The organism is Burkholderia sp. Ac-20345 (assembly GCF_017104825.1).
Lineage (GTDB): Bacteria > Pseudomonadota > Gammaproteobacteria > Burkholderiales > Burkholderiaceae > Burkholderia > Burkholderia lata_B.
In genome coordinates, this window is record NZ_JAAGPO010000066.1 from 1 (window position 1) to 51,307 (window position 51,307).

At 66.0% G+C, this 51,307-nt stretch carries 46 protein-coding genes and 1 pseudogene; 19 read left to right on the forward strand and 28 right to left on the reverse strand.

Going from position 1 to position 51,307, the window contains the following annotated elements:
• Both G3O06_RS23290 and G3O06_RS23295 read right to left on the reverse strand, forming a co-directional pair.
• The coding region (locus G3O06_RS23290; protein WP_205817637.1) for an RNA polymerase sigma factor at positions 1-473 on the reverse strand (473 nt) is incomplete at its 3' end.
• A gap of 177 nt (positions 474-650) precedes the next feature.
• Entirely contained in the window at positions 651-1,562 is a 912-nt protein-coding gene (locus G3O06_RS23295) for a LysR family transcriptional regulator (RefSeq protein WP_043188170.1), read from the reverse strand.
• A gap of 172 nt (positions 1,563-1,734) precedes the next feature.
• On the opposite strand from G3O06_RS23295, the gene gcl reads away from it, so the two are divergent.
• From gcl to lysM, 5 genes are all read left to right on the forward strand, one after another.
• Complete coding sequence (gcl, locus tag G3O06_RS23300) at positions 1,735-3,510, forward strand: glyoxylate carboligase (protein ID WP_174914744.1); 1,776 nt, start codon at positions 1,735-1,737, stop codon at positions 3,508-3,510.
• 43 nt (positions 3,511-3,553) lie between these two features.
• Complete coding sequence (gene hyi, locus G3O06_RS23305; RefSeq protein ID WP_205817638.1) at positions 3,554-4,363, forward strand: hydroxypyruvate isomerase; 810 nt, start codon at positions 3,554-3,556, stop codon at positions 4,361-4,363.
• Positions 4,364-4,404: 41 nt separating this feature from the next.
• Entirely contained in the window at positions 4,405-5,295 is an 891-nt protein-coding gene (locus G3O06_RS23310) for a 2-hydroxy-3-oxopropionate reductase (protein ID WP_174961028.1), read from the forward strand.
• Positions 5,296-5,641: 346 nt separating this feature from the next.
• Complete coding sequence (locus G3O06_RS49790) at positions 5,642-5,767, forward strand: hypothetical protein (RefSeq protein WP_277403746.1); 126 nt, start codon at positions 5,642-5,644, stop codon at positions 5,765-5,767.
• Between the two features lie 11 nt (positions 5,768-5,778).
• Entirely contained in the window at positions 5,779-6,249 is a 471-nt protein-coding gene (gene lysM / locus G3O06_RS23320; RefSeq protein WP_021162125.1) for a peptidoglycan-binding protein LysM, read from the forward strand.
• Between the two features lie 98 nt (positions 6,250-6,347).
• Here the strand turns inward: lysM and G3O06_RS23325 are convergent, their stop codons facing one another.
• On the reverse strand, positions 6,348-7,370 hold the full coding sequence (locus G3O06_RS23325) for an asparaginase (RefSeq protein WP_174914738.1): 1,023 nt from the start codon (positions 7,368-7,370) through the stop codon (positions 6,348-6,350).
• A gap of 271 nt (positions 7,371-7,641) precedes the next feature.
• Here G3O06_RS23325 and G3O06_RS23330 point away from each other — a divergent pair, with 271 nt between their 5' ends.
• The 3 genes from G3O06_RS23330 (at position 7,642) to G3O06_RS23340 (ending at position 9,469) form a co-directional block, all read left to right on the forward strand.
• On the forward strand, positions 7,642-7,932 hold the full coding sequence (locus G3O06_RS23330; protein WP_174914736.1) for a PsiF family protein: 291 nt from the start codon (positions 7,642-7,644) through the stop codon (positions 7,930-7,932).
• A gap of 269 nt (positions 7,933-8,201) precedes the next feature.
• Positions 8,202-8,651 carry a hypothetical protein gene (locus G3O06_RS23335; RefSeq protein WP_050013249.1) on the forward strand — a complete coding sequence of 150 codons (450 nt, stop codon included), beginning with the start codon at positions 8,202-8,204 and terminating at the stop codon, positions 8,649-8,651.
• 230 nt (positions 8,652-8,881) lie between these two features.
• The gene (locus tag G3O06_RS23340; RefSeq protein WP_011352325.1) at positions 8,882-9,469 is read left to right on the forward strand and encodes a YSC84-related protein; all 588 of its coding nucleotides are present in this window, start codon (positions 8,882-8,884) and stop codon (positions 9,467-9,469) included.
• Between the two features lie 105 nt (positions 9,470-9,574).
• Here G3O06_RS23340 and G3O06_RS23345 read toward each other — a convergent pair whose 3' ends face one another.
• The 9 genes from G3O06_RS23345 to mltG all read right to left on the reverse strand — a co-directional run bounded on the left by G3O06_RS23345 (position 9,575) and on the right by mltG (position 18,170).
• The gene (locus G3O06_RS23345; protein ID WP_174997942.1) at positions 9,575-10,639 is read right to left on the reverse strand and encodes a glycosyltransferase family 4 protein; all 1,065 of its coding nucleotides are present in this window, start codon (positions 10,637-10,639) and stop codon (positions 9,575-9,577) included.
• Positions 10,640-10,863: 224 nt separating this feature from the next.
• The gene (locus G3O06_RS23350; protein WP_174979798.1) at positions 10,864-12,039 is read right to left on the reverse strand and encodes an AAA family ATPase; all 1,176 of its coding nucleotides are present in this window, start codon (positions 12,037-12,039) and stop codon (positions 10,864-10,866) included.
• 30 nt (positions 12,040-12,069) lie between these two features.
• Positions 12,070-13,242, reverse strand: coding sequence for a mechanosensitive ion channel domain-containing protein (locus G3O06_RS23355; protein WP_205817639.1), 1,173 nt, complete (start codon positions 13,240-13,242; stop codon positions 12,070-12,072).
• Positions 13,243-13,331: 89 nt separating this feature from the next.
• On the reverse strand, positions 13,332-13,688 hold the full coding sequence (locus G3O06_RS23360; protein WP_006485939.1) for a Rap1a/Tai family immunity protein: 357 nt from the start codon (positions 13,686-13,688) through the stop codon (positions 13,332-13,334).
• A 119-nt stretch (positions 13,689-13,807) separates the two neighbouring features.
• Entirely contained in the window at positions 13,808-14,518 is a 711-nt protein-coding gene (locus G3O06_RS23365) for an ankyrin repeat domain-containing protein (RefSeq protein WP_174914728.1), read from the reverse strand.
• Positions 14,519-14,561: 43 nt separating this feature from the next.
• Positions 14,562-15,341 (reverse strand): TatD family hydrolase, encoded by a 780-nt coding sequence (locus G3O06_RS23370; protein ID WP_205817640.1) that lies wholly within the window; start codon positions 15,339-15,341, stop codon positions 14,562-14,564.
• Positions 15,342-15,482: 141 nt separating this feature from the next.
• On the reverse strand, positions 15,483-16,511 hold the full coding sequence (locus G3O06_RS23375; RefSeq protein ID WP_205817641.1) for a DNA polymerase III subunit delta': 1,029 nt from the start codon (positions 16,509-16,511) through the stop codon (positions 15,483-15,485).
• A 19-nt stretch (positions 16,512-16,530) separates the two neighbouring features.
• Positions 16,531-17,151: a dTMP kinase gene (tmk, locus tag G3O06_RS23380; protein ID WP_174914722.1), complete on the reverse strand. Its 621-nt coding sequence runs from the start codon at positions 17,149-17,151 to the stop codon at positions 16,531-16,533.
• Positions 17,151-18,170: an endolytic transglycosylase MltG gene (gene mltG / locus G3O06_RS23385; RefSeq protein ID WP_174914720.1), complete on the reverse strand. Its 1,020-nt coding sequence runs from the start codon at positions 18,168-18,170 to the stop codon at positions 17,151-17,153. The genes tmk and mltG overlap by 1 nt, the downstream gene beginning before the upstream one ends.
• 77 nt (positions 18,171-18,247) lie before the next feature.
• On the opposite strand from mltG, the gene G3O06_RS23390 reads away from it, so the two are divergent.
• Both G3O06_RS23390 and G3O06_RS23395 read left to right on the forward strand, forming a co-directional pair.
• A complete protein-coding gene (locus G3O06_RS23390; RefSeq protein WP_174979794.1) occupies positions 18,248-19,282 on the forward strand; it encodes a folate-binding protein YgfZ in 1,035 nt (344 codons plus the stop codon).
• 76 nt (positions 19,283-19,358) lie between these two features.
• Entirely contained in the window at positions 19,359-20,204 is an 846-nt protein-coding gene (locus tag G3O06_RS23395) for an NRDE family protein (protein WP_205817642.1), read from the forward strand.
• Between the two features lie 20 nt (positions 20,205-20,224).
• On the opposite strand, the gene G3O06_RS23400 is transcribed toward G3O06_RS23395, so the two are convergent.
• From G3O06_RS23400 to G3O06_RS23415, 4 genes are all read right to left on the reverse strand, one after another.
• Entirely contained in the window at positions 20,225-20,665 is a 441-nt protein-coding gene (locus G3O06_RS23400) for a GNAT family N-acetyltransferase (protein ID WP_174914714.1), read from the reverse strand.
• 41 nt (positions 20,666-20,706) lie between these two features.
• Positions 20,707-21,666 (reverse strand): alpha/beta hydrolase, encoded by a 960-nt coding sequence (locus G3O06_RS23405; protein WP_174914712.1) that lies wholly within the window; start codon positions 21,664-21,666, stop codon positions 20,707-20,709.
• Between the two features lie 170 nt (positions 21,667-21,836).
• On the reverse strand, positions 21,837-22,316 hold the full coding sequence (locus G3O06_RS23410; protein WP_011352338.1) for a PaaI family thioesterase: 480 nt from the start codon (positions 22,314-22,316) through the stop codon (positions 21,837-21,839).
• Entirely contained in the window at positions 22,313-22,627 is a 315-nt protein-coding gene (locus G3O06_RS23415) for a Dabb family protein (protein WP_006483902.1), read from the reverse strand. The genes G3O06_RS23410 and G3O06_RS23415 overlap by 4 nt, the downstream gene beginning before the upstream one ends.
• A 178-nt stretch (positions 22,628-22,805) precedes the next feature.
• Between G3O06_RS23415 and G3O06_RS23420 the strand changes: the two genes are divergently transcribed.
• Positions 22,806-23,192 (forward strand): Arm DNA-binding domain-containing protein, encoded by a 387-nt coding sequence (locus G3O06_RS23420; RefSeq protein ID WP_346779549.1) that lies wholly within the window; start codon positions 22,806-22,808, stop codon positions 23,190-23,192.
• Here the strand turns inward: G3O06_RS23420 and G3O06_RS23425 are convergent.
• The gene (locus G3O06_RS23425) at positions 23,175-23,687 is read right to left on the reverse strand and encodes a lipocalin-like domain-containing protein (protein ID WP_254609071.1); all 513 of its coding nucleotides are present in this window, start codon (positions 23,685-23,687) and stop codon (positions 23,175-23,177) included. The genes G3O06_RS23420 and G3O06_RS23425 overlap by 18 nt on opposite strands.
• A 374-nt stretch (positions 23,688-24,061) precedes the next feature.
• Entirely contained in the window at positions 24,062-25,540 is a 1,479-nt protein-coding gene (locus G3O06_RS23430; protein ID WP_205817643.1) for a sensor domain-containing diguanylate cyclase, read from the reverse strand.
• Between the two features lie 672 nt (positions 25,541-26,212).
• Here G3O06_RS23430 and G3O06_RS23435 point away from each other — a divergent pair.
• Positions 26,213-27,373, forward strand: coding sequence for a DUF4382 domain-containing protein (locus G3O06_RS23435; RefSeq protein ID WP_205817644.1), 1,161 nt, complete (start codon positions 26,213-26,215; stop codon positions 27,371-27,373).
• A gap of 565 nt (positions 27,374-27,938) precedes the next feature.
• Here the strand turns inward: G3O06_RS23435 and G3O06_RS23440 are convergent.
• Positions 27,939-28,565 (reverse strand): hypothetical protein, encoded by a 627-nt coding sequence (locus G3O06_RS23440; RefSeq protein ID WP_241020206.1) that lies wholly within the window; start codon positions 28,563-28,565, stop codon positions 27,939-27,941.
• A gap of 507 nt (positions 28,566-29,072) precedes the next feature.
• Positions 29,073-29,643, reverse strand: a pseudogene (locus G3O06_RS23445) (DNA adenine methylase); the annotation flags it as partial.
• Between the two features lie 426 nt (positions 29,644-30,069).
• Here G3O06_RS23445 and G3O06_RS23450 point away from each other — a divergent pair.
• Complete coding sequence (locus G3O06_RS23450) at positions 30,070-30,993, forward strand: recombination-associated protein RdgC (protein ID WP_205817645.1); 924 nt, start codon at positions 30,070-30,072, stop codon at positions 30,991-30,993.
• A gap of 263 nt (positions 30,994-31,256) precedes the next feature.
• Here the strand turns inward: G3O06_RS23450 and G3O06_RS23455 are convergent, their stop codons facing one another.
• Positions 31,257-31,787 (reverse strand): isochorismatase family protein, encoded by a 531-nt coding sequence (locus tag G3O06_RS23455; RefSeq protein ID WP_205817646.1) that lies wholly within the window; start codon positions 31,785-31,787, stop codon positions 31,257-31,259.
• A gap of 819 nt (positions 31,788-32,606) precedes the next feature.
• Here G3O06_RS23455 and G3O06_RS23460 point away from each other — a divergent pair.
• Positions 32,607-34,751: a hypothetical protein gene (locus G3O06_RS23460; RefSeq protein WP_174914698.1), complete on the forward strand. Its 2,145-nt coding sequence runs from the start codon at positions 32,607-32,609 to the stop codon at positions 34,749-34,751.
• Between the two features lie 162 nt (positions 34,752-34,913).
• On the opposite strand, the gene G3O06_RS23465 is transcribed toward G3O06_RS23460, so the two are convergent.
• The 5 genes from G3O06_RS23465 to G3O06_RS23485 all read right to left on the reverse strand — a co-directional run bounded on the left by G3O06_RS23465 (position 34,914) and on the right by G3O06_RS23485 (position 42,395).
• Entirely contained in the window at positions 34,914-36,314 is a 1,401-nt protein-coding gene (locus tag G3O06_RS23465) for a GGDEF domain-containing protein (RefSeq protein WP_205817647.1), read from the reverse strand.
• Between the two features lie 261 nt (positions 36,315-36,575).
• Positions 36,576-37,754 carry an acetyl-CoA C-acyltransferase gene (locus tag G3O06_RS23470; protein ID WP_205817648.1) on the reverse strand — a complete coding sequence of 393 codons (1,179 nt, stop codon included), beginning with the start codon at positions 37,752-37,754 and terminating at the stop codon, positions 36,576-36,578.
• A 51-nt stretch (positions 37,755-37,805) separates the two neighbouring features.
• On the reverse strand, positions 37,806-38,438 hold the full coding sequence (gene pncA / locus G3O06_RS23475; RefSeq protein ID WP_205817649.1) for a bifunctional nicotinamidase/pyrazinamidase: 633 nt from the start codon (positions 38,436-38,438) through the stop codon (positions 37,806-37,808).
• Positions 38,439-38,478: 40 nt separating this feature from the next.
• Positions 38,479-40,563 (reverse strand): 3-hydroxyacyl-CoA dehydrogenase NAD-binding domain-containing protein, encoded by a 2,085-nt coding sequence (locus tag G3O06_RS23480; protein ID WP_205817650.1) that lies wholly within the window; start codon positions 40,561-40,563, stop codon positions 38,479-38,481.
• A gap of 188 nt (positions 40,564-40,751) precedes the next feature.
• Positions 40,752-42,395: a 3-(methylthio)propionyl-CoA ligase gene (locus G3O06_RS23485; protein ID WP_174997948.1), complete on the reverse strand. Its 1,644-nt coding sequence runs from the start codon at positions 42,393-42,395 to the stop codon at positions 40,752-40,754.
• Positions 42,396-42,541: 146 nt separating this feature from the next.
• Here G3O06_RS23485 and G3O06_RS23490 point away from each other — a divergent pair, with 146 nt between their 5' ends.
• The 5 genes from G3O06_RS23490 to G3O06_RS23510 all read left to right on the forward strand — a co-directional run bounded on the left by G3O06_RS23490 (position 42,542) and on the right by G3O06_RS23510 (position 46,351).
• Positions 42,542-44,110 (forward strand): protein adenylyltransferase SelO, encoded by a 1,569-nt coding sequence (locus tag G3O06_RS23490; protein WP_205817651.1) that lies wholly within the window; start codon positions 42,542-42,544, stop codon positions 44,108-44,110.
• Positions 44,111-44,155: 45 nt separating this feature from the next.
• On the forward strand, positions 44,156-44,587 hold the full coding sequence (msrB, locus tag G3O06_RS23495; RefSeq protein ID WP_011352349.1) for a peptide-methionine (R)-S-oxide reductase MsrB: 432 nt from the start codon (positions 44,156-44,158) through the stop codon (positions 44,585-44,587).
• Between the two features lie 122 nt (positions 44,588-44,709).
• The gene (locus G3O06_RS23500) at positions 44,710-45,240 is read left to right on the forward strand and encodes a septation protein A (RefSeq protein WP_043188089.1); all 531 of its coding nucleotides are present in this window, start codon (positions 44,710-44,712) and stop codon (positions 45,238-45,240) included.
• A 1-nt stretch (position 45,241) separates the two neighbouring features.
• On the forward strand, positions 45,242-45,550 hold the full coding sequence (locus G3O06_RS23505) for a BolA family protein (RefSeq protein ID WP_059532602.1): 309 nt from the start codon (positions 45,242-45,244) through the stop codon (positions 45,548-45,550).
• A gap of 18 nt (positions 45,551-45,568) precedes the next feature.
• Positions 45,569-46,351 (forward strand): peptidylprolyl isomerase, encoded by a 783-nt coding sequence (locus tag G3O06_RS23510; RefSeq protein ID WP_124902373.1) that lies wholly within the window; start codon positions 45,569-45,571, stop codon positions 46,349-46,351.
• A gap of 178 nt (positions 46,352-46,529) precedes the next feature.
• Here G3O06_RS23510 and G3O06_RS23515 read toward each other — a convergent pair whose 3' ends face one another.
• Together G3O06_RS23515 and purL are read right to left on the reverse strand one after the other, a co-directional pair.
• Positions 46,530-47,075, reverse strand: a complete 546-nt coding sequence (locus G3O06_RS23515) for an N-acetyltransferase (protein WP_205817653.1) — start codon at positions 47,073-47,075, stop codon at positions 46,530-46,532.
• 5 nt (positions 47,076-47,080) lie between these two features.
• Positions 47,081-51,145 (reverse strand): phosphoribosylformylglycinamidine synthase, encoded by a 4,065-nt coding sequence (gene purL / locus G3O06_RS23520; protein ID WP_205817652.1) that lies wholly within the window; start codon positions 51,143-51,145, stop codon positions 47,081-47,083.
• Between the last annotated feature and the right edge of the window lie 162 nt (positions 51,146-51,307).

A 51,307-nucleotide genomic window follows, 5' to 3' on the forward strand; every position in this document is an offset into this window, starting at 1 on the left:
TCGCGGTAACTCAGGTCCTCCATCTCGCGCAGCACGAGCACCTCGCGGTATTCGGGCGGCAGCTTCGCGAGCGCTTCATTCACGAGCCGCACGTTCTCGCCGCGCAGCAGGTGCGCGAGCGGATCCTCGCTCGCCGGTTGCCAGTCGTCGGGCACGTCGGTGTCGTCGAGCGTCTCGGGCAGCGCGACCTCGTGCGCATGCGTGCGGCGCCGCCATTCCGTGTACCAGGTGTGGCGCACGATCGTCAGCAGCCACGGCCGCGCGTTGTCGCCGCGACACGAATCGACGAAGCGCAGCGCGCGCATGCACGCGTCCTGGACGACGTCGTCCGCATCGCCGGCGCTGCCGCTCAGCCAGCGCGCGAGGTTGTACGCGGCGTCGAGATGCGGCAGCACGAGCGTGCGAAACCGCTCGCCGCGTGCGACCGCGTCGTCCGCCGACCGCTCATCGACCGCCTGTCCGGCTTGCCCCACATGACCTCCCTGGTCCCGGCGGCCGAAGCCGCGCCCGTTCCGCGCACGGTGCCCGGACAGACCGGCAACGTGCACGCTCGATGACCTTACCGTCGTTGCGTCGAGTTTATTCCCGCGCCGCGCGTCCGAAGCGCAAAAAATCGTCGTGCGGCCCGCTAGTCGGGACGTCCGCGCCGGTTACGGCGTGGTGCTCCAGTAGCCGGGGCTGGCGTAAGCGGCGCGCAGGTAGTCGATGAAGTAGCGCACGCGCGCCGGCACGTAGCGCTGCTGCGGGTAGACCGCGAGGATGTCGTAGTCGGGCAGCGCATATTCGTCGAGCACGGTCTCGAGCTCGCCCGTCTCGAGCTGCGCGGCGATTTCCCACGTCGAGCGCCAGCCGAGCCCGAGGCCTTCGGCCACCCAGCGGTGCAGCAGCTCGCCGTCGTTGCAGTCGAGATTGCCCGCCACGCGCATCGTCGCGATCTTGCCGTGGCGCTGGAAATACCAGCCGCGGTTCTGCCCGCCCTGCAGGTTGAACGCGAGGCAGTTGTGCTTGAGCAGGTCGTCGAGCGACTTCGGCCGGCCGTGCCGGCGGAAATACTCGGGCGTGCCGCACACGACGCGCCGGTTCGACGCGAGTTTCACCGCGACGAAGTTCGGATCGACGGCCCCGCCGATCCGGATCGACAGGTCGTAGCCTTCGCGCACGAGATCGACGACGCGGTCGGTCAGGTTGAACGACAGCTGCATCTCGGGCTTGTCGACCAGAAAACCGGGTGCGTGCGGCGCGACGTGCTTGCGCCCGAACGCGGCCGGCGCGGACACGATCAGGTGCCCGCTGACCGCGCGCCGCCCGGCGGCCAGCTCGTTCTCGGCCTGGTCCCATTCGGAGAGGAGGCCGCGGCAGCGCTCGAGGAACGCCGCGCCCTCCTCGCTGACCACCAGCCGCCGCGTCGAGCGGTACATCAGCTTCACGCCGAGACGCTTTTCGAGCGCGTCGATGCGCCGCCCGAGCACGACCGGCGACACGCCCTCCTCGAGCGCCGCCGCCGCGAGGCTGCCGGCATCGGCCACCCGCACGAACGTCTCGATCTGCTTGAAGCGATCCATCTCCCGTCTCCGTCTCTGTTCCGGCACCGGCGGAAAGCCCCGCCCGGCCGTCATTCCATACTTTTAGTTTCGAAAAAAGCGACTCCGGCTGATCTTATCAAACCTTTCCTGCGTCCCTAAAGTGTCCCCAACAGACCCATTTGCAAGATCCACCCCATTCAAGGAGACATTCATGGCCAAGATGAGAGCCGTCGACGCAGCTGTGCTCGTGCTCGAGAAAGAAGGCATCCAGACCGCGTTCGGCGTGCCGGGCGCAGCGATCAACCCGTTCTACTCCGCGATGCGCAAGTCGGGTGGCATCAGCCACGTGCTGGCACGCCACGTCGAAGGCGCGTCGCACATGGCCGAAGGCTTCACGCGGGCCGCCCCGGGCAACATCGGCGTGTGCATCGGCACGTCGGGCCCCGCCGGCACCGACATGATCACCGGCCTCTACTCCGCATCGGCCGACTCGATTCCGATCCTCGCGATCACGGGCCAGGCACCGCGTGCCCGCCTGTACAAGGAAGACTTCCAGGCCGTCGACATCGAATCGATCGCGAAGCCCGTCACGAAGTGGGCCGTCACCGTGCGCGAGCCGGCGCTCGTGCCGCGCGTGTTCCAGCAGGCATTCCACCTGATGCGCTCGGGCCGTCCGGGCCCGGTGCTCGTGGACCTGCCGATCGACGTGCAGCTCGCCGAAATCGAATTCGACATCGATACGTATGAACCGCTGCCGGTCTACAAGCCTGCGGCCACCCGCGCGCAGATCGAGAAGGCGCTCACGATGCTGAACGACGCGGACAAGCCGCTGATCGTATCGGGCGGCGGCGTGCTCAACGCAGCGGCGGAAGACCTGCTCGTCCAGTTCGCCGAAACGATCGGCGTGCCGGTGATCCCGACGCTGATGTCGTGGGGCGCGATTCCGGACGACCACCCGCTGATGGCCGGCATGGTCGGCCTGCAGACGTCGCACCGCTACGGCAACGCGACGATGCTCGCGTCCGACTTCGTGCTCGGCATCGGCAACCGTTGGGCGAACCGCCACACGGGCAGCGTCGAGGTCTACACGAAGGGCCGCAAGTTCGTGCACGTCGACATCGAGCCGACGCAGATCGGCCGCGTGTTCGGCCCGGATCTCGGCATCGTGTCCGACGCGAAGGCCGCGCTGGAACTGTTCGTCGCCGTGGCGCAGGAATGGAAGGCCGCCGGCAAGCTGAAGGACCGCAGCGCATGGGTCGCCGACTGCCAGGCACGCAAGCGCACGCTGCAGCGCAAGACGCACTTCGACAACGTGCCGGTCAAGCCGCAGCGCGTGTACGAAGAGATGAACAAGGTGTTCGGCCGCGATACGTGCTACGTCAGCACGATCGGCCTGTCGCAGATCGCCGCCGCGCAGTTCCTGCACGTGTTCAAGGCACGTAACTGGATCAACTGCGGCCAGGCCGGCCCGCTCGGCTGGACGATCCCCGCCGCGCTCGGCGTGCGTGCAGCGGACCCGAGCCGCCCGATCGTCGCGCTGTCCGGCGACTACGACTTCCAGTTCATGATCGAGGAACTGGCAGCCGGCGCGCAATTCAAGCTGCCGTACGTGCACGTCGTCGTGAACAACTCGTACCTCGGGCTGATCCGCCAGGCGCAGCGTGCGTTCGACATGGACTACTGCGTGCAGCTCGCGTTCGACAACGTGAACGCGCCGGAACTGAACGGCTATGGCGTCGACCACGTGGCCGTCGCGGAAGGTCTCGGCTGCAAGGCGCTGCGCGTGTTCAAGCCGGAAGAGATTGAGCCGGCGCTGCGCCAGGCGCAAACGCTCGCCGAAGAGTTCAGCGTGCCGGTGGTCGTGGAAGTGATCCTCGAGCGTGTGACGAACATCTCGATGGGTACCGAAATCGACGCGATCAACGAATTCGAGGATCTCGCCGAAAAGGCCGAGCACGCACCGACCGCGATCTCGATGCTCGACTGAACCGCACGACATTTTTGACTGACCGACCGAAGAGGCTTAGCTCATGCCGAAGTTTGCTGCAAACCTGACCATGCTGTTCAACGAAGTGCCGTTCCTCGACCGCTTCAAGGCGGCCGCCGATGCGGGCTTCGATGCCGTCGAGTTCCTGTTCCCGTATCCGTACGCGAAAGAGGAACTCGCCGAGCGGCTCGAGACGCATCGCCTGCGCCTCGTGCTGCACAACCTGCCCGCGGGCAACTGGGACCAGGGCGAGCGCGGCATCGCGTGCCTGCCCGATCGCGTCGGCGAGTTCCAGGAAGGTGTCGGTCGTGCGATCGAGTACGCGAAGGCGCTGAAGGTGCCGCAGCTGAACTGCCTCGTCGGCATCCCGTCGGCAAGCACGGCGCGCGACAAGACGTTCGTCACGATCGTCGACAACCTGCGCTTTGCCGCCGATGCGCTCAAGCGCGAAGGCATCCGGCTGCTCGTCGAGCCGTGCAACAGCTTCGACATCCCGGGCTTCGCGCTGAACCGCTCGTCGGAAGGGCTCGACGTGATCCGCGCGGTCGGCTCGGACAACCTGTTCCTGCAGTACGACATCTATCACATGCAGCGCATGGAAGGCGAACTGGCCGCGACGATCGAACGCAACCTCGCATCGATCGGCCACGTCCAGCTCGCGGACAACCCGGGCCGTAACGAGCCGGGCACGGGCGAGATCAACTACGCGTTCCTGTTCGTGCTGCTCGACCGGCTCGGCTATGCCGGCTACGTCGGCTGCGAATACAAGCCCCGCACCACCACGACGGAAGGCCTCGGCTGGCTGCAAAGCGTCGCCGGCTGCGCACCGGGCTCGGCGCGTCGCGCCGCCTGAGATCCGCCCTTTCCGTTTTCAGCCCTATAGGAGACTTTCACATGGCAACCATCGGTTTCATCGGCCTCGGCATCATGGGCGCGCACATGGCGCGCAACCTGCTCAAGGGCGACCACCAGCTCGTCGTGAACGGCGCGTTCCCGATCCCCGACGACCTGCGTGCAAGCGCGAAGGTCGTCGCAAACTCGACCGAAGTCGCACAGAACGCGGACATCATCATCGCGATGGTGCCGGATACGCCGGACGTGCGTAACGTGCTGTTCGCCGACGACGGCGTCGCGAAGGGCCTGACGGCCGGCAAGCTCGTGATCGACATGAGCTCGATCTCGCCGCTCGACACGCAGGAATTCGCGAAGCAGATCAATGCACTCGGTTGCGACTACCTCGACGCACCGGTGTCCGGCGGCGAAGTCGGTGCACGCGAAGCGACGCTGACGATCATGGTCGGCGGCCCCGAGGCGGCATTCGAGCGCGCGAAGCCGCTGTTCGAGAAGATGGGCAAGAACATCACGCTCGTCGGCGACAACGGCGCGGGCCAGACCTGCAAGGTCGCGAACCAGATCATCGTCGCGCTGAACATCGAAGCGGTCGGCGAAGCGCTGCTGTTCGCCGCACGTTCGGGCGCGGATCCGGAGCGCGTGCGCCAGGCGCTGATGGGCGGCTTCGCCGCATCGCGCATCCTCGAAGTGCACGGCGCGCGGATGACGAAGCGCACGTTCGATCCGGGCTTCCGCATCGAGCTGCACCAGAAGGACCTGAACCTCGCGCTCGACGGCGCACGCAAGCTCGGCCTCGCGCTGCCGCACACGGCGAGCGCGCAACAGCTGTTCAGCGTGTGTGCAGCACACGGCGGCAAGGCATGGGATCACTCGGCACTCGTGCGCGCGCTCGAGATCATGTCGAACTTCGAGATCGAGAAGACGGCAGGCTGAACGCAGGCCGCCTCGCGCGGCTGCCTTCGATCGATGCGGTAACGCGCTGTCCGTCGCGATGACGGACACGCGAATGACACACGTGACCGGCACGGCCGGTCGCATCGATGCGCGACGCATTCGCGCATCACGGTGGGGCGCCCCGCCCTGCACTGCCGACGGCATGCGGGACGGGGCGAAAAACGCCGCTCTGGGCTGAGAGCGGCGTGGTGGGGTCCGCAGCGGCACCCGGCGACGCCGGGGAAGCCTTGGTCGGTCAGACGTCGTCGTCGGGTGTCCGCCTGTCGGATTTTGCGTATTACATTTCTTTACGTTCAAGCGTGCGATTTTTCATGCAATCGTCGTCATGAACGCCTACACTTTCGCCACGCCTTTCGAGAAAACCGCCGCGCTAGCGTTCACCTCCGGTGACCGCACCCAGCGCGGTGTTTTTTTCGCCACTTCACGGCGCGTTTTCTTTTCAACCACCTAAGGAGTGCAACGATGGGTCTTCTTTCGTTTATCAAAGAGGCGGGTGAAAAACTGCTGGGTCATGCCGATGCGCAAGCAGCGGAAGATCCGAATGCCGCCAACCAGACCGCGGCCGATGCCATCAAGAACTACATCAACACGCAAGGTCTCGATACGTCGAACCTGACCGTGGCGTTCGACGGCGCATCGCGCACCGTGACGCTGTCGGGCAGCGTCGCCGACCTCGACACGAAGGCCAAGGTCAAGGTCGCGGCCGGCAACGTGCAGGGCGTCGCGGGCGTCAACGACGACGATCTGCAACCGGACGATCCGGAAGTGCAGTACCACGACGTGAAGCCGGGCGACACGCTGTCGGCGATCGCCAAGGAAGTCTATGGCGATGCGAACAAGTACCCGGCGATCTTCGAGGCGAACAAGCCGATGCTGTCGAGCCCGGACCGGATCTACCCGGGCCAGAAGCTCGTGATTCCGCCGCAGTCCTGAGCATTCCTGCCGGGCTGACACGAAAAAAAAGCAGGCCATCGGCCTGCTTTTTTTCATGGTGACGCGTGCCGCCCGAGCAGCACGTATCGATCACCGGGTCACACCGTATCGAACACGCGTTGCAGTTCGTCGCGGCCGTGAATGCCGTTCGCGAGCGCGAGCATCAGCAGCACGCGTGCCTTGAACGGGTTCAGCGACCCTGCGCTCACGAAGCCGAGCGCATCGTCGCTCGCGGCGCCGTTTCGCATCACGTGCCCCGACCCGACGCGCGAGGCGCGAACTACCGCAACGCCCGCGTTCACCGCATCGGCCAGCGCCGCCTGCAGCGTCGCATGAATCGAGCCGTTGCCGGTGCCCGCCACGACGAGGCCGCGCACGCCGGCCGCGACCAGCGCGTCGACGGCCGTGCGCGTCACGCCCGCATAGCTGGCGACGACTTCGACGGGCGGCCACGCCGCGGCGATCGCCAGTTGCGTGTCGCGCGAACGCGTGACGCGGCGCGCGAATTCGACCCGGCCGTCCTGCACCCAGCCGAGTGCGCCGAGTTCCGGCGACTGGAACGCGTCGACCGCATAGGTGCTCGTCTTCACGACGTCGCGCGCGCCGTGGATCCGGTTGTTGAACGCGACCAGCACGCCCTGCCCGCGCGCGGACGGATGCGCGGCCACCGTCACCGCGTTCAGCAGGTTCAGCGGGCCATCGGATGACAGCGCGGTCGCCGGCCGCATCGCGGCCGTCAGCACGACCGGCTTGTCGCCCTTGACGACCAGGTGCAGCGCATACGCGGTTTCCTCGAGCGTGTCGGTGCCGTGGGTGATCACGATGCCGTCGACCGCCGGATCGGCCATCAGCGCGTCGATCCGCGCGGCGAGCATGTTCCACAGCGGCAGCGCGAGATCCTTGCTGTCGATGCTGGCGATCTGCTCGGCGTCGATACGCGCGACGGACGTGAGCGCCGGTACCGCGTCGACCAGGAAATTGACGCCGAGCGCGCCGGCCTGGTAGCCGGCCGTGCTGGCCGCGTCGGGCGCGGCGCCGGCGATCGTGCCGCCGGTGGCGAGCACGGCGATGCGCGGCAGCGCCGCCGCGGACGAAGGAGATGCGGAATTCGGAGTATTCATGGCCGCGATTGTAAAGGCTGGCGGCCGGGATCCGGCAGGTTCCGGCGCGGCAGCCGAGGCCGGCCGCCGCACCTCATGGTTTGTCCCGATCGTCCGGCCGCGCGCGCCGTCAACGGCCGTGGTGTCCGCAACGTTATAGAAAGTGCCGTTTTGGTGTTTTCACATTGATTTGCCATAATCGGAACGCGCAGCGCGATGCGGCCCTATCCTCATCGCGCGGTGCTTCGTGACGGCGTCGATAACACGCAATTCACCCCATGGGAGTGTCGAAATGAAAATCCAATCGCTCGTAGCCGCCGTGCTTCTCGGCGGCATGCTGGCTTCCCCCGCGTTCGCGGCGAACAGCCAGCAGGACAAGATGAAGGCCTGCAACACCCAGGCAACCGGCAAGACGGGCGACGAACGCAAGGCGTTCATGAAGGACTGCCTGTCGGCGAAGCCCGCGAAGGCAATGTCGCAGCAGGAAAAGATGAAGGCGTGCAATACGCAAGCCACCGGCAAGAAAGGCGACGACCGCAAGGCGTTCATGAAGAGCTGCCTGAGCAGCCAGCCGGCAGCCTGAGTCCCGGCGCTCCCGTATCGAATGCCGCGCACCGTTTCGGCGGGCGCGGCATTTTTGTTTTCGTTGCACGCGCATCGACGCGCCCCGCCCCCCGCTTCTCCCACGCCTCCCGCCCCGCTTTTGCGGTCCGCCGTACCGGCGCCGCCACATGGTGCGGCAATTCGCCGCGTTTTCTTCTATGATGGCTGCAACGCGGCCCATCCAAGTACAAGAAGCGCCATCGGGCCGCCCTCGAGACAGACGCTCACACGCGTCAAACGGAGGCATGGATGGCATGGAGACAACACCGCTGGTTCCGCCGCTGGCTGATCGTGATCGTATTCTGGGCCGTGCCCGTCGCGATCGTCGCCGTGCGCGAGATCCGCGAGGAAATGGCGTACAACAAGGCCGACCTGCAGCTCGCGCTGACCACCTGGCAGCTCACCGACGCGCAGCAGGCAGCCGGCGCCGCCGCGAAGTGCCACGGGGATCCTGACGAGGCGCGCGCGGCCGGCTGTCCGGCCGACGTGCTCGCCGCCAATGCGCCGCGCCAGCAGGCGGCCCGCGACGAATACGTGGTGCGCCGCAATACGCTTGCGGGCTACCTGTGGCATGCGTTCGTCGGCTACTGGGTCGTGCCGGCCGCGTTCCTGTTCGCCTGCGGCGTCGTGATCGCGCTGATCCGCCGCGCGCTGCGCCGCCCGCCAATCAAGCCGCCTGTGCCGCCCGTCACGCATTGATGCGCGCGGCAGGCGCCGCCGTCCGACCAACCGCCGTGTTTCCCGCATGCCGACCCGGTGCCGGTGCGCGGGCGCCGGTACGTCCGTTGGCGCGCCGCGACATCCCCACGCGATTTGACGCTTTTTCACGCCGCGACGAAAAGAGGCTGTAATCCGCTGTGATATAACTGCCGACGTGATCCGCTCCCTGAGCGAGACTCACTCCGAACATCATCCGATGGAGAAGAACGATGCAAAAACGGAATCTTGTGCTGAAAGCCGCCGCCGCGCTCATCGTCGGTAGCCTCGCGCTCACCGGTTGCACCACCACCCCGGACAAGCCGGACAACGCCGCAACCAACGCGTCGAAGCGCCAGGCAATCGACTCGAGCGTCGACGCCACGCTGTCGCGCATGTACTCCACGGTCAAGGGTTCGCGTGAACTCGTCGCGAAGTCGCGCGGCGTGCTCGTCTTCCCGGACGTCATCCAGGCCGGCTTCATCGTCGGCGGCCAGTCCGGCAACGGCGCACTGCGCGTCGGCGGCAGCACGGTCGGCTACTACAACACGTCGTCGCTGTCGGTCGGCCTGCAGGCCGGTGCACAGTCGAAGGCGATCGTGTTCCTGTTCATGACGCAGGAAGCGCTCGACGAATTCCGCGGCTCGGATGGCTGGGCAGCCGGCGCCGGCGCGTCGGTCGCGCTCGTGAAGATGGGCGCGAACGGTGCGGTCGACACGACCACGGCCACAGCGCCGGTCCAGGTCGTCGTGCTGACGAACGCGGGCCTGATGGGCGACGTGTCGATCAACGGCACGAAGGTCTCGAAGCTGAAGATCTGACGCTCGCGCACCGCCCGTGCGCACGGCGCGCGGGCCATGCAAAAACGGCGATGTCCTTGCGGGCATCGCCGTTTTTTTATCCGCGCGCGTCGTGCGCCACGCGTGTCAGGTCGTCGAGTCGATCACCTTGAAGCGCGAGCGTTTCTGCGCACGGATCACCGACTGGTAGACGTCGACATACTGCTGCGCCATGCGGCGCGACGTGAAGCGCGCCTCGAAGCGCTGCCGCACGCGCGCGCGCGGCAGCAGGTGCAGCCGGTTCACGGCGGCCACCGCGCTGATTTCATCCTCGACGATGAAACCCGACACGCCCTCGTCCACCACTTCGGGCACCGCGCCGCGATTGAACGCGATCACCGGCGTGCCGCACGACATCGCCTCGATCATCACGAGGCCGAACGGCTCCGGCCAGTCGATCGGGAACAGCAGCGCATGCGCGCCCGACAGGAACTCGGCCTTCTGGTGATCCGCGATCTCGCCGATGAATTCGACGTGCGGCAACGCGAAGAGCGGCTTGATCTCGCGCTCGAAGTACTCCTGGTCGGCCGCATCGATCTTCGCGGCGATCTTGATCGGCAGCCCGCACTGGCGGGCGATGCGGATCGCCGTGTCGACGCGCTTCTCCGGCGAGATGCGGCCGAGGAACGCGAGATAGCGCGGCTCGACCGGCTGCGGCATGTACAGCGTATCGGGCAGCCCGTGGTAGACGGTCGTCAGCCATTTCGCCTGCGGCAGCGGCTGGCGCTGCGAGTTCGAAATCGAGATCACCGGCGCCGTGTTGAACGTGTCGAACACCGGCTGCTGCTCGGGCAGGTCGAGCCGGCCGTGCAGCGTCGTCACGTAAGGTGTTTCCTGCCGGTTGAAGACCGAGAACGAGTAGTAGTCCATGTGGAAATGGAGCACGTCGAAGTCCTTCGCGCGGCGCGCGACCGTCTCCATCAGCAGCATGTGCGGCGCGACCCGGTCGCGGATCGACGAATCGAGCCGCAGCGCGCGCGGCCAGACCGGCTCGAGCTTCGCCCGCGTCGTCGAATCGCCGCTGGCGAACAGCGTCACATCATGGCCGAGATCGACGAGCGCCTCGGTGATGTAGGACACGACGCGCTCCGTGCCGCCGTACAGCTTCGGCGGTACCGATTCGGTCAGCGGCGCGATCTGGGCAATTCTCATGGTCCACGTCTCCTGTGTCCTGTCCGTTGCCGCACGGCCGGCGGGCCTCTACGCTTTCGCGCCCCGCTCGCCCCCATGCAGCGCTGGCCGGCACGGCGCCAGCCGGCTATCTCTTCATTATTCGCGATCCCGCTGCGCGGAACCGCCCGTCTTTCATTTTATGGGTGTTGTTACAGACAGGATACATTCCGCCTGCCGGGCCGATCCGGCCCCCGATGCGACGGTCAGCGCGACGGCCACTTCCAAGCCGGCAGGTCGCGCGTATCGGCATCGACGAGCCCCGTCGCGCCGAGCTGCTTGTCGAGCACCAGCGATTCGCAGCCGGCCTCGCGCTCGAGCGTCGCAATGAGCCGGGCCGCGTGCGACACGACGAGCACCTGCGAACGCCGCGCCGCCTGCGCGATCAGGCGACCGAGCGCCGGCAGCAGATCCGGATGCAGGCTCGTCTCCGGTTCGTTCAGCACCATCAGCGCGGGCGGCCGCGGCGTCAGCAGCGCGGCCGCGAGCAGCAGGTAGCGCAGCGTGCCGTCCGACAGCTCTGCCGCCGCAAGCGGCCGCAGCAGCCCCGGCTGGCGCATCAGCACGTCGAAGCGGCCACGGCCGCCCGGATTGTCGATCTCGACCGACGCGCCGGGAAACGCGTCGTCGATCGCCGCATCGAGTGCCGCGCCGTCGCCGATTTCGCGGATCGTCTGCAACGCGGCGGCCAGGTCGGCGCCGTCGTCCGCGAGCACCGGCGTATGGGTGCCGATGTGCGACTGCCGCGCCGGCGCCTGCGCATCGGTCCGGAAATGGTCGTAGAAACGCCACGAGCGGATCCGCTCTCGCACCGCGATCATCTCGGGCGCACCGGTCGGATCGGCGAACTCGGTCATCATGCTGTCGAAGCTGGCAACCGGCTGCGGAATCGTCTGCCAGTCTCCCGATGCGGTGCGCGCGCGGATCTGCGCGCCCTGCCGGTCGACCAGCAGCGTCGACGGACGCAGCAGCGCGCCGCCCCAGATGCATTCGCGCTTGACCACCGGATCGAGCCCGAACTCCGAGCGGCTCGGGATCGGCAGGCCGAGATCGATCGAGTAGCCGAAATCGTCGCAGGCGAAGCCGAGCTTCAGGCTCACGGGCCCCTTGCGCACCGTGCCGGTCACCGGCACGTCGCCGTCCAGCATCGCCCGCGAGAAGCGCTCGGGGCCGGCCCACAGCGTCGACGGCAACCCGCCTTCGCGGGCAAGCGACGGGATCACGCGCCCCTGCGCGGTATCGGCGAGCAGCCGCAGTGCGCGGTACACGCTCGACTTGCCGCTGCCGTTCGGCCCCGTGACGACGTTGAGCGCCGCGAGCGGCACGATCAGCTCGCGCAGCGAGCGGTAATTGGCGATGGCGAGCGTGTTCAGCGCAGTCATGACGATGGAGGGCGGGCATGCGGGCCGCTGTCAGCGGCTTTCGGCGGCCTGCGGATCGGCCGCGGTGTTGGCCGCCGTACTGGCGGCGGGCGTCCGCGCGTGCGGCCGTTCGGGGTTCGGCGCATCCGGCACGGAATCATGCGGATACAGTTCCATCCGGCTGCGCGGCAGGCATTGCGGGTAACGGTCCTGCAGGTAGGCGATCAGCCCTTCGCGCACGCGGCAGCGCAGGTCCCAGCACGACGACGAATCGGCCGCGCTGACGAGCGCGCGCAACTGCATCGCGCGTTCCGTCGCGTCGGTCACCTGCAGCACCTGCACGCGGCCGTCCCATTCGGGCGCCGCATGGACGAGCCGTGCGAGTTCCTCGCGCAGCGGTGCGACCGGCGTGCGGTAATCGACCGACAGGTAGACCGTGCCGATGATTTCCGAGCTGTTGCGCGTCCAGTTCGTGAACGGGTTCTCGATGATCCACTGCAGCGGCACGACGAGGCGCCGCTGGTCCCACAGCCGCACCGACACGAACGAACCGGTGATTTCCTCGATGCGCCCCCACTCGCCCTGGATCACGACCACGTCGTCGAGCCGGATCGGCTGCGTGAGCGCGATCTGCAGCCCGGCGATCAGGTTGCCGAGCACCGGCCGCGCGGCGATACCGGCGACCAGGCCCGCGACGCCGGCCGACGCCAGCAGGCTCGCGCCGACCTGGCGCACGTTCGGGAACGTCATCAGCGCGGCGCCGGTGCCGATGATCACGATCAGCACCATCACGGTCCGCACGAGCACCCTGGCCTGCGTATGGATGCGCCGGGCCTGGAGGTTGTCGGCCGTATCGATCGGATGCGCCTGGATGATGGCGTCGCCGACGCCGGCTGCGAGCCGCACCAGCAGCCACGTGAGCGACACGATGGAGCCGACCGCCGCCGCCGTGCGCATGCCGCGCACGAACGACATGCCGTCGTCCGCCTGGACCCACAGGAATTCGAGCGCCAGCAGCGCGAGCACGACGAGCGACGGCCTGTCGATGTAGCGCAGGATCGCGCTCATCAACGGATACGGCTGCGCGATGCGCTTGACGATGCGTGCGCCGAGACGGTGCACGATCGTGACAACCAGCAAGACGACGACCGACACGGCCAGCGTGCCGAGCCATGAATGCAGCGGCGCATCGGCGATGCGCTGCAGTTCCTCGATTGAAATCATCGGCGCCCTTGGGTGATGAGGCGCGCACGCCTCGTCCTGGATGCGTCGGCGACGCCCGGGCCACGCGCGTGCCCGGACACGGCGTCAGGTCAGTTGCCGCTCCGGCAGGGAAACGCCTTGCCGAGACCGAGCGACACCGCGGTGCTCGCGTTGTAGTCGGCCAGCTTCGGATTCTCGGCGATGTACTTGCGCACCGCGTCGGTCATCTGCTGCGCCCGGATGTCGGGCGGCAGGCAGAAATACTGGCCGACCCGCGGCCCCGTCGTGCCGCCGATCGCGTCGATGGTGTTGTAGACGCCGTCGGCGGCGCCTTCGATGTAGGCCGCGCACGACGCCCGCGACTTGACGTCCGTCTTCGCGCACAGCCGGTCGAGATCAGCGCCCGTGAAAGCCGCCGCCGACAACGGCACGGCAAACGCCGCGGCACAAAACATTGCGCGCAACATGGTGTTCCTTATGTCAATGCGGCCCGAGACCGCCTGCTGCCTTGGCCGGCGCGGCGCCGGGACGCCCTGCTCCGGCCTGAATCCGGCCGGGCGGGCACCGTCTGCCGCACCGAAAACCGTCATTTTGCACTCTTTTGTGCATCTGCCGGCGCCGACGCCCCGATGCGCGTCGTCCGCTTGCTCAGGATCTCGATCGCGTCGGGTGCGTTGTAGTGCTTCGCGAATTCGAGCGCGGTGATGCCGAGCTGGTTCTTCACCTGCGGATCGGCACCCTGGTCGAGCAGCAGCGTGACCGTCGACGCATGGTTGCCGCGTGCGGCCATCATCAGCGGCGTCGTGCCGTTCGGCGACGCGGTATCGATATACGCGTCGTGGTCGAGCAACAGCTTCACGACCGCGTCCTGGCCGTTGGTCGCCGCATAGTGCAGCGCCGCCCAGCCCTTCTTGCTGACTTCCGCGCCCTTGTCGATCAGCAGCTTGGCGAGGCCGACATCGCCGTTCAGCGATGCGAGCATCAGCGCGGTTTCGCCGGCCTTGTCTTCCTTCTCGAGGTCGACGTTCGGCGTCGTGGCGAGCGCCGCCGCGACCTTGTCGGACTTCTCGCGTGCGGCGATCACGATCAGCGGGTCGCCGTTCGGCGCGACCGTGTTCGGGTCGAGCTTGCCGCTCTTGAGCTGCTTGCCGATGTCGGCGATGTCGTCGAACTTGACGGCCTTGACGATCGCGTCGAGCGATTCGGCATGCGCGCCGGCTGCCGCGAACAGGCCGCTCGCGACGAGCGCGGCGGCAACGAGTGCACGTTTCGGCAGATGGTTGGTCGGCTTCGTCATTGTTGTGGGCTCCTTCCCTGGGTTGTCGGCTGCGCGCGCGTCGTTAGCGGGCGATCTTGAACAGCCTGAAAAAGTTCTGCGTCGTCGCATCGGCAAGCGCCTCGACGGCGATCCCGCGCTCGGATGCGATAAAGCGTCCGACATGGCTGACGTACGCAGGTTCATTCGGCTTGCCGCGATACGGCACCGGCGCGAGGTACGGCGAGTCGGTCTCGATCAGCAGCCGGTCGAGCGGCACGCGGCGCGCGACGTCCTGCACATCGGTCGCACTCTTGAACGTGACGATACCCGACAGCGAGATATGGAAGTTCTGCGCGAGCGCCTGCTCGGCCACCGTCCACGGCTCGGTGAAGCAGTGCATCACGCCGCCCGGCACGTCCGCACGCTCCTCGGCCATGATCCGCAGCGTATCTTCCGACGACGAGCGCGTGTGAATGATCAGCGGCTTCATCGTCGCGGTCGCCGCGCGGATGTGCGTGCGAAAGCGTTCGCGCTGCCATTCCATGTCGGCGATCGAGCGGCCTTCGAGACGGTAGTAGTCGAGGCCGGTTTCGCCGATCGCGACGACCTTCGGGTGCGCGGCCAGCTCGACGAGTTCCGCGAGCGTCGGCTCGCGCGCGTCCTCGTGATCGGGATGCACGCCGACCGACGCGTAGACGTTGTCGTGCGCTTCCGCGATCGCGATCACCTCCGGCAGCGTCTCGAAATCGACGGACACGCACAGCGCGTGCGTGACGTCGTGCTCGCGCATGTTCTCGAGAACGGCCGGCAGGCGGTCGGCCAGGCCCTTGAAATTGATATGGCAGTGAGAGTCGACGAACATCGTGTTTCCTGAATACGTAAGGCGGGCGCTCATGCGCGCGCCGGCATGCGGCAACGGGCGGCGTTCGCGAGCCGGCCGGCCACGGTCGCGTCGCGGCGTGGGCCGGTCATCGTTTCGCAACCCGCACGAAACAATGCCGGATCACGCGAACATTTCCCGGTATCCGAGAAACAATTCCTCGAATACGAGCCGCGCGTTGAGCGGATGGTTCTCGACCGTCCGCTGCCGCGTCACGGCCTTCATGAAGCGGGCGAACGCGTTCGCATCGACCGCTTCCGCACAGCGCGCGAGCGCCGCCGCGTGCATCGGGAAGTAGCGCGGCGCGCCCGCCATCCGCTGCGCGAGCAGGTCGTACAGCCAACGCTGCAGCCAGCCGAGCACCAGCGGCACCGGCAGCTTCTGCAGCGTCTCGCCGCACGCGAACGGGTCGCATGCCGCACCGGCCGCGAGCTGCCCGAGCGTGTAGTCGCGCAGCGGGCGGTTCTCGTCGCTCGCGAGCGCCAGCGCGGCGAGCGGCGCGCCGCCGGCCTCGGCGAGCAGCGCAGGCGCATGATCGACGCCTTGCGCGGCGAGCCAGGCCTCGGCAGCGGCGGGTGCCGGCACCGTCATCGGCCACTGCCGGCAGCGGCTGATGATGGTCGGCAGCAGGCGGTCGATGCGCGCCGACACGAGCAGGAACACGACGCCGGACGGCGGTTCCTCCAGCGTTTTCAGCAACGCGTTCGACGCGGCGACGTTGAGCGCCTCGGCCGGATACAGCACGACGACGCGCGCGCCGCCACGGTGCGAACCGACCCCGCAGAAGTCGAGCAGCGCGCGCACCTGCTCGATCTTGATTTCCTTGCTCGGCGCACGCGTCTTCTTGCCGCCTTCGTCCGCGTCGGCCGCCTTCGCGTCGTCCGCGGCGCCCGGCGCCTCGCCCGCCAGTGCCTCGGGCAGCACGATCCGGTAGTCCGGATGGTTGCCCTGCGAGAACCAGGTGCAGGCCGCGCAGGTGCCGCACGGTTCGCCGTTCGGCTGCGGCGATTCGCACAGGAAGCCCTGCGCGAGATGCTGCGCGAACTGCAGCTTGCCGATCCCGGCCTGGCCATGCAGCAGCAGCGCGTGCGGCCATTGCGCACGCAGTTGCTGCAGGCGACTCCAGTCGTCGGTCTGCCACGGATAGATCATGGGGTGCGTTCCTTGCGAATTACAGCGCGGCGAGCACGCGTTCGAGCTGCTGGCGGATCTCGGGAATCGTCTGCGTCGCGTCGACGATCGCGAAGCGGTGCGGCGCCTCTTCAGCACGCCGCAGGTATTCGCTGCGCGTGCGCGCAAAGAACGCGTCGGACTCGCTTTCGAACTTGTCGGGCATGCGCGCGGCGCCGCGGCGCTCGCTCGCAACCTGCGGCGCGACGTCGAACAGCACCGTCAGGTCGGGCTGAAAACCGCCCTGCACCCAGCGCTCGAGGGTCTCGAGCTTGTCGCGCGGCAGCCCGCGGCCGCCGCCCTGGTACGCGAACGTCGCGTCGGTGAAGCGATCGGACACGACCCAGTCGCCGCGCGCGAGCGCCGGCTCGATCACGAGCGCGAGATGCTCGCGGCGCGCGGCGAACATCAGCAGCGCTTCCGTCTCGAGATCCATCGGCTGGTTCAGCAGGATCTCGCGCAGTTTCTCGCCGAGTTGCGTGCCGCCCGGCTCGCGGGTGACGACGACCTGCCGGCCGGCCGCGGCCAGCTTGCCCTGGAGGCGTTCGCAGAACCATTGCAGGTGGGTGGTCTTCCCCGCCCCGTCGATGCCTTCGAACGTGATGAATTTACCGCTCGCCATTATTGACCTCGTATGTACTTGTCCACGGCCTTGTTGTGGTCGCCGAGCGTGTCCGAGAACACGCTCGTGCCATCGCCTTTCGCGACGAAATAGAGCGCGCTCGTCTGTGCCGGGTTGATCGCCGCCTGCAGCGCGGCCACGCCCGGCAACGCGATCGGCGTCGGCGGCAGCCCGCGTCGGGTGTAGGTATTGTAAGGAGTGTCGGCCTGCAGGTCGCGCTTGCGCAAGCGGCCGTCGTACGCGTCGCCGAGCCCGTAGATCACCGACGGATCGGTCTGCAGCGGCATGCCGATGCGCAGCCGGTTCGCGAACACGGCCGCGACGAACGCGCGATCGGCCGCATGGCCCGTTTCCTTCTCGACGATCGATGCGATCGTCAGCGCTTCGTAAGGTGTCTTGTACGGCAGGCCCGGCACGCGCGCGGCCCAGGCCTCGTCGAGACGCGTCTGCATCAGATGGTACGCGCGCCGGTAGATGTTCAGGTCGCTCGTGCCCTTGTCGAACAGATAGGTATCGGGGAAGAACAGCCCCTCGCCGCTGCCGCGCTGCACCGCGTTGTCCGACGCGCCGATCGCGCGCAGCAGCTCGGCGTCGCTCATGCCGGCCGTCGAGTGCGCAAGATCGGGGTTCGAGTCGAGTTCCGCACGCATGCGCTTGAAGGTCCAGCCTTCGATGACCGTCGCGACGTATTCGTTCACGTCGCCGCGCGCGATCTTCTGCAGGACCTCGTAAGGCGTGATGCCGGTCTTGAATTCATAGTTGCCGGACTTGAGCCGGCCCGACAGCCCGAGCACGCGCGTCATCGCGACGAAACCGAGCGGCTCGACCGGCACGCCGCCGTGCTTCAACTGCAGCGCGACGCTCTTCACGCTGCTGCGCGGCTTGATCGTGACGTCGAGCGATGCCGAACCCAGCAGCAATGGCCGGGTTGCCCAGTAATACCCGCCGCCCGCGCCGGCAGCGGCCACAACGACGGCCAGCGCCACGATCGTCGCGGCGCATTTCTTCAGTAGGGACATGGAAACGTGACTCAGGTAAGACCCATATAATACTTGCTCGCCTCCGTCAAAGTCAGGGTTGACTGTTCCCTCATTCCATGAGCACACCGTTCGCTTCACCGGCAGTCCAGGCCGCACCCGCCTCGCTCCCCGTTTTCCCCCGCCCGTCCGCCGCCGATTTCGACGCGCCGGGCGCCTGCATGCCGCTGCCGCAGTTCGGCGTGATCGACGTGGCCGGCGATGACGCCGCAACGTTCCTGCACAGCCAGCTCACCAACGACATCGAACATCTCGACGCCGCGAGTGCACGGCTGTCCGGCTATTGCTCGCCGAAGGGGCGCCTCCTCGGCTCGTTCCTCACGTGGCGCGCCGGCCACGGCGTGCGTCTGCTGGTGTCGAAGGACGTGCAGCCCGCCGTGCAGAAGCGGCTGTCGATGTTCGTGCTGCGCGCAAAGGCGAAGCTGACGGACGCGAGCGACGCGCTCGCGGTGGTCGGTTTCGCGGGCGACGTGCGCGACGCGCTGTCGGGCATCTTCGACGCGCTGCCGGACGGCGTGCACGTGAAGGTCGACGGCCCCGCCGGCACGCTGATCCGCGTGCCCGACGCGGCCGGCCGCAAGCGCTATCTGTGGATCGGCCCGCGCGCGGAAGTCGACGCGCGCATCGCCGCGCTCGGCGGGTCGCTGCCGGTCGTGTCACCCGCCGTATGGGACTGGCTCGACATCCGCGCGGGCGAACCGCGCATCACGCAGCCTGCTGTCGAACAGTTTGTGCCGCAGATGGTCAACTTCGACGTGATCGGCGCCGTTAACTTTCGCAAGGGGTGCTACCCGGGCCAGGAAATCGTCGCGCGCAGCCAGTACCGCGGCACGATCAAGCGCCGCACCGCGCTCGCGCACGTCGCCGGCGAGACCGATACCGTGCATGCCGGCGTCGAGCTGTTCCACAGCGACGATCCCGGCCAGCCGTGCGGGATGATCGTCAACGCGGCGGCCGCGCCCGCGGGCGGTGTCGACGCGCTCGTCGAGATCAAGCTCGCCGCGCTCGACAACGGCACGGTGCACCTCGGTTCGGCCGACGGCCCGGTGCTCGCGTTCGATACGCTGCCGTACGCCTGGCCGACGGAAGCGTGATGCACTGACAACCCGTTCGCGCGCCGGCTCGCGAGTCGCAGCCGGCGCCCGATGTTTCCTGCGAGAGATTCGCCCGATGTGTCTGATTGCCTTCGACTGGCAGCCCGATGCCGCCGCCGGTCCCGTCTTTACCCTCACCGCCAACCGCGATGAGTTCTTTCGTCGGACAAGCGCGCCGCTCTCGTGGTGGGAAGATGTACCGGGCCTGCTGGCCGGCCGCGATCTCGAAGCGGGCGGCACATGGCTCGGCGTATCGCGCGACGGCCGTTTCGCCGCGCTGACGAACTACCGCGCGCCGTTCGACATCCGCGCGGGTGCACCGACCCGCGGCAAGCTCGTGTCCGATTTTCTCGGCGGCCCGTCCGTCGCGCCGCTCGACTACCTCAAGCAGCTCGCCGAGCATGCGGCCGTCTACAACGGCTTCAACCTGCTCGTCGGCGACTGGCGGCGGCGTGAACTCGCGTGGTTCTGCAATCGCGCGCCCGAGGGCGAAAGCGCTGTGGCCGCACCTGTCGCGATCGCGCCCGGCGTGCACGCGCTGTCGAATGCGCGGCTCGATACGCCCTGGCCGAAAGTGGTGCGCAAGCGCGCGGAGCTCGGCACGCTGCTCACCGACAATCCGACCCCGTCGCTCGATGAACTGATCGCGCTGATGCGCGACCCGCATGTCGCGGACGACGACGCACTGCCGCACACGGGCATTCCGATCGAGCGCGAGCGTGCGCTGTCGGCCGCATTCATCGAGACCCCCGAATACGGCACGCGCGGCACGACCGCGCTGCGCGTCACGATGAAGGAAGGCGTGCGGCTGACGGTCGAGATCAAGGAACGCTGCGACGACGACGGCTCGCACCGCACCGTCCGCCCGGGCACGTTCGAGCGCGCGTTCACGTTCGACCTCGACGCGACGCCGCCGCGCTGAACGCGCGAGCGGGCGCCGTGCTAAGGCGCGCGCGCCATCTCGACGTGCGGCACGCCGGCTTCGACGAACGGTTCACCGACCGCCGCGAAGCCGTGCCGCAGGTAGAACGACACGGCCGAATCCTGCGCGTAGAGCCGCACGACGATTTCGCCGCGGCGCCGCGCCGCATCCAGCAGCGCGTCGAGCACGGCTGACCCGACACCCTGCCCGCGCGCGTCGGCCAGCACCGCGACGCGGCCGATCGTGCCGGACGGCAGCAGCCGCCCCGTCGCGACCGCGCGGCGTGCGCCAGTTGCCGGATCGACCCGGTACGCGACCACATGGAGCGACAGCGGGTCGTCGTCGTCGAGCTCCCATTCCGGCGGAATCTGCTGCTCGCGCACGAACACCGCATCGCGGATCCGCGCGGCGTCGCCGCCCAGTACCGTCCAGTCGCCCGTTTCCACCACGCCGTTCGTCATCACAGCTCCCATGCGGCGCGTACGCCGCCAAACAACCGCCGTCAAACGTCGTCGAATGCGGCCTTCAACGCCGCGACCGCGTCCGCATGCGCGGCCCGTACCTCGGGCACGTAGCCGCCCATCTTGAAGAATTCGTGGATCATCCCCGGATAGCAGACCAGCGTGACCGCGTTGCCCGCCGCGCGCAACTTGTCCGCATAGGCGGCGCCCTCGTCGCTCAGCGGATCGTATTCGGCCGTCGCGATCCACGCCGGCGCAACGCCCGCGAACGACGGCGCATCGCGCGTGCCGTCGAGCGGCGCGAAACGCCAGTCGTCGCGGTCCGCCCGATCGCGCACGTATTGCGTGAAGAACCACTGGATCGTGTCCTGCGTCAGCAGGTAGCCGTTTGCAAGCCGTGCATGCGATTCCGTGTCCTGGAAGCCCGTCACGCCCGGATAGATCAGCATCTGCAATGCCAGACGAATCCCTGCATCGCGTGCGAGCACCGCGCAGACGGTCGCGAGCGTGCCGCCCGCGCTGTCGCCGCCGACGGCCAGCCGTTCGGCATCGATGCCAAACGTGGCGGCCTCGCGATGCAGCCATTGCAATGCATCGTCGGCATCGTTCACCGCGGTCGGAAACCGGTGTTCGGGCGCGAGCCGGTAGCCGACCGACAGCACCGCACACTGCGCATCGTGCGCGAACATCCGGCACAGCGCATCGTGCGTATCGACGCTGCCGACCGTGAAACCACCGCCGTGGTAGTAGACGAGCGCGGGCAGCGGCTCCGCAAGGCTCGGCGCGACCGGCAGGTACAGCCGCGCACCGATCGTGCGGCCGTCGCGCGTCGGCACGACACATTCCTCGACCGAATGCATCGGCGCCGATGCGACGTCGAGGATCGGCGCGCTCTTCTCGTACGCAGCGCGCGCCTGCTGCGGCGTCTGGTGATGATAGGACGGACGTTTCGCGCGCTCGATCATGTCGAGCACCTGGGCGATCTTCGGATTCAGCGGCATCGATTAGGACGGTGCCTGCTGGGCACCGTGAACGGACAAGCGTGCATGATGCCATGCGCGCGTCGGGTGAGCGTCACGCGCCGTGCGCATCGTAATTCCTGTGCAGCCAATGCACGCCACAAAACAAAACGGCCCTGCCCGTGAAGAGGCAGGGCCGTGCGTCCGGGCGCTTACGCGTCGCTCGGGCCGGGCTGGGCGTCCGGCGCGGTGCGCGAGCGTTGCCGCTTGATGTCGCGGCCCACCGCGAGCCGCCGCATGTACTTGAACGTGCCGAGTGCCTTCGCGACGAAATTGCCGTCGCTGTCACGCACCTCGCCTTCGCAGTAAGCCATCGTCGTCGAGCGATGCATCACGCGCCCGTAAGCGCGCAACTCGCCGCGACCCGGCTGCATGAAGTTCACCTTCATCTCGACAGTCACGACGCCGACGCCGTCGTCGGTCAGGCTGCGTGCGGCCATCGCGAGCGCGATATCCGCGAGCGTCATCGTCACGCCGCCGTGCGCGATGCTCCACGTGTTCATGTGCCGCTCCTCGAGCGGCAGCACGAGCTCGCTCGCACCGTCCTTCGCGGACACGAGCTGCACGCCGAGCAGGTCGACGAACGGGCTTTCGATCGACGGACCGTCCGTCGGGGTTGCCGCGTCGCTCATCGTGCGTTGTCGACGATGTAGTCGACGCACTCGCGCGATTCGGCGACTGCAACGACGAATTTCTTCACTTCCTGGTGAACCGGGTGCACCTGGTACGCATCGAGCGCAGCCTTGTCCGCGAAGTCGGACACGAGCACGATGTCGGCGGTCGCATCGAGGCCGGGCGTCGCCACGCCGACGTCGATCTGCAGCGTGCCCGGCACGAGGTCACGGCAGCCTTCGAGCTTTTCCTTCAGCTTCAGCGCGTTCTGTGCGCGCGTCGCGCCTTCGGCCGATTCTTTCAACTTCCACATGACGATATGACGGATCACTTCGGTTGCTCCTGTTCGTGTTGGTTCGTCAGCTTGCCTCAAACCCTTGCCAGTCGGGCATCCTACACCCTTTCACCGTTCGCTCGAGTTCTCCGTAAATCGCGTCGAGCCGAGAAAAAAGGGGGTATAAAAAGGGGGATCATCTCGAACATCCAAAGTCGATACCCCCTTTTTCACAGTGCCACGTACCGACATCAAGATCCGACAAGCGAAGGCAGGCAACAAGCCTACCAAACTTACCGACGGCAATGGACTGTATCTGTTGGTGAATCCGTCCGGCTCCAGGCTCTGGCGATACAAGTACAGAATTGCCGGGAAGGAGAATCTCTTCGCGATCGGCGAGTATCCCACCGTCAGCCTTCAAGACGCGCGCGCTGCACGCGACGATGCCCGCGTGCTCGATCCGTACATCGGGAACCGCCCCATGCGCTCTGTTACCGCCCACGATGTGCTTGCCGATGTCGATACAGTTCGCCGAGGCGGGGCCGTTCGCTTTGGGTTGGGTCATCCTGGGGCACGACGACAACGACTCGGCCGGCGATCCAAGTCATTTTGCTCTCCTTAGCACGACCTCTCCCGATCCGCCTCCGGAGGCTGCAGGCGTCGTCCACCTGAGCTCATCTCCCGAGAGGACAAACGGCCTACGCTGCTCGACCCCGTTCCAGTTTGGGAACGTGCTCGTATCGATGCGAAAGGTGATGGTTTTGTCCGCTTCGTTTACGACGTATGTCCCAAAGTGGGCGATCGACCCTTGCACCACGGCACGATACTCCTCCGCACTGCCGTTCATTCGATCGTTGGATACGTACTTGGGCAAGTCGCCGCGCGAATTCACCAGCGCGTAGTGACCATGGCCGTCAAAGATCACCAGGCCGTGGGGGTTGGGTCCATACATCGGTGTACGGCTACCATCCGGGTGGACCGTATCGACCGAGACATACGCCCATGCGCCGGCCAGTTGCTGGTCCAGTGACTGTTGGCTCAACGCGACGCCCGATTGAAGCGCAAGTCCCAGAAGCACCAGTCGCGAAACGGTGGGGACGATATGGATGTGATTCACGGCCATTCTCCTCTCGCAAGGCAACCCACAACGACAAATATAGGATGCAAGCAAGGAAAGACAGGCGCAATCGTGCCGGCCCGAGTGCCCGGCGCGCATGCAAGCGTGTTCGCGTGACGACCGCGGCCACTCGACAAGTACCGGTCAACGGCCGATATCGGGCGCAACCGGATACGACCGTAGTTGGCCGAAAAGGGACGGCGCAGGAGATCTCGGCCAGGGTATTCCGTCCCGTAGTTCAGGGGATGGAACGAGAAGCGTATAGCTTATCCAGCATTGCTTCTGGCCTTTGCTGTAGCAAATCTGTAGCACGCGAAAAATGCCCGCTCGCAGTGAGCATTCGTTCTACTGGAACAGCAAACGATGCAATTCCATCAATCCGAGTACTGGAAGGCGGAAACCTTGTTCCGGCCGGTTGCCTTCGCATAGTACAGCGCCTCGTCGGCTGCCTTGATCACAGCCCCGGCGTCGTTATCCTGCTCCGGTGTCCAGCTGGCGAGCCCAATACTCGCAGTGACGTGTCCGTACTCGCTGCCGGCGTGTTCGAGTGCTAGGTCGTCGATTGCCGCGCGAATCCGCTCGGCAATCTCCACAGCGCCGATTTGCGGCGTATCGGGAAGCAGCACGACAAACTCCTCCCCGCCGTAGCGAGCCGCAGTATCAACCGGCCGGCGGATGTTTTCTCCGATGCAGCGGGCAACTGCAGCCAGCGCGTCGTCCCCGGCCTGATGCCCGTAGGTGTCGTTGTAAGCCTTGAAGCGGTCGACGTCGACGAACAGTAGCGAGAATACGGAACGCGCCCGCCTGGCGCGACGCCACTCCCGATCCAAGACCTCCCCGAAACTGCGGCGATTATTCAGACCAGTGAGTCCATCGGTGCGTGCCAGCAGCACCAGCTCGGACTCGGCCCGCATCCGGCGGCGCAGTTGCGCGCTGAGCATGACGGATAGTGCGATGAACGCAGCGCCGAAAGTCGCCACGAGTGCACCGATCGTCACCGCGCGGTGCTGCCACGCAGCATAGATGTCCTGCTCCGCTTCTGCCACCATGATGATTAGTGGCAGCTTGGGCAGATTCTTGAAGTAGTAGAGCCGGCGCACGCCGTCAATCGACGCCGTTTCCGAGAACACCCCCTCTGGCGCGCTCCGAAATCGTCGAAAGGTCGCTGCTTGGCTGATGTCACGGCCGACGATACTGACGTTGTATGGCTGACGCATCACCATGATGCCGTCCTTGCCGATAAGCGACATCGAACCGTGCGCACCCAGCGACATATCGGCAAACAGGTGGTGGAAGTACTCGAGGTTGATGGCAATCAATGCAATGCCGGCAAACGACCCGTCTGGGTTCGAGATGCGCCGCGACAGCGCAATGCTAAGCGTGCCGCCGCGCAAGCGCGACGCAAACGGATCGCTAACGTAGAGCCCCACAGTGGGGTTGTCGCGATGCACGGTGAAGTACTTGCGATCGGCGAAATTGCCTTTGCGGGGCACGTCGCTGGCCGAATCCAAAACGATGTCACCATTCGCGTCGAGTACCAGCTGCGAACCGATAAAGGGGGCGCTCATTGCATGATCGAACAGCACGCCGCGCCGCAGTGCGGGTGCGGCAGACATCACGTCGGGCCGTTGCAGACCATGGATCAGCGCCTGCAAGGATAGATCGTAGAGTTCGAAGTTGCGCTCGATATCACGCTCAGCCATCAGGCCGAGATTGCGCGAGGTCTCACTGGCACGCTCCAGTGCGTCGTGGCGGCTCTGAAATAGCTGCAGCACGCACAGGCCCATCAACGCGCAGGCGATCACAATGCCGACCGCCACGATGACGTAGGGGACGGCCGTCCGACGATGCATGGTCTCCTCACCGCAAAATGAGCCGCACCCAAGGGGCGCGTTTTCCACATACTAAATCGGGCAGGTGCATTTGAAAACTCGGCGCGGAGCCGATCGGAACCTGAACAGCAAAGAGCAACCTGTGTGCGACCAATGACAACTGTCAGCGTCGACAGCTAACACAATCAATACGCGCTCCCAGAAAGCTTTCGTGCTTTCGAGCGTCAACTCCATCATTGAGTGGCAAAGCACATAGCAGCCCCCATGATGCAGCGGTATCCGTCGACGCGAGCCGGAGTTGGGCCGGCCCAAACGGCTTCGCAGGCCGTCACTTCATGAAAAAACTCAATACCTTATTGACATTGGCCATCTAGATTGACCGCTCTGCTGCTCACCCTCACGTCAAAGCCTCACGGCACCCTTACGCGATTGGCCGGACTGTACGAATACTGATGGTAGGCGCGGGTACGCGGTATTAGCTTCGCTCCATCGATCCTAGACGCTCACATCGCTCACTCCGGCTAAGCAATCGCGCTCACCATCTGTCCGGATACATTCGAAGGCACGCCAATCTCGGTGAAATTTTACCGATCAAACAAAAAGTTACCGTTTGTTTCAAAGATATCCAAATAGTAGGATGAAGTAGCGCTACGCTCCGGTCACCCACAATAAGGCCCATAAGGGGGGTGACATATGAACAACATGATCAAGAGTGCGCTTTGTGCCGCATTGGTGCCCTTCGCGCTGGTTGGATGCGGCGGCGGTGACGGTGGCGGCAGCAGCCCGCAAACCGGCACACTGCACGTCGCGATGACCGATGCGCCGTCGTGCGGGTTCGACCACGTATTCGTGACCGTCTCGCAGGTACGCGTCAACGCGAATGCGAATGCCGCCGACAACGACGCCGGCTGGTCGACGATTTCCCTGGCGACTCCGCAGAAGATCGACCTGCTGTCGCTGACCAACGGCGTGCTCGCCGATCTCGGCCAGACTGCCCTGCCCGCCGGCCAGTATCAGCAAGTTCGTCTGGTCCTCGCGCAGAATCAGGGCAACAATCTCGCCAACTCGATCGTCCCGACCGGCGGCACGGAACAGGCGCTCGCAACGCCGAGCGCGACGCAAAGCGGCTACAAGATCATCCAGCCGTTCACGGTCCAGCCCAACACGCTCGTCGACCTCGTGCTCGACTTCAACGCATGCAAGTCGATCGTCCAGCGCGGCAACGGCTCGTATGCGCTGAAACCCGTCGTCACCGCCGTCCCGACCGTCGTGAGCGGCGCGATCTCGGGCTACGTCGCATCGACGGAAGCCGGTGCGACCGTCTACGCCGAACAAGGCGGCAAGGTCGTCCGAGGCACCGTGGCCGACAGTTCCGGGAAGTTCGTGCTGTCGCCGCTGATCCAGAGTTCGACGCAGGGCAACTACGATGTCGTCATCGTGAAAAGCAGCTTCGCGTCCGGCATCGTTCGCTCGGTTCCGGTTGTCGTGAACACGACGACGGCGGTTTCCGCGTCCACCGCGCCGATCACGCTGCCGGCGTCGGCAATGAGCACCGTCAGCGGTACGGCGACGGCAAGCGCCAATGCATTCGTGCGCGCACTGCAGACGATCGATGCGAACGCCTACGAGATCACGTCGATCAACGCAAACAGCGACACCGGTGCCTATTCGCTGTCCGTGCCCACGGCTGCGCCGATCGTCGGCACGTACTCGGGTTCGCTGCCGGTCGCGCTGGCCGCCGTGCCCGCCGCCGCAGGACAATATACGATCGAAGCGGACGCAGCCTCGGGGGCGACACAATCGGCAAACGTCAACGCAACGACCAGCCAGTCGAACGTCAACTTCAGTTTCTGACGAGTTGACAGCTTTATCGAAAGGGCCGAACGGCCCTTTCCTTCCAACAACGGGAGAACGAAGTGAAGAAAGGGGTTATCACATTGCTCGCCGCGGCGAGCCTGGTCGGCGCACTTGGCGGGTGCGTCGCATACGTTCCCGGCCCGCCGGTCGTCATCGCGCCGCAAGGGGGTCCAGGGAATGGCTTCTGCCCGCCCGGACAAGCCAAGAAAGGCAATTGTTGATAGAAGGCCCGCACCGTAGCGGGCCTTCGCGCCTTGACGCGACGACCGAGTAGACTGAATCTCACACACCTTCGTACGCTACGACGTACGCGCTGCCTTCGCGCAACTTCAACGCCATCCATTTCGGGCATCTGGAGTTGCAAGCAACAATCGACGGCACCGTGCAGAAGGTGTGTGAGGCCAAGGCCGCAAGTGCTTGCGTTGATTCCGATATCCTGATTGATAACGTCGTTCAGGGCCGGACGACTGCAGGCGCACCAGTTCCTCAATGGACGTGACAACTACATCGAGAATATGTCGTGCAATTTCATCGCCCGACATCCCGGCACTGACAGTGACGCCTAATCAATGTTGTTACTATTGTATTGATGGAGCGCAATGGCCAGGGAATCGACATCGTCCTGATAGCCGGCAATAGCGTCGGCCTGCTCAGGGAATCGTTCACAGTGCGACGACAAGGCTGCTACTGCGGCGGCATGGCGCGCAATCAACTGCCCGCGGGTGACCCATTCACGATCATCTCCGGCGCTTGAAGTCCTGATTAGCTTAAGCGTGCCGTCACCAAGCGCCGCGAAGGGTGCATGCTCATTGATGAATTCCGCGTAGTGTCCCGAGAAGAACCTCATCCACTCGCCCGTACGCGAATCACGTTGATATGCGAATAGATAGCCAGCGAGATCGATGACATAGTGATAGGACAGATTCTTGGGCGCTTCGAGCGAGGTTAGCTCAGTCACCTTGTTCACTCGATGAAACCTGTCTACAAGCGGTGCGCCAGCGTTTGACAGGTGAGCGGCGAGCAGGTACACGGCCGCGTCAAACGGATAACCATTATGAGGAATATAGAGTACAACGCTTCCTCCGCACTGCAAACCAAACGTGAAAGTTGCATGTGTGCTCATAACGATTTCCATGTTCTTTTCAAACAACGCGATCACGATCAGGGCGCATGGAGAATCACAAGACATCACTACCTCATCACCCGATGAGGGGTAGGATGGTTCTCTCAATAGCAAACGCTAAAGCAATGAACAATCGCAAGAAGTCTTCTCACCGCACCTAACCACAAGCGTTTTCGATTATTTATCGCCAGGAAATTTATCGCGCTCAAAAATTATCTTTGACTTCCTGCCCGACATCACTCCCCGTGTGCAATTCCCATTGCAAGTGGCATGCCACCTTTGCTCTTTGTCTGCACGCAGGGGGCGCGAGGCCGATATAAGAAAGAAGAGTCGCGCAAGCGAACGAAATGTTTCAGTGTTGATACAAGGGGGCACCCTGATCCAACGAGTTCGACGATCTTCACAGCGAAGAGGGGCCGCACGGATACGACGAATGCGCGGATGCGCGCAGCCGGCCCGCGCCACTTTCGACTCTTCGGCTTGGTTGCGACTTTGTAACCAGACCCCGTAAAAGGAACTCGTTCTGTCACAAATGCGAGAGATTGACCGGCCCGCGCTGCAGCATGGTGAGCCTTAGAAGAGGCCAGCTGGCCGCGCCGCATCGTCCCAACTAAAAATTATCAACTCGTGCCGCTCGGCTGCCCGTCCGCCTCCACCCACGGTGTACTGAATCGGAACGGTCTCGATGTGGAACCCGTCGAATACGCGCCGAATGTCGGGATGGTCATTGAGGCTCACGATCACGCGCCCTTTGATCATCCGCAGGCGCAGCGCCATCTTCTCGTACTCTGCGAACGGAAACGGCACTCCGTAGCCTTCAGTTTCGTAATATGGAGGATCGAGGTAGAACAGCGTGTGCGGTCGATCATACCGGTCGATGCACGCGGCCCAGTCCCGACGCTCGATATATGCATTCGCGAGACGCAAGTGCGCGGCCGATCGCTCCTCCTCAAGCCGCAGCAGATTTAGGCCGGGCGGATGCTCCGTTCGCGCTCCGAACGTCTGCCCCCTCCAGCTTTCCGCCAAAGCAACTTTTCTGCAGATAGTAGAACCGAGCCGCACGTTGGATAGCGGTGAAAGCTTCCGGGGGAGTGTGCTTCAACACCTGCCGGCTCGGCGCGAGAATCTGGTAACGACCGAGATACCGTCGATCCGACCAGCACGTTGTAGCCATCGTCCGTTTTTGCCGGCAGCGCCGAGCTGATCTCACTTACGGCAATGGCATCCATAAACGAAGACAAAGCAACTTTTCGAGCAGTCAGCAACGAGTGGCTGGAGAAGAGGCGGAAGACGTGGGCTGAGCGGTACATCGGCGAGAATCTTCGAATGCTCGAAGCCGACGCATGCCCGTACCTAGGAAGCCGCCCATGCGCTCTGTTACCGCCCACGATGTGCTTGCTTTGATGTGCCGGTGCGAAGAACGTGGCTCCCCTTCCGTAGCGTATTTAGTGAGCGATGCCCACCCACCCAGCGCTACAACCGTCAACGATCTGGACCGTCACATCGAGCGACCGAATCTGCACCGGAAGCATCACCGTCATATAGAATGGTGCGCTTTGCCCGTACTCCTATGTGGTTCAAGAACCTTCAGCTTCATCGTCTTCCGGCACCTTGGTCCGTTACCCCCGATCAGATGGAAAAATGGCTGGCGCCCCACGCGTTTCAGCCGGGCAACAGCGTCGAGATGCAGAGCCTCGGATGGGCATCGCCGCGTGACGACGGCGCACTTGTGTATTCGATCAACCGGCAGATGTTGCTGACGTTTCGTGCCGAAAAGAAGCTGCTCCCGGCGTCGGTCGTCAATCAGGTGACCAAGGCCCGCGCGCTTGAAGTTGAGGAGCAGCAGGGCTTCAAGGTCGGGCGAAAACAAATGCGCGAACTCAAGGATCAGGTTACCGACGAACTGCTCCCGCGCGCGTTCACCATTCGCCGCGATACCCGCGTGTGGATCGATACGGCGAACGGCTGGCTCGTCATCGATGCGGCTTCACAGGCGCTTGCCGACGATGTTCGCGGCCTGCTCGTCAAATCGATCGATCAGTTGCCGCTCGCCGGTGTTCAAGTGGTGCGTTCGCCGGTCGCCGCGATGACGGATTGGCTGTTGTCCGGCGAGGCGCCGGGCGGATTCACCGTGGACCAGGACGCCGAGTTGCGCTCGAGCGGTGAAGGCGGCGCCACGGTGCGATACGTCGGCCACGCGCTGGAAGCGAACGACATGCGCCGGCACATCGAGGCCGGCAAACAATGCATGCGCCTTGCGATGACCTGGGACAACCGGATCTCCTTCGTACTGACGCCGTCGCTGACGATCAAGCGCGTTACGCCGCTCGACGTGATCAAGGAAGCGGCGGATCCGACCGCGCAGAACGACGCTGAACGCTTCGACTCGGATGTCACGCTGATGACCGGTGAATTGGAGCGGATGTTGACGAGTCTCATCGATATCCTGGGTGGCGAACAGCACGACTCGGCTCTTCAGGCGGCAGCAGCCTGAACGCCGTCGGCGGCCGCGAAACGGCGAGGTTTCGAGCCGGCACGACAGTTCAACGAGGACTGTCGTCGCCCTGTCGGAAGGTCGCGACCTGGCGCTCGCGCACGATGCCCGATTCTTCTCCGTGTCGCCCGCCGACGCGAGAATCCCACCCGCGACCGCCGGCAGCCAGCCTACCGAACCTGCCGGCTCCAATGGCCTGCATCCCGAGATTCACGCATCCGGCTCCATGAACGCGGTTTCCGTCAGCGCACAAGTGCCGCAACTCACTTGATCAGGCGCAGCACATCGCGAAAACGCGGATGCCGGCTGGAACCCAGCCATTCGAACCCGATCATCTCGACCGTCGCGATTTGTGCCCCCGCCGCCCCGAGCCGAGCGATCCCCGTGTCCCGGTCGATCGTCTTGCGCGACCCCACGGCATCGCTGACCACCGTGACTTTACGGCCGCTGCGCAACAGCCCGAACGCCGTTTGCAGCACGCACACGTGCGCCTCGCAACCGGCGACGATCACGCTATTGCGCCCGGCCGGCAACGCATCGACCAGGCCCTCCGCGCACGCGTCGAAATGATCCTTGACGACGGTGTTCGAGCACAGATCCTTGATCTCCGGTACGTTCCGGCCCAGTTGGACGGGGCTCTGCTCGGTACCCATCACGGGCACCCCGACGATCTGCGCAATACGGGCAAGTCGGACAGCCTGCGCGACGACGGATGCCCCTTCGTGAATCACCGGTATCAGCCGCGTCTGAAAATCAACCAATACGACCACTGAATCGTCGGGCACGTGCAGCACGGCGCATTCTCCGGAGTGAAGGCGACGTCAACCATCATCGACCATCGATGAAGAGTCGCTCTGTCGCAAAATCGTCAGTCCCGCGAAAAACGGATATCGAATCGCATCAATGACCGACCGCGTCAATTCGGTAAACGGTAGCGGGCCCCCAGCCTACCAAACTTGCCGACACCGTTGGCGCGATCGCATGGAGTCCGGTTCCGGGGATCACCCGCCGGCCCGTCGCAGGAACGCCGGTTGCTCACCGTTCCGTATTGCCGAATCCACCGCACTCCGCGCCTTCTGCTTGCACCGCCCGAGACACGGCAGTAGGCGAACCGTCACGATTCAATCCCGGTTCGGAATCAATCGCCAACACGGACATCGATTACCAATCTATTTTCACCAAGACCAATAATCGGCGCCCCATTTCCTCATGAATTCGCATATTTTACCGATCCAGCAAGCAATAATTGCGACTTCACATCAGAACGTTATTCGAAAATCAAAAAATCATTATTGACTTCGACTTTATCCGAACTTTAGAATCCCCTACGACAGCTTACGTTTCGCCTTTCACGCCACACACGCACCAACGCCGGCACTGCACCGGGACGCCAGCAGAGAAGTCTTTCACCCCAATCCGGCGCAGTGTCTCCCTTTGTTTTCAATTCCGGAATTAACCGCCAACCGGTTATCTCCCATTCGATTCTCCCCAGAATCACGCCCGGATTAATTCAATAATTTCCAAGAATACCGCAATACCGGATGAAGGAGACCGAGCACCCGCTCATTCGATAATTCTCATAAAAAACACCAGTCATCAGGAGAGACATCAACATGCATCGCCTCGCGAAGTCGCTGTGTCTCGGATTCATCTGCGCCGCCCTGCTCGCGGCCTGCAACGACGACGACGTCAAATCGGGCAGCGCGCCGTCGAACGCCGCCGCGCTGTCGTTCCGGATGGACACCGGCGGCCAGATCAACGCGTTCTACCGGCAGGACAAGGTCGCCGCGCACCTGCTGGCGCGCTCGTCGACGAAGCCGCGCCTGCTCGTGGTCTTCCCCGCCGGCAACAGCGGCACGGGGCTCTGGTTCGACGACACCGCGCAGCCGGTGAACTGGAGCCTCGACACGCCGCCGTCCGCGCTGTCGGCGCCCGACGCGCACGGCCGCCCGCTGTACGGCATCGGCGCCGACGTGTCGGTGGACACCAACACGCTGACGATCCGCCAGGGCGTGCTCAGCAACGTGCGCTTCCTGCGCGACTTCAACGGCGGCGCTACGATTCCGCCGCAGATCCTTGCCGCGCCGACGGTTCAGGGCAGCGCCGCGCAATGGCAACGCGACCGGATCGACGGCGCGCCCGGCTATTCACTGCGCATCACGCTGCGCGACGGCGGTAGCATCGCGCCGGCAGCGGGCGGCAAGCTCGTCCTGAGCGCACCGGCGGGCTCGCACACGCTGCGGCTGCATGTCGATGCGCTGTCGGGCGAGACGCCGTTGTCGCCGATCACGCGCGCCGACCTGCTCGCGCCATCGGTGAACCCCGACCCCGTGAGCCAGAACGTGCTCGAGTTCCTGAGCTTCCACGACAAGCTGCTGGCCGGCTCGTGGCAGTACGACACCTACTTTGGCCGCGACACGCTGATCTCGGTGCGCATGCTGATGCCCGTACTCGAACCCGCCGCGGTCGAGGCCGGCCTGTCGTCGGTGCTGAGCCGGCTGTCGACCGACGGCAAGGTCGCGCACGAGGAAGGCATCGGCGAATTCGCCCTCGTCGACAACCAGAAAAACGGCCGGCCGAACGATCCGACGCCGACTTACGACTACAAGATGATCGACAGCGACTACCTGCTCGCGCCGATCGCGGCCGCGTGGCTGATCGACGATACGCGCGGCCAGGCCCGCGCGGCCGCGTATCTCGCGCAGCGCGGCAGCGACGGGCAGACCAACGGCAGCCGCCTGGTCGTCAACCTGCTGCACGTCGCGACGACTGCGCAGCCGTTCGCGCAGCAGCCGTCGGTCGCGAACCTGATCCACCTGCGGCCCGGCGAGATCGTCGGCAACTGGCGCGACAGCACCGACGGGCTCGGCGGCGGCGTGTACCCGTACGACGTGAACGCGGTGCTCGTACCGGCCGCGTTGCGCGCGGCGAACGCGTTCCTTACGCGCGGCCTGCTCGATCCGTACCTGGATGCCGGACAGCGCGCGACGCTCGCCAATACGGCGAACCAGGCGGCCACGTGGGAAACGCAGGCGCCGCCGCTGTTCCAGGTCAGCGTGCCGGCCGCGCAGGCAGCCACCGACGTGTCGGCCTATGCGCCGTCCGCGGGCGTGCCGGCCGGCACCGCACCGGGCACGCCGCTGGCGTTCTACGCGCTGTCGCTCGATCAGCAGGGTAACCCGATTCCAGTGATGAATTCGGACGGCGGCTTCGCGCTGCTGTTCGGCACGCCCCCGGACGATGAGCTTCAGCGCATCGTCACCGACGTCACGCGGCCGTTCCCGACCGGGCTCGTGACCGATGCCGGGATGCTGATCGCGAACCCGGCGTATGCGAACCAGGCGCTATGGCCGAAGTTCACGAGCTCCGCGTATCACGGCACGGTGATCTGGTCGTGGCAGCAGGCGATGTGGGTGGCCGGGCTCGATCGCCAGCTCGCGCGCCAGGACCTGTCGGCCGCGACACGCACGCTGCTCACGCAGGCGCGGCAGACGATCTGGCAGGTGATCTCGAACGGGCGCGACATGCGCACGTCGGAGATGTGGACGTGGTCGTACGTGAACGGCCAGTACCAGACCGATGCATTCGGCACGCGCAGCGCGGACGCCACCGAGGCGAACGCGGCGCAGCTCTGGAGTACGACGTATCTCGCGATCCGCGATCCGCAGCAGCGCGCGGGCAAGTACTGGTGGCAGGCGTCGCAGCGGATGCAGGATGCTCAGCCGAAGAAGAGCGCGGCGGCCCTGGCGTCGCGGTAACGCATCGCCAGGCGCGTGCTGACCAGGCATGCAAAGCCGCGGGGACGTTACCGCCTCCGGGGCTTCGTTAAGGATCTAGGCGCTCGACACAGCCTCTGTACGCCCGAGTTGCCGAATGTCCCGCGTCCGGTCACCGGCGCCCGCGGGCCGTGCCAACCCGCGTCACCGCGCCACGACCCGGTTCCGCCCTTCCCGCTTTGCCTGGTACAAGCGTTCGTCGACCACGCGCAGCAACGCATCGACCGTGCTTCCGTCGGCCCCGTATTGGGCAACGCCGACGCTGACCGTCACCTGCACGCGCTTGAAATCGAGCCCGAACGGCGAACTCGCGATCGACGAACGCACGCGCTCGGCCGTCATCCGCGCGCCTTCGAGCGGCATGTCCGGCAGCAGCGCCATGAACTCCTCGCCGCCGACCCGCGCGAGCCCGCCGGCCGGCCGGATCGCGTCGAGGCACTGGCGCACGACGCCGCGCAGCACCTCGTCGCCGATCTGGTGCCCGTACGCATCGTTGATGTTCTTGAAATTGTCGAGATCGAGCGCGAGCAGGCAGAACGGCGTGCCGTCGCGTTCGGCCCGCACCATCTCGCGCTCGACCTGCGCGATGAACTGCCGGCGGTTCGACGCGCCCGTCATCGGATCGGTCGCGGCCATGTACTCGAGCTTCTGGTTCGTGCGCCGCAGTTCCTGCAGCGCGCTTTCGGTGCGCGCCATCGATTCCGACAGCCGGCTCATCAGGTCTTCCTGGCTGTAGATCGCCGAGAACGAGCGCGTCGTCTGCAGCGCCTGCACGACACCGTAGCTGAGCAGGAAGAAGCCGCCCGCGAAAATCGCGTGCGCGAGCCACCACATGTGATTCCACGGCTTGCCGAGAATGAACGCGAGCGACGACAGCGCGAACGCCATGATCGACACGCCGTAGATCACCATCAGCGGCGAGCGGATCCGCCGCGCGAGCAGCACGCCGACGTTCAGCAGCGAGAACACGAGCGCGCCGCCTTCCATCGACAGCCGCGTGCCCAGCGCGCCCGCGATCGGCGAATACGCGATGTACGCCACGACCACGTTGACGATCATGAAGAACACGACCCACGGCAGCCACGTGCGCACACTCGTGCGCTTCTCGATCCGGTCGGGCGGACGCGAATACGACATCAGGCCCGTGAGCAGCAGGATCGACATCACGAGGCGCGACGCGGGCCCGTACAGCAGGAACAGCCAGATATTGTGATGCGCCATCCCGGTGAAGGCACCGTGCAGCGCATAGATCATCGCGAAACCGAGAAAGCCAAGTGTCAGCCAGCGCAACAACGGCTCGCCGGACGACCGGTAGCACACCCACGTCACGTAGGTGACGAATGCGCCCTCGAGGGTCGCGGCCGCGATCGCGATTTCATGGAACGCGTGGCTCTCGAATACGGCGTGCGGGTCGCTGAAGAACCACAGATAGGCGATCAGATAGGCAGGCAGCAACGCGAATCCGATCAGCAGGCATTTCGCGTAGAGCTTCGCGGCCGCGCTGACGACGCGCGGCGGTTCCCCGGCTGCATAGGTCGTACTCATTCGGTCCCCGGTCGGTCTGCTGCGTTGGTTCGAACCTTCGCGGCACGGATCACTCGACGCACGATCCGGCCCATCGTGCCGAAAGGCAAATGTCAGAGCAAGTATAGGTGGGGCAATTCGTTTGACAAGTAAGGGGAAACGGCATTGCGCGGCGCACGCATTTTGCTTCCCGATTGTTTCGAATGGTGGTTCAGTCGCGCCGATTCGTGTCGCGGCCGCCGGCCTCGCCGAAGCGAAACCGCGGCCGCATACCGCCAAAGATCAGAGGATTTCGAACAGGCCGGCCGCGCCCTGCCCGCCGCCGATGCACATCGTGACGACCACGTACTTCACGCCGCGCCGCTTGCCTTCGATCAGCGCATGGCCCGTCAGACGCGCACCCGACACACCGTACGGATGGCCGACCGCAATCGCGCCGCCGTTCACGTTCAGGCGATCCTCAGGAATCCCGAGTGTATCGCGGCAGTACAGCACCTGCACCGCGAACGCTTCGTTCAGCTCCCAGAGGCCGATATCGTCGACCTTCAGCCCGGCCTGCTTCAGCAGCTTCGGCACCGCGAACACGGGGCCAATGCCCATCTCGTCCGGCTCGCAACCAGCCACCGCGAAACCGCGGAAGACACCGAGCGGCTGCAGCCCTTCACGCTGCGCGGCGTCGGCGCTCATCACGACGCAGGCCGACGCGCCGTCCGAGAACTGGCTCGCGTTGCCGGCGGTGATCACGCCGCCCAGCACGGCCGACCGGATCTTCGACACGCCTTCGAGCGTCGTGTCGGGGCGGATCCCTTCGTCGGCCGACACCGTCACTTCCTTCGTGAACAGGCGGCCCGTCGCCTTGTCGGCGATGCCGGCGAGCACGGTGATCGGCACGATCTCGTCGCGAAAGCGCCCGGCTTCCTGCGCGGCCGCGGCCCGCAGTTGCGACTGCACGCCGTACTCGTCCTGCCGCTCCTTCGAGATGCCGTAGCGCTTCGCGACGTTCTCGGCCGTCTGCAGCATGTTCCAGTAGATCTCGGGCTTGTGCTGGACGAGCCAGCCTTCCTGGATCATGTGGTGGTTCATCTCGTTCTGCACGCACGAGATCGATTCCACGCCGCCCGCGACATACACTTCGCCTTCGCCCGCGATGATCCGCTGCGCGGCCAGCGCGATGGTCTGCAGCCCCGACGAGCAGAATCGGTTCACCGTCATCCCCGGCACCGTCACGGGCAACCCCGCGCGCAGTGCGATCTGCCGCGCGATGTTCGCGCCGGTCGCGCCTTCGGGGTTCGCGCAGCCCATGATCACATCCTCGACGCGTGCGGGGTCGAGCTTCGCGCGCTCGAGCGCGGCCGCGACCACGTGGCCGCCAAGCGTCGCGCCATGCGTCATGTTGAAAGCACCGCGCCAGGATTTCGCCAGCGGCGTACGGGCGGTCGATACGATTACGGCTTCGGTCATGCGAGTCTCCTTCGGTCCTGCTTCATGTCCTGAATCGGATGGGGGAAGGCGCTACGCCGCCGGGCGCGCGCCCGCGGACGTCACATGCGCGACGCCCGCTGCCTGCATCTGCTGCCATGCGTGGGCGAGCGACCCGTTCAGGTCGATCGCGCGGCACGCATCGTTGATCACCGCGGCTTCGAACCCGGCCGCGCGCGCATCGAGCGCCGACCACGCGACGCAATAGTCGGTCGCGAGCCCGCAGCACCACACGCGCTTCGCGCCCAGCTCGCGCAGATAGCCCGCGAGACCGGTGCGCGTCGTGCGGTCGGCTTCGACGAACGCGGAATAGCTGTCGACCTGCGCGTCGCCGCCCTTGCGGATCACGAGCCGCGCATGCGGGATGTCGAGATCGCGATGCAGCGCCGCGCCGTCGGTGTCCTGCACGCAGTGCACGGGCCACAGCACCTGCTCGCCGTACGGCAGCGCGAGCGTGGAGAACGGTTCGCGGCCCGGATGGTTCGCCGCGAACGACACGTGTTCGCGCGGGTGCCAGTCCTGCGTCAGCACGACCTGGTCGAAGCGTTGCGCCAGCGCGTTGATCACCGGCACGACGGCATCGCCGTCGGGCACCGCGAGCGCGCCGCCCGGCATGAAGTCGTATTGCACGTCGATCACGAGCAGTACGTCGTCGGTGCATTTCATTGCGTTTCTCCGGGTATGCGTCGCGCCGCGATCCGGCGCGTCAGCCGTTGAACCCGCGGCCGGCCTTCGCGAGCTCCGCGATCGACGGCGCGAGCTGCCATGCGTCGCCGTTCGGCGCGGCCGCGTAGCGGCGAATCGCGCGCTCGACGTTGTAGAGGCCGACCACGTCCGCGTACAGCATCGGGCCGCCGCGCCAGAGCGGGAAGCCATAGCCGGTCAGGTAGACCATGTCGATGTCGGACGCCTTCGACGCGATCTTCTCTTCCAGGATCTTCGCGCCTTCGTTGACGAGCGCGAATACGAGCCGCTCGACGATCTCGTCGTCGCCGATCTTGCGCCGCTCGACGCCGCGCTCCTTCGAATACGCGACGACCAGCTCGTCGACGAGCGACGACGGCTTTGCCTTGCGCTCGCCCGGCACGTAGTCGTACCAGCCGGCGCCCGTCTTCTGGCCGAAGCGGCCCTGCTCGCACAGGCGGTCGGCGATCTTCGAGTATTGCAGGCCAGGCTGCTCGACGTAGCGGCGCTTGCGGATCGCCCAGCCGATGTCGTTGCCGGCGAGGTCGCTCATCCGGAACGGGCCCATCGCGAAACCGAACTTCTCGATCGCGCGGTCGACCTGCGCGGGCAGCGCGCCTTCCTCGAGCATGAACAGCGCCTGACGGATGTACTGCTCGATCATCCGGTTGCCGATGAAGCCGTCGCACACGCCCGACACGACGGCCGTCTTGCGGATCTTCTTCGCGACGGCCATCACGGTGGCGAGCACGTCCTTCGCGGTCTGCGCGCCGCGCACGACCTCGAGCAGCTTCATCACGTTCGCCGGGCTGAAGAAGTGCATGCCGACGACGTCCTGCGGGCGCTTCGTGAACGCCGCGATCTTGTCGACGTCGAGCGTCGACGTGTTCGACGCGAGGATCGCGCCTGCCTTCGCGACTTCGTCAAGCTTCGTGAACACCTGCTCCTTCACGCCGAGTTCCTCGAACACGGCCTCGACGATCAGGTCGGCGTCCTTCAGGTCGTCGTAGGACAGCGTCGGCGTGATCAGCGCCATGCGCGCATCGAGCTTCTCCTGCGTGAGCTTGCCCTTCTTCACCTGCGCGTCGTAGTTCTTGCGGATCGTCGCCACGCCGCGCTCCAGCGCGTCCTGCTTCGTCTCGAGCAGCGTGACCGGCAGGCCAGCGTTGACGAAGTTCATCGCGATCCCGCCGCCCATCGTGCCCGCGCCGATCACGCCGACACGGCGGATCTCGCGCAGCGGCGTATCGGCCGGCACGTCGGGAATCTTGCTCGCCGCGCGCTCGCCGAAGAACGCATGCCGCAGCGCGCGGCTTTCCGGCGTCATCATCAGCGCGACGAAACCCTCGCGCTCGGCAACGCTGCCCTTGTCGAAGCCGTGCAGCACGCCGGCCTCGACCGCGTCGATGCATTTATGCGGCGCGGGGAAATTCGGTGCGGCGGCCCGGGCCGAATTGCGCGCGAACTGGATGAAGCCCGCTGCGTTCGCATGATCGATCTTGCGATCGCGCACGCGCGGATGCGGCCCGTTCTGCTCACCGGCCTTGCGCGCGAACGCGACGGCCGCATCGAGCAGGTCGCCGTCGGCCATTTCGTCGAACAACCCGCTCTTCGCGAGCTGCTCGGACGGCACGGGCGCGCCCGACACGATCATGTTCAGCGCGGTTTCGAGCCCCACCGCGCGCGGCAGGCGCTGCGTGCCGCCCGCGCCCGGCAGCAGGCCGAGCTTCACTTCGGGCAGCGCGACCTGCGCGCCGGGTGCCGCGACACGGTAGTGCGCGCCGAGCGCGAGCTCGAGGCCGCCGCCCATCACGACGCTGTGCAGCGCCGCGACCACGGGCTTCGCGCTCGCCTCCACCGCGCGAATCACGGTGTGCAGCGTCGGCTCCTGCAGCGCCTTCGGCGTATTGAATTCGGTGATGTCGGCGCCGCCCGAGAATGCGCGTCCCGCGCCGGTCAGCACGATGGCCGTGACCGACGGGTCCTGCGCGGCGCGATCGAGCGCGTCCATGACGCCCTGACGGGTCGACAGGCCGAGCCCGTTGACGGGCGGATTGTTGAGCGTAAGAACGGCCACGCCGTCGCGAGTCGAGTAATCCACTGCCATCTGCCTGCCTCCATGCATCGCGCGCCGGGGTGGCTGCGCTTCATTGTGCGCGGTCGAACAGCCGCATGTCCGAATGAACTGAGGCAGCATACAACGAAAAAGCACGGTCGTTCAATTTGAATTTTGTTCCCGATCCGGGGACGGATCGGGCGACCGCTTGGCGGGCCGCTTCCGGCCCGGGCCCGGCGTTACGGCTCGCACACCACCGTCGGCAACACGTAATCGCGGAACGTCTCGCGCAGCTTCAGCTTCTGCAGCTTGCCGGTCGCGGTGTGCGGCAGCGATTCGACGAACACGACGTCGTCGGGAATCCACCATTTCGCGACCTTGCCGTCGTAGAACGCGAGCAGCGCGTCACGAGTCAGGTTCGCCCCTTCGCGCGGCACCACGACGAGCAGCGGGCGCTCGGTCCATTTCGGGTGCGCACAGGCGATGCAGGCCGCCTCGGCCACGCCCGGGTGCGCGATCGCGACGTTCTCGATGTCGATCGAGCTGATCCACTCGCCGCCCGACTTGATCACGTCCTTGCTGCGGTCGGTGATCTGCAGGAAGCCGTCGGGGTCGATCGTCGCGACGTCGCCGGTCGGGAACCAGCCGTCCGACAGCGGCGACGTATCGCCGCGAAAGTAGTGGTCGATCACCCACGGGCCGCGCACCTGCAGTTCGCCGAACGCGACGCCGTCCCACGGCAGCTCGTGGCCGTCCTCGCCGACGATGCGCATGTCGACGCCGCAGATCACGCGCCCCTGCTTCTCGAGCAGCTTGCGCTGCGCGTCGAGCGGCCGCTGCGATTGCGCCCAGTTGAGCTTCGCGAGCGTGCCGAGCGGCGACAGTTCCGTCATCCCCCATGCGTGGATCACGCGCACGCCGTATTCGTCCTCGAAGGTCCGCAGCATCGCGGGCGGGCACGCGGAGCCGCCGATCACCGTGCGATTCAGCGTCGAGAAGCGCACGCCGGCTTCGCGCATGTAGTTGAGCAGGCCGAGCCACACGGTCGGCACGCCCGCGGAGAACGTCACGCGCTCGGCTTCCATCAGCGCGTACAGTGATTTCCCGTCGAGATCCTTGCCGGGCAGCACGAGCTTGCCGCCCGTGAGCGGCACCGCGTACGGCAGCCCCCATGCATTGACGTGGAACATCGGCACGACGGGCAGCACGGCGTCCATCGCGGACAGGTTCATCGCATCGGGCAGCGCGGCGCCGTACGCGTGCAGCACGGTCGAGCGGTGCGAATACAGCACGCCTTTCGGGTTGCCGGTCGTGCCCGACGTGTAGCAGAGCCCCGACGCCTGCTGCTCGTCGAGGCGCGGCCAGTCGTATTGGCCGTCCTCCGCTTCGACGAGCGTTTCATAGCAGAGGAACGGCGTCGTGCCGGACGGCAAGTGCGCGGCGTCCGTCATCGCAACCCAGCCCTTCACGTGCGGGCATTGCGGCGCGATGGCATCGACGAGCGGTGCGAAATTGATGTCGAAGAAGACGTAGCGGTCTTCCGCGTGATTGACGATGTACGCGATCTGCTCGGGGAACAGGCGCGGGTTGATCGTGTGGCATACGGCGCCCATGCCGCCGATCCCGTAATACGCTTCCAGATGCCGGTAGCCGTTCCACGCGAGCGTGCCGACGCGATCGCCGGTTTCGACACCGAGCCGCGCGAGCGCCTGCGCCAGCTGCTTCGCGCGGCGTTCGCAATCGCGGTACGTGTAGCGATGCAGATCGCCTTCCACGCGCTTCGACACGATCTCCGTGTCGCCGGCATGGCGCGCGGCATGAGAAATCAGCGAGGACACCAGCAACGGCATGTCCATCATCTGGCCCAGCAACGGCTTACCCATCGTCTTGTTCTCCGTGAGGATGCGAATCGGTGCCTCTGCGGCGCGCCCGTCAGCGGCCCCGGACGGGCGTGGCGCACGGTGCGCGGGCCACCATGCGGGCGGCGCGGCGCCGCCTTACAATATCGGCTTACCCAGAGGCGCTCAACATGTCGTTTTCCCGAAGCGCAGCCGATCCGGCTGACACCCTCCCCGACCTCGCCGCCACGCTCGGCGAGCCCGCCGTCGGCGCGTTCGTCGCGCTCGGCGACGCGTTTCATACGCGGCTGCCGGCCGCGCCGCTTGCCGCGCCGTACGTCGTCGGCTTTTCCGGCGAAGTCGCGCAACTGCTCGACCTGCCGCCGTCGATCGCCGCGCAGCCCGGCTTCGCCGAGCTGTTCGCCGGCAACCCGACGCGCGACTGGCCCGCGAACGCGATGCCGTACGCATCGGTGTATTCCGGCCACCAGTTCGGCGTGTGGGCCGGCCAGCTCGGCGACGGCCGCGCGCTGACGATCGGCGAACGCACCGGCACGGACGGCCGCCGCTACGAGTTGCAGCTGAAAGGCAGCGGCCGCACGCCGTATTCGCGGATGGGTGACGGCCGCGCGGTGCTGCGCTCGTCGATCCGCGAATTCCTGTGCTCGGAAGCGATGCATCACCTCGGCATCCCGACCACGCGCGCACTGACGGTGATCGGCTCCGACCAGCCGGTGGTGCGCGAGGAGATCGAGACGTCGGCCGTCGTCACGCGCGTGTCGGAGAGCTTCGTGCGCTTCGGCCACTTCGAGCACTTCTTCTCGAACGATCGCCCCGACCTGCTGCGCCAACTCGCCGATCACGTGATCGACCGCTTCTATCCGGATTGCCGCCGCGCCGACGATCCGTACCTCGCGCTGCTCGAAGCCGCGACGCTACGCACGGCCGATCTCGTCGCACAGTGGCAGGCCGTCGGCTTCTGCCACGGCGTGATGAACACCGACAACATGTCGATCCTCGGCGTGACGATCGACTACGGCCCGTTCGGCTTCGTCGATGCGTTCGACGCGAACCACATCTGCAACCACTCGGATACGAGCGGCCGCTATGCATACCGGATGCAGCCGCGCATCGCGCACTGGAACTGCTACTGCCTCGCGCAGGCGCTGCTGCCGCTGATCGGGCTGCAGCACGGCATCGCCGACGACGATGCGCGCGCCGAGCGCGCGGTGGACGACGCGCAGGCCGTGCTCGCGAAATTCCCGGAACGTTTCGGCCCCGCGCTCGAACGCGCGATGCGCGCGAAGCTCGGCCTCGAGCTCGAACGCGAGAACGATGCCGAACTCGCCAACACGCTGCTCGAGACGATGCATGCGAGCCACGCGGATTTCACGCTGACGTTCCGCCGGCTCGCGCAGATCTCGAAGCACGACGCGAGCCGCGATGCACCGGTGCGCGACCTGTTCATCGACCGCGACGCGTTCGATGCGTGGGCGAACCTCTACCGCGCGCGGCTGTCCGAGGAAACACGCGACGACGCGGCACGCGCGGCCGCGATGAATCGCGTGAACCCGAAATACGTCTTGCGCAACCATCTGGCCGAAGTCGCGATCCGGCGCGCGAAGGAAAAGGATTTTTCGGAAGTCGAGCGGCTCGCGCAGATCCTGCGCCGGCCGTTCGACGAACAACCGGAGCATGAAGCGTACGCGGCGTTGCCGCCCGACTGGGCTGGTTCGCTCGAAGTGAGCTGCTCGTCCTGAGCCCGCAACCCGCGCGTATCGACCGACCGATCAGGAGAACCCCACATGTCCCACGATTCCGACGACAAGACCTTCCCGTACGAGAAGGACGACGCCGAGCTGCGCCGCCGGCTCACGCCGATGCAGTATGAAGTCACGCAGCATGCGGCAACCGAGCGCGCATTCACCGGCGAATACACCGACACCGAGGACGACGGCATCTACAAATGCGTCGTCTGCAGCACGCCGCTGTTCGAATCCGGCTCCAAGTTCCACTCGGGCTGCGGCTGGCCCAGCTATTTCAAGCCGCTCAACGGCGAAGTGATCGACGAAAAGGTCGACTACTCGCACGGGATGGTGCGCGTCGAGGTCCGCTGCAATCACTGCGGCGCGCATCTCGGCCACGTGTTCGAGGACGGCCCGCGCGACCAGACCGGTTTGCGGTACTGCATCAATTCGGCTGCGTTAAACTTCGAGTCCCGACCCGAAAACGAATGAGCGGCGCCGGGCGGATCCGCGGGGCGGCCCTTGCCGCCGCCCGATCCGCTCCAGCGGTGCCTGGCGGGTCCCTACAACGGTGAAAGGCCGCGCAAGCGGCCTTTCACGCAGCTGCGAGCGCCATGAAATTCCTGTTCGATCTGTTTCCGATCATCCTGTTTTTTGTCGCCTTCAAGGTCTGGGGCATCTTTACCGCCACCGCCGTCGCGATCGTCGCGACGCTGGCCCAGGTCGCGTGGGTCGCCTTCCGGCACCGGAAGGTCGACACGATGCTGTGGGTCAGCCTCGGCGTGATCGTCGTTTTCGGTGGTGCCACCCTCGTCCTGCATGACGAGAAATTCATTCAATGGAAACCGACTGTGCTGTACTGGCTGTTTGCGATCGGGCTGCTCGCCGCGCGCTATGCGTTCGGCAACAACCTGATCGAGAAGATGATGGGCAAGCAGCTCACGCTGCCGCACCCCGTGTGGGACAAGCTGAACGTCGCCTGGGCGCTGTTCTTCGCGGTGCTCGGCGTCGCGAACCTGTACGTGGTGCACAACTTCACCGAATCGCAATGGGTGAACTTCAAGCTGTTCGGCACGACGGGAGCGATGGTCGTATTCATCATCCTGCAGAGCCTGTGGCTCACGAAATACCTGAAGGACGAATGACATGACGGACGCCTTTCTCCACGCGTCGCCCGACGAACGCATCGCGCTGATCGAAGCGCGCCTCACCGCCTCGCTCGCCCCGCTGTCGCTCACCGTGCGCGACGACAGCGCGCAGCACGCGGGCCACGCCGGCGCGGCCGCCGGCGGCCATTTCACGGTCACGATCGTGTCGGCCGCGTTCGCGGGCAAGCCGCGCGTCGCGCGGCACCGGCTGGTGTATGATGCGCTCGCTGATGCGATGCAGCGCGGCATTCACGCGCTCGCGATCGTGGCTTACACGCCCGAAGAATTCAACGAATCTTCAATCTAGTCTCATTAGGAATTCCCGATGATCCTGAAATCCCCCCGCCTGTGGGTCGCGGCGGCTGCTTTCGCAGCGGCACCGGCATTTGCCCAGAACATCGCCGTCGTCAACGGCACGCCGATTCCGAAGTCGCGCGCCGACGCGATGGTTGCTCAGCTCGTCCAGCAAGGCCAGACCGACAGCCCGCAACTGCAGCAGGCCGTGCGCCAGGAACTCGTGAACCGCGAAATCCTGATGCAGGAAGCGATCCGCGAAGGCATCCCGAACCGTCCGGACGTGAAGGCGCAGGTCGCCGTCGCGCAGCAGACCGTCGTGCTGCGCTCGATGATCGAGAGCTTCCTGAAGAAGAACCAGCCGACCGACGCCGAAGTGAAGGCGCGCTACGACGACCTCGTCAAGGGCGCCGGCGGCAATCGCGAATACCACCTGCACCACATCCTCGTCGACAACGAGCAGCAGGCGAAGGACCTGATCGCGAAGATCAAGGCCGGCGCGAAGTTCGAGGATCTCGCGAAGCAGTACTCGAAGGATCCGGGTTCGGGCAAGAACGGCGGCGATCTCGACTGGTCCGACCCGAAGGCGTACGTGCCGGAATTCGCGGCGGCCGCGCAGAAGCTGCAGAAAGGCCAGATGACCGACGCGCCGGTGAAGACGCAGTTCGGCTGGCACATCATCCGTGTCGACGACGTCCGCGACATCGCCCCGCCGCCGTTCGATCAGGTGAAGGCGCAGATCGCGCAGCAGCTCGTGCAGCAGAAGCTGCAGGCGTTCGAGGAAGGTCTGCGCCAGCAGGCAAAGATCCAGTAACGCCGGCGCTCGTCGCCCGGGCGTCGAAAAGCCGCTCTTCGGAGCGGCTTTTTTATTGCCCGCGAACTGACTGCCGTCGCATCACGATGCACTGTGGCCCACCGCCACCAAAAGAAAAAGGCCGCTCCGAAGAGCGGCCTTTCCCGTGTGCCGGATCGACTCGCGCTGCAAACTTGCGCTACGCGGGGTAGAACACGTCGTGATAGCGAACGTCACCCGACGGCCGCGGCGCCGAATCGTCGAGCGACAGCGCGAGGAAATACTCGGGCGGCACGCCCGGAAACACGATGTCGCCGGATGGCGCAAAGCCGAAGCGCGTGTAGTACGCGGGTTCCCCGAGCAGGACGCAGCCGCGCGCGCCAAGCCGGCGCAGCGCGTCGAGCCCCGTGCGCACCAGCCCCGCGCCGATGCTCTGCCGCTGGCAATCGGGCAGTACCGCGAGCGGCGCCAGCCCGTACCAGCCTTGGCTGCCGGACGGTTCGCCGCCGATCGACACCGGCGAGAAGGCAACGTGCCCGATCAGGCGGCCGTCGCGCTCCGCGACGAGCGAGACGCTCAACGCACCGTCCGCACGCAACGTTTCGACGATCCGCCGTTCGAACTGCCCGCCTTCCGGCTCGCCCGCGAACGCGGCGGCGATCACGCGGCCGATCGCGTCGGCCTCGCTCGCTCGCGCGTCGCGCAGCGTGACGACCTCGACCGGTGCGTTCGGGTCGAACATCATCCCGATCAGCCGATCCAGCGGCGCGCGTTGCGGAACACGCGCATCCACGGGCTCGCTTCACCCCAGCTTTCCGGGTGCCAGCTCATCGCGACCGTACGGTGCACGCGCTCCATGTGCGGCATCAGCACCGAGAAGCGGCCGTCGGCCGTCGTGACCGACGTGATGCCGGCCGGCGAGCCGTTCGGGTTGAACGGATAGCGCTCGGTCGCTTCGCCGCGGTGATCGACGAAACGCATCGAGACCGCGACGCGATCGATGTCGCCCTGCTGCGAGAAGTCCGCGTAGCCTTCGCCGTGCGCAACCGCGACCGGAATCCGCGAGCCTTCCATCCCCGCGAAGAAGATCGACGGCGACTTCTCCACTTCGACGAACGAGAAACGCGCCTCGAACTGCTCGGACTTGTTGCGCGTGAACTTCGGCCACGCTTCCGCGCCCGGGATCATCGACGCAAGGCTCGACAGCATCTGGCAGCCGTTGCAGATGCCGAGCGCGAACGTGTCGGGACGCGCGAAGAATGCCGAGAACATGTCGGCGAGGTTCGCGTTGAAGCGGACCGTCTTCGCCCAGCCTTCGCCCGCGCCCAGCACGTCACCGTACGAGAAGCCGCCGCAGGCGACCGCACCCGCGAAATCGGCGAGCGTCGCACGGCCGGCAAGCAGGTCGCTCATGTGCACGTCGTGTGCATCGAAGCCCGCGCGATCGAACGCGTAGGCCGTTTCCAGATGCGAGTTCACGCCCTGCTCGCGCAGGATCGCGACGCGCGGCCGTGCGCCCGTCGCGATGAACGGCGCGGCGATGTCGTCGGCCGGATCGAAGCTCAGCACCGGCGAGATGCCCGGATCGGCCACGTCGAGCAGCGCGTCGTATTCGGCATCCGCGCAGGCGGGGTTGTCGCGCAGGCGCGCGATGCGCCAGCTCACTTCGCTCCATGCACGATGGAGTTCGGTGCGCGGTGCGTCGAAGATCTTCTTCGCGTCGCGGTACACCTCGATCACGTCGCGATCGTTGACCGAGCCGATCACGTGCGAGCACGCCGACAGGCCAAACTCGCGCAGCGCGCCGAGCACCGCGTCACGGTCGGTCGCACGCACCTGCACGACGGCGCCGAGTTCTTCCGAGAACAGCGCGCGCAGCGTGCGGTCGTCGCGGCGGCCGCTCGTCTGCTTCGCCCAGTCCTTCGCGTCACCGTAGTCGGATTCGTGATTCGGGTCGAGCGTCAGCATGTCGACGTTCAGCGACACGCCCGCGTGGCCCGCGAATGCCATTTCGCACGCCGTCGCCCACAGGCCGCCATCCGAGCGGTCGTGGTATGCGAGCAGCTTGTCTTGCGCATTGAGCGACTGGATCGCGTTGAAGAAGCGCTTCAGGTCTTCCGCATCGTCGACGTCCGGCGTCGTGTCGCCGACCTGCTGCGTGACCTGCGCGAAGATGCTGCCGCCCATCCGGTTCTTGCCGCGGCCGAGATCGATCGCGATCAGCACGCTATCGCCTGCGTCAGCGATGCGGCGCAGTTGCGGCGTCAGGTGGCGGCGCACGTCCTCGACCGGCGCGAACGCGGAGATGATCAGCGACACCGGCGACACCACTTCCTTCGCGACGCCCTGCTCGTCCCACTTCGTCTTCATCGACAGCGAATCCTTGCCGACCGGGATGCCGATCCCGAGTGCCGGGCACAGCTCCATGCCGATCGCCTTGACCGTGTCGAACAGCGCGGCGTCCTCGCCGGCCGTGCCGCATGCGGCCATCCAGTTCGCCGACAGCTTCAGCTTGTCGAGCGATGCGATCGGCGCGCTCGCGATGTTCGTGATCGCCTCGCCAACCGCCATGCGGCCCGATGCCGGCGCGTCGATCACCGCGAGCGGCGTGCGCTCGGCCATCGTCATCGCCTCGCCCTTGAAGCCCGCGTAGTCGAGCGCGGTGACCGCGCAGTCGGCCACCGGCACCTGCCACGGGCCGACCATCTGGTCGCGCACCGACGTGCCGCCGACCGAACGGTCGCCGATCGTGATCAGGAACGACTTGCTGCCGACCGTCGGGTGCTTCAGCACGTCGACCGCCACTTCCGACAGCGCGATGCCCGTCACGTCGACCGGCGCACGCTCGGTCGCCACGCGCGTGACGTCGCGATGCATGCGCGGCGGCTTGCCGAGCAGCACTTCCATCGGCATGTCGACCGGGTATTCGTCGGCGCCCGTCGCTTCGTCGTCGACGAGCTTCAGCTGGCGTTCGTCGGTCGCGACACCAACCACCGCGAACGGGCAGCGCTCACGTGCGCAGATCGCCTCGAAGCGCGGCAGGTCGGCCGGCGCGATCGCCAGCACGTAGCGCTCCTGCGCTTCGTTCGACCAGATTTCGCGCGGCGACAGGCCCGATTCCTCGAGCGCGACCTTGCGCAGCTCGAAACGCGCGCCCTTGCCCGCACCGTCGACGATCTCGGGGAACGCGTTCGACAGGCCGCCCGCGCCGACGTCGTGGATGCTCAGGATCGGGTTTTCCGCGCCGAGCTGCCAGCAGCCGTTGATCACTTCCTGGGCGCGACGCTCGATTTCGGGGTTGCCGCGCTGCACCGAGTCGAAGTCGAGTTCGGCCGTGTTCGCGCCGGTCGCCATCGAGCTCGCGGCGCCGCCGCCCATGCCGATCCGCATGCCGGGGCCGCCGATCTGGATCAGCAGCGAGCCTGCCGGCACGTCGTGCTTGTGCGTATGCTGGTCGGCGATGTTGCCGAGACCGCCCGCGATCATGATCGGCTTGTGATAGCCGTGCACCTTCCCGCCGACGTTCTGCTCGTACACGCGGAAATAGCCGCCGAGGTTCGGACGGCCGAATTCATTGTTGAACGCGGCTCCGCCGAGCGGGCCGTCGATCATGATCTGCAGCGGCGACGCGATGCGGTCCGGGCGGCCGTACGGGCCATGCGCATCGTTCGGGTTGCGCTCGCCGACCGGCTGGGCCGCGTCGCGCGCGTTTTCCCACGACTGGCGTGCGTCGGGCAGATCGAGGTTCGATACGGTGAAGCCCGTGAGGCCGGCCTTCGGGCGCGCACCGCGGCCCGTCGCGCCTTCGTCGCGGATCTCGCCGCCCGCGCCGGTCGCCGCACCCGGGAACGGCGAGATCGCCGTCGGGTGGTTGTGCGTCTCGACCTTCATCAGCGTGTGCGTGAGCTCGGTGTGGCGGCCGTAGCGCTCGCCCGGCTCGCCGGCCGCGCCTGCGTTGCGCGGGAACCAGCGCTCGGCTTCGGCGCCGACCATGATCGACGAGTTGTCCGAATACGCGACGATCGTGCCTTGCGGGTTCAGCTTCTCGGTGTTGCGGATCATCGCGAACAGCGACATGTCCTGCGCTTCGCCGTCGATCGTCCACTGCGCGTTGAAGATCTTGTGGCGGCAGTGCTCGCTGTTCGCCTGCGCGAACATCATCAGTTCCACGTCGGTCGGGTTGCGTTCGAGCTTGCGGAACGCGTCGACCAGGTAGTCGATCTCGTCGTCGGCGAGCGCGAGGCCCAGCTCGACGTTCGCGCGTTCGAGCGCGCCGCGGCCGACGCCCAGCACGTCGACGCTCGCGAGCGGCTTGGCCGGCAGTTCGTCGAACAGGTGCTTCGCGTCGTCGCGTGCCGCGACGACGCTTTCGGTCATCCGGTCATGCAGCGCGGCCGCGACGGCCGCGCGCGCGTCGTCCGACAGCGCCTTCTTGCCGCCGAGCAGGCCCGACTTCAGCGTGACCGTGAACTCGACGCCGCGCTCGATGCGGCGCACCTGCGTGAGGCCGCAATGCTGCGCGATGTCGGTCGCCTTGCTCGCCCACGGCGAGACCGTGCCGAAGCGCGGCAGCACGACGAAGGTCTCGGCCGTGCCCTTCTCGGCCGCCGGCTCGAACGGCGCGCCGTAGTGCATCAGCGCGTCGATGCGGGCGCTGTCGTCGGCCGACAGCGGCTCGGCCGCATTGACGAAGTGCAGGAACTGCCCGCGCACCGCGACGATGTTGGCGTCGATTTGCCTGAGCGTGTCGAGCAGACGGGTTTGACGGAAATCGGAGAGGGCCGAAGCGCCGGGAAAACACGAGAAGTGAGCCATGGGCTGGACTGACGTCGATGAGTCGCGCGAGGTGGCGACGTGGGGCGAAAGGAAGGCCGTAATTATACCCGGAAGTCGGTCGCCCAAGACCGGCCTGTCGGTAGCGTGCATGCACCGCAACGGTGCCGCGGGGTGCGACGCGTACGGCCCGCCCGCCGGGCC

What these genes read in the sequence shown, in the direction of transcription:
- G3O06_RS23295 (WP_043188170.1), bottom strand. Translation starts at nt 1,562, where the DNA reads ATGGATCGCTTCAAGCAGATCGAGACGTTCGTGCGGGTGGCCGATGCC.
- gcl (WP_174914744.1), top strand. Translation starts at nt 1,735, where the DNA reads ATGGCCAAGATGAGAGCCGTCGACGCAGCTGTGCTCGTGCTCGAGAAA.
- hyi (WP_205817638.1), top strand. Translation starts at nt 3,554, where the DNA reads ATGCCGAAGTTTGCTGCAAACCTGACCATGCTGTTCAACGAAGTGCCG.
- G3O06_RS23310 (WP_174961028.1), top strand. Translation starts at nt 4,405, where the DNA reads ATGGCAACCATCGGTTTCATCGGCCTCGGCATCATGGGCGCGCACATG.
- G3O06_RS49790 (WP_277403746.1), top strand. Translation starts at nt 5,642, where the DNA reads ATGAACGCCTACACTTTCGCCACGCCTTTCGAGAAAACCGCCGCGCTA.
- lysM (WP_021162125.1), top strand. Translation starts at nt 5,779, where the DNA reads ATGGGTCTTCTTTCGTTTATCAAAGAGGCGGGTGAAAAACTGCTGGGT.
- G3O06_RS23325 (WP_174914738.1), bottom strand. Translation starts at nt 7,370, where the DNA reads ATGAATACTCCGAATTCCGCATCTCCTTCGTCCGCGGCGGCGCTGCCG.
- G3O06_RS23330 (WP_174914736.1), top strand. Translation starts at nt 7,642, where the DNA reads ATGAAAATCCAATCGCTCGTAGCCGCCGTGCTTCTCGGCGGCATGCTG.
- G3O06_RS23335 (WP_050013249.1), top strand. Translation starts at nt 8,202, where the DNA reads ATGGCATGGAGACAACACCGCTGGTTCCGCCGCTGGCTGATCGTGATC.
- G3O06_RS23340 (WP_011352325.1), top strand. Translation starts at nt 8,882, where the DNA reads ATGCAAAAACGGAATCTTGTGCTGAAAGCCGCCGCCGCGCTCATCGTC.
- G3O06_RS23345 (WP_174997942.1), bottom strand. Translation starts at nt 10,639, where the DNA reads ATGAGAATTGCCCAGATCGCGCCGCTGACCGAATCGGTACCGCCGAAG.
- G3O06_RS23350 (WP_174979798.1), bottom strand. Translation starts at nt 12,039, where the DNA reads ATGACTGCGCTGAACACGCTCGCCATCGCCAATTACCGCTCGCTGCGC.
- G3O06_RS23355 (WP_205817639.1), bottom strand. Translation starts at nt 13,242, where the DNA reads ATGATTTCAATCGAGGAACTGCAGCGCATCGCCGATGCGCCGCTGCAT.
- G3O06_RS23360 (WP_006485939.1), bottom strand. Translation starts at nt 13,688, where the DNA reads ATGTTGCGCGCAATGTTTTGTGCCGCGGCGTTTGCCGTGCCGTTGTCG.
- G3O06_RS23365 (WP_174914728.1), bottom strand. Translation starts at nt 14,518, where the DNA reads ATGACGAAGCCGACCAACCATCTGCCGAAACGTGCACTCGTTGCCGCC.
- G3O06_RS23370 (WP_205817640.1), bottom strand. Translation starts at nt 15,341, where the DNA reads ATGTTCGTCGACTCTCACTGCCATATCAATTTCAAGGGCCTGGCCGAC.
- G3O06_RS23375 (WP_205817641.1), bottom strand. Translation starts at nt 16,511, where the DNA reads ATGATCTATCCGTGGCAGACCGACGACTGGAGTCGCCTGCAGCAACTG.
- tmk (WP_174914722.1), bottom strand. Translation starts at nt 17,151, where the DNA reads ATGGCGAGCGGTAAATTCATCACGTTCGAAGGCATCGACGGGGCGGGG.
- mltG (WP_174914720.1), bottom strand. Translation starts at nt 18,170, where the DNA reads ATGTCCCTACTGAAGAAATGCGCCGCGACGATCGTGGCGCTGGCCGTC.
- G3O06_RS23390 (WP_174979794.1), top strand. Translation starts at nt 18,248, where the DNA reads ATGAGCACACCGTTCGCTTCACCGGCAGTCCAGGCCGCACCCGCCTCG.
- G3O06_RS23395 (WP_205817642.1), top strand. Translation starts at nt 19,359, where the DNA reads ATGTGTCTGATTGCCTTCGACTGGCAGCCCGATGCCGCCGCCGGTCCC.
- G3O06_RS23400 (WP_174914714.1), bottom strand. Translation starts at nt 20,665, where the DNA reads ATGACGAACGGCGTGGTGGAAACGGGCGACTGGACGGTACTGGGCGGC.
- G3O06_RS23405 (WP_174914712.1), bottom strand. Translation starts at nt 21,666, where the DNA reads ATGCCGCTGAATCCGAAGATCGCCCAGGTGCTCGACATGATCGAGCGC.
- G3O06_RS23410 (WP_011352338.1), bottom strand. Translation starts at nt 22,316, where the DNA reads ATGAGCGACGCGGCAACCCCGACGGACGGTCCGTCGATCGAAAGCCCG.
- G3O06_RS23430 (WP_205817643.1), bottom strand. Translation starts at nt 25,540, where the DNA reads ATGCATCGTCGGACGGCCGTCCCCTACGTCATCGTGGCGGTCGGCATT.
- G3O06_RS23435 (WP_205817644.1), top strand. Translation starts at nt 26,213, where the DNA reads ATGAACAACATGATCAAGAGTGCGCTTTGTGCCGCATTGGTGCCCTTC.
- G3O06_RS23440 (WP_241020206.1), bottom strand. Translation starts at nt 28,565, where the DNA reads ATGTCTTGTGATTCTCCATGCGCCCTGATCGTGATCGCGTTGTTTGAA.
- G3O06_RS23450 (WP_205817645.1), top strand. Translation starts at nt 30,070, where the DNA reads ATGTGGTTCAAGAACCTTCAGCTTCATCGTCTTCCGGCACCTTGGTCC.
- G3O06_RS23460 (WP_174914698.1), top strand. Translation starts at nt 32,607, where the DNA reads ATGCATCGCCTCGCGAAGTCGCTGTGTCTCGGATTCATCTGCGCCGCC.
- G3O06_RS23465 (WP_205817647.1), bottom strand. Translation starts at nt 36,314, where the DNA reads ATGAGTACGACCTATGCAGCCGGGGAACCGCCGCGCGTCGTCAGCGCG.
- G3O06_RS23470 (WP_205817648.1), bottom strand. Translation starts at nt 37,754, where the DNA reads ATGACCGAAGCCGTAATCGTATCGACCGCCCGTACGCCGCTGGCGAAA.
- pncA (WP_205817649.1), bottom strand. Translation starts at nt 38,438, where the DNA reads ATGAAATGCACCGACGACGTACTGCTCGTGATCGACGTGCAATACGAC.
- G3O06_RS23480 (WP_205817650.1), bottom strand. Translation starts at nt 40,563, where the DNA reads ATGGCAGTGGATTACTCGACTCGCGACGGCGTGGCCGTTCTTACGCTC.
- G3O06_RS23485 (WP_174997948.1), bottom strand. Translation starts at nt 42,395, where the DNA reads ATGGGTAAGCCGTTGCTGGGCCAGATGATGGACATGCCGTTGCTGGTG.
- G3O06_RS23490 (WP_205817651.1), top strand. Translation starts at nt 42,542, where the DNA reads ATGTCGTTTTCCCGAAGCGCAGCCGATCCGGCTGACACCCTCCCCGAC.
- msrB (WP_011352349.1), top strand. Translation starts at nt 44,156, where the DNA reads ATGTCCCACGATTCCGACGACAAGACCTTCCCGTACGAGAAGGACGAC.
- G3O06_RS23500 (WP_043188089.1), top strand. Translation starts at nt 44,710, where the DNA reads ATGAAATTCCTGTTCGATCTGTTTCCGATCATCCTGTTTTTTGTCGCC.
- G3O06_RS23505 (WP_059532602.1), top strand. Translation starts at nt 45,242, where the DNA reads ATGACGGACGCCTTTCTCCACGCGTCGCCCGACGAACGCATCGCGCTG.
- G3O06_RS23510 (WP_124902373.1), top strand. Translation starts at nt 45,569, where the DNA reads ATGATCCTGAAATCCCCCCGCCTGTGGGTCGCGGCGGCTGCTTTCGCA.
- G3O06_RS23515 (WP_205817653.1), bottom strand. Translation starts at nt 47,075, where the DNA reads ATGATGTTCGACCCGAACGCACCGGTCGAGGTCGTCACGCTGCGCGAC.
- purL (WP_205817652.1), bottom strand. Translation starts at nt 51,145, where the DNA reads ATGGCTCACTTCTCGTGTTTTCCCGGCGCTTCGGCCCTCTCCGATTTC.